General features: G+C 41.3%; 37 protein-coding genes (1 of these 37 running past the window's edge). 25 read left to right on the top strand and 12 right to left on the bottom strand.

Features of this window, described 5'->3' with window-relative positions:
- Both Q0954_RS10890 and plsY read left to right on the top strand, forming a co-directional pair.
- On the top strand, positions 1-3,326 hold the 3' portion of the coding sequence (locus Q0954_RS10890) for a hypothetical protein (RefSeq protein WP_299456740.1). It extends 1,993 nt beyond the left edge of the window; 3,326 of the gene's 5,319 nt are visible here — the last part of the coding sequence; the start codon falls outside the window, past its left edge; it ends in the stop codon at positions 3,324-3,326.
- Positions 3,327-3,935: 609 nt separating this feature from the next.
- The gene (gene plsY, locus Q0954_RS10885) at positions 3,936-4,598 is read left to right on the top strand and encodes a glycerol-3-phosphate 1-O-acyltransferase PlsY (protein ID WP_299456738.1); all 663 of its coding nucleotides are present in this window, start codon (positions 3,936-3,938) and stop codon (positions 4,596-4,598) included.
- A gap of 593 nt (positions 4,599-5,191) precedes the next feature.
- Here the strand turns inward: plsY and Q0954_RS10880 are convergent.
- The gene (locus Q0954_RS10880; RefSeq protein WP_299456736.1) at positions 5,192-5,992 is read right to left on the bottom strand and encodes a sulfite exporter TauE/SafE family protein; all 801 of its coding nucleotides are present in this window, start codon (positions 5,990-5,992) and stop codon (positions 5,192-5,194) included.
- Between the two features lie 162 nt (positions 5,993-6,154).
- Between Q0954_RS10880 and Q0954_RS35060 the strand changes: the two genes are divergently transcribed.
- Together Q0954_RS35060 and Q0954_RS10865 are read left to right on the top strand one after the other, a co-directional pair.
- Complete coding sequence (locus Q0954_RS35060; RefSeq protein ID WP_366916735.1) at positions 6,155-7,387, top strand: effector binding domain-containing protein; 1,233 nt, start codon at positions 6,155-6,157, stop codon at positions 7,385-7,387.
- Between the two features lie 75 nt (positions 7,388-7,462).
- Entirely contained in the window at positions 7,463-7,807 is a 345-nt protein-coding gene (locus Q0954_RS10865) for a DUF1801 domain-containing protein (protein WP_299456734.1), read from the top strand.
- 415 nt (positions 7,808-8,222) lie between these two features.
- Here Q0954_RS10865 and Q0954_RS10860 read toward each other — a convergent pair whose 3' ends face one another.
- The gene (locus Q0954_RS10860; protein WP_299456732.1) at positions 8,223-9,173 is read right to left on the bottom strand and encodes a pyridoxal-phosphate dependent enzyme; all 951 of its coding nucleotides are present in this window, start codon (positions 9,171-9,173) and stop codon (positions 8,223-8,225) included.
- A gap of 315 nt (positions 9,174-9,488) precedes the next feature.
- Here Q0954_RS10860 and Q0954_RS10855 point away from each other — a divergent pair, with 315 nt between their 5' ends.
- Together Q0954_RS10855 and Q0954_RS10850 are read left to right on the top strand one after the other, a co-directional pair.
- A complete protein-coding gene (locus Q0954_RS10855; protein WP_299456730.1) occupies positions 9,489-11,276 on the top strand; it encodes a helix-turn-helix domain-containing protein in 1,788 nt (595 codons plus the stop codon).
- A gap of 130 nt (positions 11,277-11,406) precedes the next feature.
- On the top strand, positions 11,407-12,096 hold the full coding sequence (locus Q0954_RS10850) for a DUF4386 domain-containing protein (RefSeq protein ID WP_299456728.1): 690 nt from the start codon (positions 11,407-11,409) through the stop codon (positions 12,094-12,096).
- Between the two features lie 273 nt (positions 12,097-12,369).
- On the opposite strand, the gene Q0954_RS10845 is transcribed toward Q0954_RS10850, so the two are convergent.
- Positions 12,370-12,852 carry a GNAT family N-acetyltransferase gene (locus tag Q0954_RS10845; RefSeq protein WP_299456726.1) on the bottom strand — a complete coding sequence of 161 codons (483 nt, stop codon included), beginning with the start codon at positions 12,850-12,852 and terminating at the stop codon, positions 12,370-12,372.
- 958 nt (positions 12,853-13,810) lie between these two features.
- Between Q0954_RS10845 and Q0954_RS10840 the strand changes: the two genes are divergently transcribed.
- From Q0954_RS10840 to Q0954_RS10830, 3 genes are all read left to right on the top strand, one after another.
- Positions 13,811-14,269 (top strand): hypothetical protein, encoded by a 459-nt coding sequence (locus Q0954_RS10840; protein ID WP_299456724.1) that lies wholly within the window; start codon positions 13,811-13,813, stop codon positions 14,267-14,269.
- 394 nt (positions 14,270-14,663) lie between these two features.
- Positions 14,664-15,875, top strand: a complete 1,212-nt coding sequence (locus Q0954_RS10835) for a trans-acting enoyl reductase family protein (RefSeq protein WP_299456722.1) — start codon at positions 14,664-14,666, stop codon at positions 15,873-15,875.
- Between the two features lie 155 nt (positions 15,876-16,030).
- On the top strand, positions 16,031-16,639 hold the full coding sequence (locus Q0954_RS10830) for a DUF4389 domain-containing protein (RefSeq protein WP_299456720.1): 609 nt from the start codon (positions 16,031-16,033) through the stop codon (positions 16,637-16,639).
- A 111-nt stretch (positions 16,640-16,750) separates the two neighbouring features.
- On the opposite strand, the gene Q0954_RS10825 is transcribed toward Q0954_RS10830, so the two are convergent.
- Complete coding sequence (locus Q0954_RS10825) at positions 16,751-18,682, bottom strand: SpoIIE family protein phosphatase (RefSeq protein ID WP_299456718.1); 1,932 nt, start codon at positions 18,680-18,682, stop codon at positions 16,751-16,753.
- Between the two features lie 203 nt (positions 18,683-18,885).
- Positions 18,886-20,199 (bottom strand): N-acetylmuramoyl-L-alanine amidase, encoded by a 1,314-nt coding sequence (locus Q0954_RS10820; RefSeq protein WP_299456716.1) that lies wholly within the window; start codon positions 20,197-20,199, stop codon positions 18,886-18,888.
- Between the two features lie 491 nt (positions 20,200-20,690).
- Between Q0954_RS10820 and Q0954_RS10815 the strand changes: the two genes are divergently transcribed.
- Both Q0954_RS10815 and Q0954_RS10810 read left to right on the top strand, forming a co-directional pair.
- Positions 20,691-20,957: a hypothetical protein gene (locus Q0954_RS10815; RefSeq protein ID WP_002699627.1), complete on the top strand. Its 267-nt coding sequence runs from the start codon at positions 20,691-20,693 to the stop codon at positions 20,955-20,957.
- A 244-nt stretch (positions 20,958-21,201) separates the two neighbouring features.
- A complete protein-coding gene (locus tag Q0954_RS10810; RefSeq protein WP_299456709.1) occupies positions 21,202-22,572 on the top strand; it encodes a hypothetical protein in 1,371 nt (456 codons plus the stop codon).
- Here the strand turns inward: Q0954_RS10810 and Q0954_RS10805 are convergent.
- Positions 22,562-22,885 carry a T9SS type A sorting domain-containing protein gene (locus Q0954_RS10805; protein ID WP_299456707.1) on the bottom strand — a complete coding sequence of 108 codons (324 nt, stop codon included), beginning with the start codon at positions 22,883-22,885 and terminating at the stop codon, positions 22,562-22,564. The two genes, Q0954_RS10810 and Q0954_RS10805, sit on opposite strands and share 11 nt — an antisense overlap.
- A 770-nt stretch (positions 22,886-23,655) precedes the next feature.
- Here Q0954_RS10805 and greA point away from each other — a divergent pair.
- From greA to Q0954_RS10775, 6 genes are all read left to right on the top strand, one after another.
- Positions 23,656-24,129: a transcription elongation factor GreA gene (gene greA, locus Q0954_RS10800; protein ID WP_299456705.1), complete on the top strand. Its 474-nt coding sequence runs from the start codon at positions 23,656-23,658 to the stop codon at positions 24,127-24,129.
- Between the two features lie 210 nt (positions 24,130-24,339).
- Complete coding sequence (locus tag Q0954_RS10795; protein WP_299456703.1) at positions 24,340-24,732, top strand: HIT family protein; 393 nt, start codon at positions 24,340-24,342, stop codon at positions 24,730-24,732.
- 15 nt (positions 24,733-24,747) lie between these two features.
- Complete coding sequence (locus tag Q0954_RS10790; protein ID WP_299456701.1) at positions 24,748-25,386, top strand: Crp/Fnr family transcriptional regulator; 639 nt, start codon at positions 24,748-24,750, stop codon at positions 25,384-25,386.
- 185 nt (positions 25,387-25,571) lie between these two features.
- Positions 25,572-26,450, top strand: coding sequence for a hypothetical protein (locus Q0954_RS10785; protein WP_299456699.1), 879 nt, complete (start codon positions 25,572-25,574; stop codon positions 26,448-26,450).
- Between the two features lie 675 nt (positions 26,451-27,125).
- Entirely contained in the window at positions 27,126-27,926 is an 801-nt protein-coding gene (locus Q0954_RS10780; protein ID WP_157558579.1) for an enoyl-CoA hydratase-related protein, read from the top strand.
- Between the two features lie 162 nt (positions 27,927-28,088).
- Entirely contained in the window at positions 28,089-29,615 is a 1,527-nt protein-coding gene (locus Q0954_RS10775) for an oligosaccharide flippase family protein (RefSeq protein WP_299456691.1), read from the top strand.
- Positions 29,616-29,877: 262 nt separating this feature from the next.
- On the opposite strand, the gene Q0954_RS10770 is transcribed toward Q0954_RS10775, so the two are convergent.
- Positions 29,878-30,399 (bottom strand): hypothetical protein, encoded by a 522-nt coding sequence (locus tag Q0954_RS10770; protein WP_299456689.1) that lies wholly within the window; start codon positions 30,397-30,399, stop codon positions 29,878-29,880.
- A 249-nt stretch (positions 30,400-30,648) separates the two neighbouring features.
- Here Q0954_RS10770 and Q0954_RS10765 point away from each other — a divergent pair, with 249 nt between their 5' ends.
- Positions 30,649-31,647, top strand: a complete 999-nt coding sequence (locus Q0954_RS10765; RefSeq protein WP_299456687.1) for an acyl transferase — start codon at positions 30,649-30,651, stop codon at positions 31,645-31,647.
- A gap of 71 nt (positions 31,648-31,718) precedes the next feature.
- Here the strand turns inward: Q0954_RS10765 and Q0954_RS10760 are convergent, their stop codons facing one another.
- Positions 31,719-32,279, bottom strand: coding sequence for a leucine-rich repeat domain-containing protein (locus Q0954_RS10760; protein ID WP_299456685.1), 561 nt, complete (start codon positions 32,277-32,279; stop codon positions 31,719-31,721).
- Positions 32,280-32,343: 64 nt separating this feature from the next.
- Between Q0954_RS10760 and Q0954_RS10755 the strand changes: the two genes are divergently transcribed.
- From Q0954_RS10755 to Q0954_RS10745, 3 genes are all read left to right on the top strand, one after another.
- A complete protein-coding gene (locus tag Q0954_RS10755) occupies positions 32,344-32,991 on the top strand; it encodes a phosphatase PAP2 family protein (protein WP_299456683.1) in 648 nt (215 codons plus the stop codon).
- 108 nt (positions 32,992-33,099) lie between these two features.
- The gene (locus Q0954_RS10750; protein WP_299456681.1) at positions 33,100-35,028 is read left to right on the top strand and encodes a SpoIIE family protein phosphatase; all 1,929 of its coding nucleotides are present in this window, start codon (positions 33,100-33,102) and stop codon (positions 35,026-35,028) included.
- A 398-nt stretch (positions 35,029-35,426) separates the two neighbouring features.
- Positions 35,427-41,939 (top strand): LamG-like jellyroll fold domain-containing protein, encoded by a 6,513-nt coding sequence (locus Q0954_RS10745; RefSeq protein ID WP_299456679.1) that lies wholly within the window; start codon positions 35,427-35,429, stop codon positions 41,937-41,939.
- 88 nt (positions 41,940-42,027) lie between these two features.
- Here the strand turns inward: Q0954_RS10745 and Q0954_RS10740 are convergent, their stop codons facing one another.
- Positions 42,028-42,309 (bottom strand): hypothetical protein, encoded by a 282-nt coding sequence (locus tag Q0954_RS10740; protein ID WP_299456676.1) that lies wholly within the window; start codon positions 42,307-42,309, stop codon positions 42,028-42,030.
- A 379-nt stretch (positions 42,310-42,688) separates the two neighbouring features.
- Between Q0954_RS10740 and Q0954_RS10735 the strand changes: the two genes are divergently transcribed.
- Positions 42,689-51,928: a LamG-like jellyroll fold domain-containing protein gene (locus Q0954_RS10735; protein ID WP_299456674.1), complete on the top strand. Its 9,240-nt coding sequence runs from the start codon at positions 42,689-42,691 to the stop codon at positions 51,926-51,928.
- Positions 51,929-52,277: 349 nt separating this feature from the next.
- On the opposite strand, the gene nadC is transcribed toward Q0954_RS10735, so the two are convergent.
- From nadC to Q0954_RS10720, 3 genes are all read right to left on the bottom strand, one after another.
- Positions 52,278-53,147: a carboxylating nicotinate-nucleotide diphosphorylase gene (gene nadC, locus Q0954_RS10730; RefSeq protein WP_299456672.1), complete on the bottom strand. Its 870-nt coding sequence runs from the start codon at positions 53,145-53,147 to the stop codon at positions 52,278-52,280.
- An 87-nt stretch (positions 53,148-53,234) separates the two neighbouring features.
- Positions 53,235-54,086 (bottom strand): hypothetical protein, encoded by an 852-nt coding sequence (locus Q0954_RS10725; protein ID WP_299456670.1) that lies wholly within the window; start codon positions 54,084-54,086, stop codon positions 53,235-53,237.
- Positions 54,087-54,366: 280 nt separating this feature from the next.
- The gene (locus tag Q0954_RS10720) at positions 54,367-54,777 is read right to left on the bottom strand and encodes a DUF4783 domain-containing protein (protein WP_299456668.1); all 411 of its coding nucleotides are present in this window, start codon (positions 54,775-54,777) and stop codon (positions 54,367-54,369) included.
- A gap of 310 nt (positions 54,778-55,087) precedes the next feature.
- On the opposite strand from Q0954_RS10720, the gene Q0954_RS10715 reads away from it, so the two are divergent.
- From Q0954_RS10715 to Q0954_RS10705, 3 genes are read left to right on the top strand one after another with little or no spacing between them, the layout of a single operon-like run.
- Entirely contained in the window at positions 55,088-55,777 is a 690-nt protein-coding gene (locus tag Q0954_RS10715; RefSeq protein WP_299456665.1) for an ABC transporter ATP-binding protein, read from the top strand.
- Between the two features lie 11 nt (positions 55,778-55,788).
- A complete protein-coding gene (locus Q0954_RS10710) occupies positions 55,789-56,586 on the top strand; it encodes a hypothetical protein (protein WP_299456663.1) in 798 nt (265 codons plus the stop codon).
- A gap of 45 nt (positions 56,587-56,631) precedes the next feature.
- A complete protein-coding gene (locus tag Q0954_RS10705) occupies positions 56,632-57,546 on the top strand; it encodes a hypothetical protein (RefSeq protein ID WP_299456661.1) in 915 nt (304 codons plus the stop codon).
- Positions 57,547-57,671 lie beyond the last annotated feature (125 nt).

Genomic DNA, 57,671 nt, shown 5'->3' with positions numbered 1-57,671 from the left:
GTGAAATGCTTATCAGGGGTATTGAAACATTTCCTGTAAGTGACTCCCTCAATGTAAACATTAAACCTTATAACAAACAGGTAAAAGTATATGCCAACCGCGCTGTACAAATGGAACACGGCGAAATTACGGTAGGTAACTTTAGGTTTATTGGCAAGGAATTTTTCTTTTTATACGAAACCTTTACCCTGGAAATGCCGCGCATAGATAGTGTATTGTTTGTATTGAAAGACACCATCAGTAAAGAAGAGAGTGAATATGGTTCTGAAATTCGTTTTGGAGCAGGAACGATGCAAATCAATGACGCTAAAAACAAGTCAGGAAGAAAGAAAGGGAAAATATTTGAAGGAATGAACGAAGGAAAAACCTATGAGCAATTTCCGCAATTAAGTATTCCTGAGGGTGGTGTTGTATATTTTAGAACCGATTATCGTAAAAACTTTGCCTATGATAGTACCACAGTGTTTGAAATAGACAAACCACTGGAGATGGATAGTTTGACTAGCAAAGTCCCTTCTTTTAAAGGGGTGTTTAAATCCAAAATGTTTCCTGATATTAAAGAGCAGATGATTCCGCTACCAGATAAAAAACTTGGGTTTAGGCACAAACCACCCCCCGGAGGCTACCCGTTGTACCCCGAACACGACAAGGTGAAAAATGTACATATCAAGTTTAACAGCGACCTGACCATGACTGCCGAAGGTTTGTACGGAGGGGGAGTGATTAAATACCTTACGACTACGGTCAGTTCGCCCGAATTCTTTTTTATGCCCGACTCCACCACGTCCGAAAACTCTAATTTTACAGTGGGTAAAGGAAAAATGAACGGTGCCGAGTTTGCCAATGCTCAAGGGAAAACCGCCCAGCTCAACTGGGTAGTTACTGCCGATAGTATGGTGTTTAACAACAGTCGTGAACTTGAAAAAGCTGGAGAGATTTTAAGTAAAAAAGATTTTAAACAAAAATACAGGGAAAAACTCTTTAAGGTATACGATAACAACGATGCCATTGCCTTGCGAGGAGACATCATTGTAAAAAGCAGTGGCCTGTATGCCGCAGGAGAAGCCATTAGGCGAGACTTCAGGATTATATCATTTGAAGAACCTTTTAAGTTTAATATCAACAGTTTTAAAGGGTATAAGAACAATATAGAGATTAACTCGGAGCAGCGAGATCCCTTTGAGTATAACGCGAGTTTTTATACCGACAGTCCTGCCTTGCTACAGGGTAACTTTGTGGATGTAGACTTTGATTTGATGAAGGGAGAAGCGGTGATTAAGCCCTATCCTGAATACGCTGACATAGAAGACTACTACCCGTTTGTGTTCCCTTACGCCCAGTACAAAACCTCTATTAAAGAAGCTTTATGGTCGTTGAAAGACGAGACGATTGCTATGAAAGGTGACTCGACCTCTACTTTTACCTCTACTATATTTGGTGGGGGTGAAATCAACGATGAGCGCGATTTAACTTTTAATGCTACCAATGCTTTTTATGACATTAAAAACCTAAGTATGCAGTTAGATGGCATTCCTTATATTGTGTCTGCCGATGCAAAAATATACCCCAACGAAGGAAAAGCTACTGTATTGAAAAATGCTGAAATGCAGACGCTCAAAGAGGCTCGTTTGGTGATTGATACCTTGAATGGTTATCACCGATTGTTTGACGGAGAAATCAATATTAGATCAAGGATGGAGTTTGCAGGACAGGCAACTTATCAGTTTATCAATGTAATTAAGGATACATTTAACATTAAGTTTGATGAGTTTAAATTGACTGATGCAGATGAAATTAAAGGGGTAAACCCCGCCGAAAAAAAATTGGCAGAGCAAAGGCGAAAGAAAGGACAAATTGTGCCTAAGCATACTATTTCGCAAGGAAAGGTAACAGAAGATGATAAGTTTTACCTCACTACCCGGATACTTTATAAAGGAAACGTGAAAATGTATGCCGACCGAAAACCGCTGGAGTTGGATGGGTTTATTAAACTAGACCTGAAGAGTAGGCGGGACTTAGATAACTGGCTGCCTTATAAGAGTGATAAGGGAGATTCGGTGGTCTTGGATATTAAGAAAAGAATTAAAGTGGGCAAAGGGGTATACCTTACCTCAGGGTTGCACTTTACACATGATGGCGATGATTTATATACTACATTTTTGTCACCATCCTTACACAAAGATGACATTGAGGTGTTTTTGGCGTTTGGTAATTTGTCGTATAATCCGGCAATTAACGAATTTAAGATTGAACCCAAAGAAAAAACAGAACGGAAGAGTTTTGCGGGTAATACCCTGATTTTTGATGACTCCAAGTCAACCGTTTATATGGAAGGGAAATTTGGTATTATGGACAAGCATAATAGTAAATATCTTAACAGTTCGGGAGCGGCCCATATAGATATGCGAGATAGCACTTTCCGCCTTGATATGTTTACCACAGTAGACTTGCCTATTCCGCCCAAAGCAATGGCAGCAATGGCAAAAAATGTAGAAACTGTCAAAGAAATAAATCGCAGGGGGCTGAATCAAAGTGATACTTTATTTTATAGGGTAGCAGAGCTGGTAGGTGATAAAGATATTAAGCATTATTTGTCAAAAGCTGCCAAGGTTTCGGAACCATTACCGTTTTCTCAAATATCTAAAACCTTACAAAAGCCGATTGTTTTATCTGAAGTACCCCTTAAGTGGTCTAAGGAATATCACACGTTCCATAGTCATGGCAAAATAGGACTCATGAGCATCTTGGATAAAGAGTTTAACACCGAGGTCGATGGATTTTTTGAAATAAGAAAGAACCCTAACGGTGATGCTTTCTCTATATATTTGCAGGTGAGTCCTAGTGTTTGGTACTTTATTGACCTTGACCAAGATCAGTTGATGTTGTTGTCGTCAGACGAGGCTTTCAACGCCGAAATAGAAGCTCGTGCCAAACCCGGTGGTAAAGGTAAGTTTGGAATGGAGCTGGCTGAAATTGACCAAAAAGAAGGATTTCTTCAGAAGTTTCAAGAAGTGTATGGGCAGTCTATCAACCAAAGTGAAGAGGTGAAGAAAGAAGAGAAGAAAGACGACGACAAGAAAAAGGGAGACGATAAAAAGAAAAGCGACGACAAGAAAAAGGGAGACGATAAAAAGAAAAGCGACGACAAGAAAAAGGGAGACGATAAAAAGAAAAGTGACGACAAGAAGAAGGGAGACGATAAAAAGAAAAGTGACGACAAGAAGAAGGGGGATGACAAAAAGAAAATCGACGACAAGAAAAAGGGAGACGACAAAAAGAAAAGCGACAACAAGAAAAAGAAGAAAAAAAAGAACGACGGTTTTTAGTGAAATAAAACAATTGTTTTTTTAGTGAGGGAGCAATTAAAAAATAGTATACCTGTTCTTTGTTAACTATTTTATTCTGAGACGCGGCACTTTTTAAAGTCATAGCAGCCCTACAGCTGCAAACCGAGGCTACAGTTTTGCTGTGCCGAGTTTATAAATCCCCCGAATCAAGTTCGGGGTTGTGAACCGAACTTATTTCGGGGCTCTGCCAAAGGCTAAAAGTAACAAAGTATCGGGGCAAAAGAGTAGCTACAAAATGGGTAGGTTATTTCTTGTTTGCTCTCTAAAGTCAGTGCTCATTTTGGGCACTGATTTTTTTCATTTAAGAGAAAAAAAATAATTTTCAACACCTATTGAGAGGGGGTTTTCAATAGAAATACAATGAATTACCATTTTTTTTTGCTATATATATAAACAGGCAACTTAAGCATTCACAGCTGATGTATGCCATAAAATAGTGTTAAATTAACTATATATTTGATCAACTATTTGAGACTAAAAATACGTTAAACACTATAAATCTTTGAATAATCTCAATGGTTATATTAATTTTGTGTGCTTGAGTAGTTATTTATTAACTCTAAATTAATACTGAATTAACGTTAAAATATGGGCATATTATTAATCATTTGTACATCTATATTAGCTTATTTACTTGGCTCTATTCCTACTGCTGTTTGGTTCTCAAAATACAGGTATGGAATGGACATCAGAGAACATGGAAGTGGTAATGCGGGAGCTACCAATACCTTTAGAGTATTGGGTAAAAAAGCTGGTATGTTTGTCATGAGTATAGATATACTCAAAGGATTTACAGCTACATCGCTTGCCTGGGTACTTGATTTCTCAGGGATGATTGCCCCTTATGATGAGTTCTGGATATATAAAATGATTTTTTACAAACTCATTTTTGGTAGTCTTGCCATTGTGGGACACATCTTTCCTGTATTCGCTAATTTTAAAGGCGGTAAAGGTGTGGCAACGTTGTTAGGCATGATGCTGGCTGTGCACCATACAGCTACCTTGTTATGTGTAGGTGTATTTTTAATAGTATTATTTGCTTTCCGCTATGTTTCGTTAGGTTCTTTATTAGCCACGTTGTCATTTCCATTGTTGCTATTAAGTCCACGTTTTCGCCCCGAAGACCCCATCGTTATTGTATTTGGGTTTTTGATGTTTACCATCGTAGCACTTACCCATCAAAAAAACATTGTAAGGCTATTGCAGGGGGAAGAAAGCAGAGCAAATATTCGAATGCGTAAAAGAGATTAAATTGTATAAATTTATTGTCAATCGAGCCCTTGTGTCATCAGATGCAAGGGCTTTTTTAGTTGACTGGGTGTAACATCTCAAGCTATTAGCTACAGGCAACATAAGAGCTTGTTTAAAGCGGTCGTTTATAGGAGATTTTATGATGAGTTTTCAGATTAGATGCGTCAAATTTTGAAGTAATAGTTCTGGAATCCCGAACTTGATTCGGGGCAGCGCTATTGCTGATAACCGATGGCTACAGCTTTGCTGTGCCGAGTTTATAAATCCCGAACTTGTTTCGGGGCTCTGCCAACGGCTAAATTTGACAATATATAATCAGGAAAGGCACGTAAAAGCTCACAGTCCTCCGAGAACAAGCTCGGAGCTGCGAGCCGAACTTGATTCGGGAACCTAATTAATGATTTTTAAACAAGCTCTAAGCCTAAGGATCGATGCAAAAATAAAGTTCTATAGTTTAAGGAAATATTTTTTGGTCAGGCGAGGCCAAAAAACGCGGCATAGCCATAGCTATGGCAAGTTTGTTTAACGAAGCATGTCCAAAAAAGAGGAGGTTAAGAATACGTATTTATTTTGACACCGTTCCTAAGGTTGCGTTAAAAAAAACTCTCTTTCAACAAAATAAACATCCCCATTAACAATACAAACCAACCAAAGCTTACCTTGAGCTTGGCTGGCGAAACAAATTGACTAATGTAAATGCCCAGATAAATACCCCCAATCGCCAATCCGGAAAACAATGATAAGAACCCCCACTCAATACTTTGTTCCATCAAATCGCCCGTAAAACCTATGAGCGAATTAAAGGTAATAATGAACAAAGAGGTGCCTATAGCTTCTTTGACATTGAGTCCGGTAAAAAACATAAGGGCTGGCACAAACAAAAAGCCTCCTCCTGCCCCTACAATGCCAATAATGAGCCCTACAAAACTACTTTGTAGTATAATACGGGGGTAGTTCCAGGGTTTTTCAGTATCAGCAGTAGCGGGAGCTTTTCTGCCTTTAATCATAGATACCGAGGCAAGCAACATCACAATAGAGAAAAACATCATCAGTCCCATCTCCTTGGTAAGTGTAAAATAAGAGGTGTGGAGCAAGATTTGAGGCAGAGCAGGGAGTATAAAACCCCTTGCCAAAAATACAGTAAACAAAGAAGGCACCCCAAAGGCAACAGCTGCTTTTATACTTACCAGCTTTTGTCGGGCATACGATATGACCCCGTTGAGTGCCGCAATACCTACCACAAATAATGAGTAAGCGGTAGCAAGCGAAGGAGTTATTTTGAATAAATACACAAGTATAGGAACCGTTAAGATAGAACCTCCCCCTCCAAACAATCCCATTGTAAACCCTACGAGTACTGCCAAAAAGAAACCTAAAAAATCAATAAATCCCATGAAGCGATTGTAGTAAACTGTTCTTTTTCTGATAAATTGACCGTAAAGTTATGAATAATACGAGCTTTTCAGAGATTCGCGGAGCAAAAGTTAATGAACGAAAATAATAGAACGCTTCCACGGGATTTTATGTAAATTTGGTTTGTAAACAATGTGATGCCCATGAACAATGAATCTAAACCCCGCCTGGCTCGCTTAACGGCTATCTTGACTCAACTACAATCCCAACAAATATTGACTGCCCGCGAAATAGCCGAAAAACACCAGGTAAGTATTCGAACGGTATACCGTGACATTAGAACACTGGAACAATCGGGAGTGCCCATTGTGACAGAAGAAGGGAAAGGCTACTCGTTGGTACAAGGGTATAATCTGCCACCAATCATGTTTACTCAGGCAGAAGCCAACGCCCTGATTACAGTAGAACAATTGATTGCCAGGCAAGACCATTCTTTGACATCACATTATCAAAGCGCGATTACCAAAATAAAATCGGTATTACAGCAGTCACAAAAGGAAAAAACAGAGTTGCTTGCCCAACGAATTCACATTCGAGACAATAATTACCTGGATCAAAGAAGCCAGTATTTGGTGGTTTTGCAAACTGCCATTACCCAGTTTACTTTGGTAGAGCTACACTATTGCTCGATACAAAATGACACCAGTCAGCGAGTAATAGAACCATTTGCTGTATACAGTACCCAAGGCAACTGGTTGTTGATTGCTTTTTGCCGCTTACGCAATGCCTTTCGATCTTTTAGGCTTGACCATATTCAAAAGTTAAAAGTGCTTGCTGAATGCTTTGAACCCCACCAGATGACTTTACCCGAATACTTTGAACAATGCCGGCAAAAATATTTGACCACCCCTGACATACCCTTGTCATCTCCCGCCCATACCTTTGCCATATCTGATAACAAAACACTTGGAAAACCAATGGAAAAAATGAAAATAGAACCGTTCAAAGTAATAGGTATTACTGTAAGAACTTCTAATAAAAATGGACAAGGACTGCAAGATATAGGTACGCTTTGGCAACGATTTATTACTGAGCAACTATTGAATAAAATACCCAATAAGGTAAACAACGAGGTATATTCTATTTATACCGAGTATGAAGGTGATTATACCCAGCCTTATACCACGCTGTTGGGCTGCAAGGTGAACACGCTTGATCATATTCCTGAAGGAATGACTGGAAAAGTGTTTGCCGGCGGGCAATACCAGCGTTTTGTTGCGCAGGGCAACCTTAACCAAGGGGTAGTAGGGCAAGAGTGGAACAAAATATGGGGAATGGACTTGCCTCGGGCGTATACTGCCGATTTTGAGATATACGGCGAAAAGGCGCAAAACCCTGACAGTGCCGAAGTAGATATATTGATTGCAGTAGATTAAAATCAATTATTGTATCATATCGCTTTGCCTCATCATTGGCAGAGTGATATGTCTTTTTTATCAAATGACTGTCACATGCTCAACGATTTAGAAAATTTTTACCTCAACCAACCCGAACCCAACAAAAGTTGTTTGCTCGCTTTGCGCGAATTGATTTTGTCACTGGACGAAAATATGGCCGATGCCTGGAAATATCGGATGCCATTTTTTTATTACAAAAATAAAATGTTTTGTTACTTCTGGATAGACAAACAAACCAAAGAACCCTACATTGGCATCGCCAAAGGCAGTGAGTTTACCCATCCGCTGTTAGAACAAGGTGGGCGGAGTCGCATCAAAATACTGAGAATACAACCCAACCAAGACTTACCCGTAGATGACATCCAGGTGATTTTGCGGAAAGCGATGACTTTTTATTAATCACTGACCTTTCGCAGTGATTTTTTTTGTTTAATTGAAAAGAATTACAATGTTGGTTTATGAGTGCGTCAGCTGGACTCAGCCTTAGTTTGTTGCCGTTAAAAATCTGTGAAACGAAGCCGTAAAAACAGATCACTGTTTGAGCCGGAGGCGAGTTTGAGCTGTTTCGGCGTAGTGCAACAGATTTAGGCGAAACAAACTACAGCTGCGGTGCTTGAACTCCGAACTTGATTCGGAGGTTTTTTGATTACTTTTTTACCTGTAGAAAATCCATGATCCCGAACTTGATTCGGGGAAGTAATGGCTCACAGATACTCGAGTCACTGCTTTTATAAGCGTATTTTGCTGAGTGGTATTTTTTCACATGAAACAAATTTTTGACCTGCGAAAGGTCAGTTAATCAATGACCATAACGCTAAAAAGGCAACTTGGTCAAGTCTACATTTCCTCCGGTAAGTATAATACCGATTTTTTTATCCTTAAAACGTTCAGGTTGCTGCAGTACTACTGCAAAAGGCACTGCACACGAAGGTTCTATGACAAGCTTCATTCGTTCCCAAATCAACCGCATAGCATGTATAATTTCTTCTTCGGTTACCGTGACCACATCGTTTACATGCTCTTTGATAATTCCAAAAGTTTTGTCTCCCAAAGGCGAACGCAAGCCGTCAGCAATGGTTACCTCGGTGGCCAAAGGCTCTATTTTACCTGAGCGAAACGAACGGTATCCATCATCGGCATTTTTGGGTTCACCGCCTATTACTTCTATCGAAGGTTGTAAATAATGACAAGCCAACGCAGCCCCTGCCATCAAACCACCACCACCTAGTGGGGTGATTACAATTTCTAAACCTTGCACCTCTTCTAATAGCTCTACTACCGCAGTAGCCTGCCCTGCAATGACCCCGTAATCGTTATAGGGCGATATAAAATGAGCCCCGGTTTTGGCTACCACCTTATCTAAAGTATTTTGCCTGCCTGCTGCGGTAGACTCACACTCTATTACTTGGGCTCCATAGCCTTTGACTGCGTTTTTTTTCACCGAGGGAGCATTTTCGGGCATTACAATATACGCAGGCACTCCCAGCATTTTTGCTGTAAGCGCTACAGCCTGTCCGTGGTTGCCCGACGAGTGTGTCGCAAGCCCTTTCTGACGGGCTTCATCATTAAGCAAAGTGCCTGCGCTACTTGCTCCACGCATTTTAAAAGCCCCAATTTTTTGAAAATTTTCACATTTAAAAAAAAGCTGTGCCCCTGACACCTCATCCAGGTTGCTACAAGTAAGCACGGGGGTATGATGAATAATAGATTGGATGCGTTGAGCGCAATCCTGAATATCTTCCAGAGTGGGTATCCTGTTGAACATAAGAGGTTTACTTGATTAAAAATTGAATGGTGGATTGCTACCCACTATACTTTGCCCATTATTATAATAGGCTGGTCAGTTATTAAAACCACCAACTGAGGGCGATAATGGTAGCAAAAAGTAAGGAAACTTAATAAATTGGCGGTAACTCTGGAAAAAATTACCGCATTATTTCATAAAGTAAAAATATGAACTTGCTTCAATGAAACCAATTGTTTGGATGAAGCACATATATTATGTGATGAGCCCTTATTTAGTACCTTGCAATGCATTTAAACAAAGTACGTGTAATCGATCTACTTTCAATACAACAATATGCCCAAACCAAAATCTATTGCGGTGTTGCCCTTTGCCAATCTGAGCACCAGCAACGAAAACGAGTTTTTTAGTGATGGTATTACCGAAGAAATCATCAATGCACTTACCCGTATACCAGGGCTTAGGGTAACCTCTCGCACCTCTTCATTTTATTTTAAAAATAAACAGCTTCCTGTAACCAACATAGGACAGCAGCTCAATGTGGCCTTACTACTGGAAGGGAGTGTGCGGTTGGCAGGTGATAAAATGCGTATCACAGCACAATTGATTGATGCAGCAGAAGACATTCATTTATGGTCGGAAACCTGGGACAGAAAGGTAGACCATATTTTTGATATTCAAGATGAGATTAGCCTACTGGTGGCTGACAAAGCAAGGGAGTTTTTAGGTCATTTTGATATTCAGGCACAATTGATTAATCCGCAAACCCAAAGCTACCAAGCGTATGAATGGTACCTTAAGGGGCGATTTTATTTTCGCAAGTGGAACCCCGAAGATGCCCAAAAAAGCGTGACTTGTTTTGAGCAAGCCTTAAAGTTAGATACCCACCACGCCGAATCATTATTGGGGCTTGCCGATGCTTTAGGTTTTTTGGCTACTACCGGAGCAATGGAGCATACCACCGCCTGGCAACGTGCCGAAACTTGTATCAATCAGGCACTTGTCATCAATCACCAACTCCCCGAAGCCCACTATCAACGTTCAAACTTACTTTTTTTTACTCAAGGCAATTATAGCATGGCTGTGCAGGCAGCTGTACAAGCACACAAATTGAACCCTCATTATGCGGAAGCAAACCAGCATTTGACTTTTTTGTATTTGATTGCGGGCAACAATATTGAAGCAAAAGCACACCTTGACCAGCTACTTATGCTTGATCCACTTTCGCAGGAAACCCGTTTTTTTCACGCCTTTTTTTTATACCAACAACGTCATTTTGCCCAATCCCTTGATATACTCAACCAATCGCTGCAAGCCAACCAATTCAATGTACCTGCTCATACCCTCAAATGTTATTGTTTGCTAAAATTGGGCAGAGCAGACGAGGTAAAAGGTTATTTTGATGGGTTGCCCCCAGGCATAGTGGTAGAAGGCGACAAACTAGGAGTAGAAGCATTGCGCTATGCCTTTCGGCAAGATACAACTAATGCTTACCGGGTGTTGAAAACCCTGGAAGAACGTGCTAAACTACCTGTGGGATTTCGTGAAAACTCTTTTCTTTTGTTTGTCTATACAGTGCTCCACCAAACCGACAAAGCATTTGCCTGGGTAAGTGCTGAACTTGAAAAAAAATCCCCCTTTTTACTCATGCATTACTCAGATGTAATGGTAGATGACCTAAAAACTGATCCCAGGTATGAGGTGTTCAGAAAGAAAATGTATGCAGTAAAAACAGGCAAAAATGCTCATAAGCCACCCAAAAAGCCGCTCATTGCCGAAGCCGAAGTAGAAGAGTATGCCCAAAAACTTCGAGCGTATCTTATCAACGAAAAGCCTTACCTTGACAGCAACCTATCACTAAAACTGCTTGCCAAAGCCTTGGGCATGCATGCCAATCAATTGTCGTGGTTGATCAACGAAAAAATGGGCGAAAACTTCAACCAATTGATCAACTCTTACCGGGTTCAGCAATTTAAGCAGCTCGCACAAAATCCGTCAAATGCCCACTTAAGCATTATCGGACTAGCATTTGAAAGCGGCTTTAATTCAAAAACGGTCTTTAATACTTACTTTAAAAAAGAAACCGGGCTTACCCCCAAACAGTGGATAAAGGCGCTTGAGTAGGCATATTTTGCCACAAAGAAGTTCGGATTTATAAATCGGAACTTCTATGCCAAAAACCCGAACATTTGTTGGAGGGCAATGCGATAGATTTGTACAAATCAAAATATAAGCATTTAAAAATTATCGCCTTATGTTCGCAAATATCTCATCAAAACAACAAGGAAAAATCGCCGGCTGGCTATATATCATGATTGCCGCTCTGGGTATATTTAGCATTGCCTATGTACCCAGTGTCATTGTATCAGAACAGGCAGCAATTACCCTTCAAAACTTAAAAAATCACCTGATGCTATTTAAGTGGGGCGTATTCGCCGATATATTGATAGGGCTGTTTGAAGTGGTATTGACTGCATTGCTGTATCAAATATTTTGTCAGGTAGGCAAAATCACCGCTATTGCAGCTGCTTATGCCCGCATATTAATGGTGGCTATAATGGGGGTAAACCTACTGGTATACCTCGCCCCGTTATTAGTAGTGTCATCGTCTGCCTTGAGCCAGCTTTTTACTTCAGTCGAACTTGCCCGTTATACCCAAATAGCCTTTAGGCTACACGCAATGGGTATTCTAATCTGGGGCTTCTTTTTTGGATTACACTTATTATTTTTGAGTTGGTTGGTGATCAAATCGCCTAAACACCCAACTTGGTTAGGGTATATAATGTGGGTGGGTAGTTTGGGGTACCTGCTTGAGTCGTTCAATAAAATTTGCCTGGGCAATAACGCTATACTTGCGATTGTATCGGGTGTACTGTTGGCAGCAGTAGTGATAGGTGAGCTAGGTTTTGGTCTGTGGTTGATGGTGAGAGGTGAGAAGGAGTGAAATAAAGGTCACTCTCATTAAGGAACGGTGCCAAAATAAATTTACATTCTTAACCTCATCTTTTTTGGACATGCTTCGTTAAAAAAACTTGCCATAGCTATGGCTATGCCGCGTTTTTTGACCTCGCCTGACCAAAAAATATTTCCTTAAACTATAGAACTTTATTTTTACACCATTCCTAAGAGTAGCATGACAAACATTACAACAAACACAAACAACGCAAGGGATTTTATGCCCTTGCGTTGGTCAACTTATCATTCGTTCTGTGGGTGATCATACTGTTTTTTTTCGCCATATCTTCAACATCCCAGGTTCATTGCCTGGACGTTCTTCGAATCCATATCTTTCATAAAAACCTGTGGTCCCTTCTGCTGACATAAGCCCAACAAAAGCATTTTGGTCGGCAACAGTGGCTAAGAATTTCATGATTTCGTTCATAATAAATTCGCCAATGCCTTTTTTCTGAAAAGCAGGTGCTACAATAATATCTTGAATATAAAAGTACAAAGCGCCGTCACCTATTACCCTGCCACAACCTATTACTTCATTTTCAAAAGTAGCACATACCGAGAAAATAGAATTTTTTAACCCTTGTTCGATGGTCTTCAAGTCCATTTTATCCCATCTTGCTGAGTCTCTTAACTTAGCATATTCCAGTGGGGTAGGGGTACGTTCCTCTACCTTTACCGAGCTGGCTCTACGCGAAGCCTGTCCTTTTCTGACAGCATTTACTTGATTTTTGATTTGCTCGTTCATTTTTTATAGTGTTAGAAGTATTACCTTGATAATGTAAATTGAGTAGCGTTCTTTTCATATGATGGGGTATGTTTAGGACTGTTAAAGGGTAGCAACTAATTCTTAAGTAAAAGTGTTATGTTATTGTTTGTAAGTACTACTATAAAGAGTGCTAATTTGGCGAAAACACCTATAAGAGGTGGTGAAAATTGTTTAATAAGTACTTATCTACTATAACAATTTAGAAAGATAAAAATAGCGATAAAAAAGCAAGAAAACAAGTTTATTAGCCAGATAGACAGGGAGTTATCAATAATATAAAAGGATAAGGTAAATTTTATGTATCATCCATGATACATTTTGTTGATTGCAATAGTTATATAAAATGTAGAAATAGTTCAGATAAAATTGATAAGCTTGGTCAAGCATAAAGTTTTGTGTACAACACAAGTGACTTAGTAAGTAGCAGCAAGTCCTTAGATACCGATGAATATCGGTGCAGTTAGCTATAAGCTACAAGTAAAGATAACTCTCTCATAATATGATAGTTATGCTTGCATATTAGGTGTATTTAATTTTGTCTTGGGACATACTTACTTAGGGGTAAAGCCATTGTCACTAATCGAATGTAATATAGTATTTGTGTCTGAGTTTGTATATCAATACTCCTCAGTGATTTTAGTCAAAGTTGATTACTGATTACCTTCGGTGAGCTCCCGTTGGTCGGTTATCAAATGGTTATAAGTTTAAAAACTATTTAATTACGTGTTTAGACGTAAAGCTGAAACCCTTTGAAAAATAAAGCAAGTAAGCAAATTTAATATACGCCATTGGTTTACAATGATTCATAGGGTAAACATTTACTCGAATCCGCTATGGACTACGGACTAAATGCTATGGACTATTGTATATAGTACTATTTTACTTTTCAAGCAATGAACCAAACTTAGGTTTACTTTTTTGTATAAAACATATTTCAATGAAACATCAGCAAATAATCAACTATTTTGTGTTTACCATCATATTCACCGCATCAACCTTGCAAGCATCAGCGCAAAACATAGTGGGTACGTATCGTTCAAACTTTCCTTTGGGAGGTTTTTTTATGACTACTGTAAAACTGCACGCCAATGGCTCATTTGATCACCACGTAGCTGGCGACATGCAACACCAACACCTACAGGGTACTTATGTTCAGAAAGATGGCAAAGTATACCTCAAAGTTGAGCCTAAAAAAGACGCTCCGGTAGATTTGAGTACATCAAGGGTGCATAATTATACATTGAAACAAATCAGCGGAGTGAGCTATCACTTGTTATATCATGTAGGTAGAAAACGCTTGTATGCCCACCATGAAAAAAGCGGCAAACGCATTATCAGGAAAAAAAACTATGCAAAAAACCGAAGGCAAAAATATTATCTCCACAAGTTAAAGTAGGTGGGGGCTTTTTCAGCACAACAGTTTGTGTATGCCAATGCTTTATTTTGATTGCACAATGAGAGCATTTGGTAGTTACTGGTTTGTCAGACACAATACTCCACAACAATTTGAGCCAAAATGACTTGCTGACCATCAGTTATTTATAAGCATCAAAGCAATTAATTGGTTGTTGGATTTGGGGCTAGTGCCTATAGCTTTTTTTTAATAAAAAAAGCATTTAAATATAATGTAATATACTGACAACCAATGATAAATAAAGCGGATGTTTACGGGTGAGTGATTAATAGTGGGTTACAGGCGAAACATGCACAAAGTTAAATAGTTGTTTTGTTAAACATATTCTTGTAATGTATGGCTCGATGACTGCCTTACAACCTCAAACAATAACAATATGCATAAAGCTTATGACATCGTCCTTTGGGGCGCTACTGGTTTTACTGGGCAGTTGGTAGCCCAATACTTACTACGCCAATATGGTACTGGGCAAACACTTACCTGGGCAATTGCCGGACGAAACGAAACCAAGCTAAAAAAAATACGCGCTGAACTGGGCAATGAAAACATTCCAATGATTATTGCCGACAGCCACGACCGCGCCTCGCTGGAAGCTATGGTGCAACAAACTAAAGTAGTATGCACTACTGTGGGACCTTATGCCAAATATGGTGACTTACTGGTAGAACTTTGTGTAACGTATGGGGTACATTATTGCGACTTGACTGGAGAAATACAATGGATGCGACGCACCATAGACCAACACCACGACCAGGCACAGGCAAACCAAACCAAGATTGTACATTGCTGTGGGGTAGACTCGATTCCATCAGATATGGGTGTATACTTTTTGCAAAAGCAAGCCCAGAAGCAATGGCAGGCTTACGCCAAAGAGGTAAAACTACGCCTCACTGAGGTAAGTGGTGGTGTGAGTGGAGGAACAGTAGCAAGCCTTGACAATGTAATGGAAGAGGCAAAAAAAGACCCGCAAGTGCAAGCCGTGCTTGACAATCCTTATAGCCTCAACCCAGTAGGGCAACAACAAGGCAACGATCAACTCGAACTTACTGAAACAACTTATGATGATGATTTCAAAGCCTGGATTGCCCCTTTTGTAATGGCAGCTATCAACACCAGAGTAGTACGCCGTAGCCACGCCCTGAATGGTTTTCCTTATGGAGAAGATTTTCGGTACGATGAAGCCACTTTTACGGGCGAAGGCATTACTGGCTGGGCAAAGGCTCAACTCACTTCGGTAGTATCCAACGCCCTTTTTGATCCAACGTCGTTTCTAAAAAAACTCATCAATCCTTTTTTACCCGATCCGGGCAAAGGACCTTCAGAAAAACAACGGGAAAACGGCTATTATAAAATGGTGTTACGGGGAGAATCTACCGATGGAAAAGTGCTCAAAGTATTGGTACACGGCGACCGTGACCCTGGCTATGGATCTACTTCTAAAATGCTGGCTGAAAGCGCAGTATGTTTAGCCAAAGACGAGCTTCCTGCCAGTTATGGCGTACTTACCCCACATACCGCAATGGGCGAAGCCCTGCTGCAACGCCTTGAGAAAAATGCAGGAGTAAAGTTTAGCCTAATGGAAGATTAGTGTGTTTGACAGGGGGGCGTACTACAAGTTTTGTTGTTGAGAAGTTTTTTATGAAATTTTATTTGTTTATTGAATAGAATTTGCTTGTGATTAGTTGATTTATTCTGTATTTTATCAAATATCTAAAACTTAACAACAATTAATTAAAAACAATTATGAAATTATACATTCAGCACCAACAAGAGTACTCCAGAGGAGAGTTATTGTTGAGAGCCTTTTTTGGTTGGTTGTACATTGGTATTCCCTACTTCTTTTTATCATTGATCCCAGCTATCATAGGCGCTTTTTATAGCTTAATCGGTGTATTTTCAGTACTCTTTACTGGAGTATACCCAGAGCATATGTTTGAGCATCAGGTAAAGCTCATGAACTGGCAACTGAGAGTGCAGGCGCGATTACTAAACCTAGTAGATGGAAATCCACCCCACGGGATGAATGCCCAAGATGAAGCAGTAGAGTTGGTGATAGAATATCCAGGCAAACAAAGCCAAGGAGATGCTATAATGAAGTTTTTTCTAGGGTTTTTCATGTTCATTCCCCATTATTTTGTATTAATTTTCAGGATAATCGTCTTGTACTTCTATTCTTTATTGGCATTTTTTACCATACTTATCTCGGCTGAGTACCCAGAAGGTGGTCACAAGTACGCTGTAGATACACTAAGGTATGTGATGCGAATTAACTTGTATTTTGGTTTTATGAATGATCGTTACCCTCCTTTTTCAGGAGCTCCCGACGAAGAGTTAGGCTTAGAAAGACGTTAATAAAAAACATATATAATGCATACATAGGGTTGTTATCATTGAATGGGTAACAACCTTTTTTTATTCATAACCTTCCTTTTTGTTCTTTGGCAAGGACTAAACAACGGGGAGTTATACCCGAAAACCAATTAACAAAATATCGTCACGTTGTACAGTGCCAAACATGTGGTCGTCAAGTGCCTGTTCCAGACCTTCTTTTTGCTTGGTTAAGGGTTGGTTAGCGATGCTTTTGAGCATTTCTTTGAACCGTTGTTTACCATATTTTTTTCGCTCAGTATTGTTTTGGTCAGAAAACCCATCTGTACTGAGGTAAATCAAACTACCATTTTCTAAAGTGACTTCGTGGTTGCTAAAATGAAATTTGTATTTATGCACCCCTCCAATCGAGCGCCTGTTGCCGCTTATCTCCTGAATACTCTTAGTACCAGCAGGTACATATAGCAACGGGCGTTTGGCACCAGAAAAAGTAGCCTTGGTTTGCTGTTCATTGATACGTTTCATCATCAGAAAAGCCACATCCATTCCATAGTCCCCTGAGTTATCATTGCCTTCCAGCACGTTCATTACCGAAGCATGGCAACGATTCAGTATTTCGGCGGGATCATTCAAACGATCTACAATTACGAGTTTGTCCAAAATCATGTAGCCAATCATCGACATAAAAGCCCCTGGCACCCCGTGTCCAGTACAATCTACTACTGCCAAAAAAACCTTATTGTCACGTTGGTGTAACCAATAAAAGTCTCCAGATACAATATCTTTGGGGCGATATAGCACAAAAAAGTTTTTGAGGTGTTTTGCCATTCTTTCCCGAAAAGGCAAAATAGCTTTTTGAATCACTTGAGCAGCTTGTATACTATCTGATACCTCTTTGTTTTTGCGCTCTAGTTCTGTATTCTTACTTTCAATAAAATTTTGCTGGCTTAAAATTTCCTCTTGTTGTAACTGTAGTTCTTCATTCTTGCCAATGAGTTCTTGTTTTTGGTGTAGAATCTCCTCATTTTTTTTCTGTAAAAGTCGATTGGTTTTTTGCTGGAGTTGATAACGGTTGAAAATAAAGAAAGCAATGAGCAAAATGGCAAGCACAGTGGCTATCGAAACATTACGGAGCAAAGTTTGGCGTTCTATTTCCAACTGCTTTTTAGCTATTTCCAATTCGCTGATTTCTTTTTCTTTGGTAAAAAGCAATAGATTTTGCTGATTTTGATTGTGAGAGCTTGACAGTTTCCAGATCAGTTCTTTTACATCATGTCCAAAGTACTTCTTGATGAGTTCATTGATCCAGGGCTTGAATTCCGCTGAATTAAAAAAAGCATCAATAGGTTCTTTCCAGCCACTTTTTTTAGGAAGCACAATAGCTCGTCCTGCCTTGTTAACCTGAAACAGGTTTTGCCGCTTGATTTTCAGCCCTTTTTTTAATGTCATTAAATATTCGGCAAGTTGTATGTAAGCAATATGGTTAGTATGGGTAGCTACAGCGGTTGTTAGATCGTCAAAGTGTTTCACTTTTTTATAACGAAGGCTGGGCAGGTAGGTGGCTATACGCTGAAGGTTTGCAGTACCAGTACTACGGGGTACAATGGCGGCAGTAACCCCCTTAAAACTAGTGGCTACTTCGTTACTATCCTGAAGTATAGGCAGGTTTGCACTGGATATGAGCACCTCTATATCGGGCATGTATACCGGGCTAAAAACGACTTCTTCTTTTCGTTCTTCGGTCACCGAAAAGGTAGATGCAGCAAATTCGCCAGGGTAGCCCCCCTTCATGAGTTGGTATACTTTACCAAAACTCTCCTGTTCCTGAAAAACAGGGATAACCTCAATGTTGTATTTTTTCTTTACAAACTTGACAAAACCACGTATAATGTCCGCTTCAAGCCCTTTCACCTGATTATCTTCCTTGTAGATAAAAGGCGTGATATTGATATGATAAATCTTTATTTCAGCCTTTTGGGTTATTTTGGCTTCTTGCCATGAAGTTTGTGCCTGAGCAATGTCTACACCGCAAATAAGCAAGGCAATGCATAGTATCCATTTGACCATAGCATACAGTATTTATTAATAAGTTTTGAATCAAAAAATTAGGTGTAAAATCACCTGAAAGCTTGTTTAAACTTTCGCATTTAGTGTGAACTACTTTACTGTTTCAATCAATCTTACTCCCAACTCAATACTTGAAAAAGCATCAGAGAAAAACTTTTCAGGCTGTATGCTTTATTCATGAACGTTCCCCAAAGAAAGAACGTCTACTTTTTTAAATAAGCCACAATGCCTTTATAGTAAGCCTTTGCTACCTCTACTACCCGTGTAGGTATTTTCTTGCCTTTCAACTCATAATCGTTGTTACCTAGTGCACGCACCTCTTGTTTATTATCCTGATACAGAGGCTCAATAAAACACAAGGTGCCGTATGTTTTGCGTGCCATTGACAGGTTGCGGGCATACACACCAGTAGCCTTAGTGGCTATACAAGCCCTGTTGATAAAAGGTTGGTTATTTTGCTTGGGCAAAATAGGTACATTGAGTTGGGTAACTACCTGTTGCAATATTGCTTTAGAAAAGCCTATCGATGACTCAATATCTTTAGTGAGCAACAGTCGCAAAAAATTGAAACGGTGTTCGGTAGCACTTAGCTCGTTTTTCATAAAACTACCCGCCACAAACGCCATGCAATTATTATGAGCAGTAGGCTTGTTCCAGGGTGCATTGGCGCCATCTACATTATAATGAACAATCATAGTGAGGTGAGGCTTGAAGTTGTTAATTTTTTCAATGCGGGCGTTAAAATCAGCCTTGCGGAATTTTTTGAAAAACATGAGCCATTTTTGACTTCTTTTTACTTTAATTCCTTTTTTGGCTTGCTGTTGCCTATAGTTTTCAAAAACTTGTTGATAGGTAGAGTCCAGCGCCATTAAATCAAAGCGTTTGCGGGTAAGCATTACCTGTGCCCCTTTTTGCTCCAGCATGTCGGCGAGTACACGGCAGGTATACCAAGCAAGCTCCGACTCAAAAAAACTGATGCGTTTACCACTGGCAAGAGTCATATCTATAAACTTCCTTTCCTTTTTGGCCATAGACAAGTTACCTGCAATGTGTCCAGGGTCAAGCGCCACCCTAAGCCCTTTGAGTGGGTGGGCAGGGTTTCCATTGATTATAAACTTGGCTGGCCTCATTAAGCTAGCGGTCAATTGAGGAAGCCTCCTTTGCTTGTAATACTTGAATGCTTCTGATGGGCGAGCAGCAGCTCTTTCTTGAAAAGCCCTTAAGTGTTGCCAAGGCAAATAGTACTCTACTTCTTTTGTATGCCCTTTCTCAGGGGTTGTGTACAACACAATGCCACTATCGCTTATGCTAAATGCTTGCTTCACCTGTTTGTCTTTAATTAAATATTTAGTGGCTCTTTTGGTGTAGTAATGCTTTAGGTATTTGTACGATTTGTTTTCGGGTTGCCCCTTACAACTAAAATGGCTGCATAAAATGACCAATACCAGTAACCTTTTGCCAAGTATCAAGTGTATAATGGTAAATGGATTCAAGGGGTTAAAAAGAGTTGTTTGCATTGATAATCGGGTTTTTGGGCGAAAACACAGTTTTTTCACTCCATTTTACTCATAAAAAACCGTTTACAACAATAAGTACACAAATAAAAATACTGAGAGAGAAACTTAAACTATAGGCAAGAAAAAAAATAATAAGCTAACTGATTGAGTTTGAGGGGTAAAATAAAAAAAAATGTTTTTTTTTAGATTCAGTGCAACCAAATGCTTGTAAGTTTCATCTACATAATAAACAACAACGAAAAAAAAGTGTATTGGAAAATTAATATTTTTTTAAAACATACTTTAAGACTATTAACTCAATGTTAAAAACGTTAAAGGATGCAACCAACGACATTTTTTTTGAGTCTCTTAAATAAACAACAATACCATATAAACAAAAAAAAGTAGTAGACACTGTAATATTTTTATTATACAATCTACTAATAGTTATAAACAAGTTCATCAAAATTGCTTACAATATTTTTCAACACTATAACTAAATAAAAATAGCCATGGAAAAGACCATCAAAAATCTGACAAACGCTTTTATGACAGTATTTGCTGTTGCTGTAAAGAAAAGCACAAGACAAGGACACGTGTTTTGGGTAATAGAGCCCAATCTTGAGGATGTAGACTATACCATCATTAAGTTTTATGACTCTAAAAACAACTTACTGCACGAAGATCGTCTTGAAAACACGCACCCCGATGTAATTGACGAAGCGACGATCCGTCACTTAAACAAAACCACTAAAAAATTATTGGGTCGTGCCTCTTAAAACGCAGATGTTCACTTGCGTACTGAAATTGCTTCAGGTATCTAAATTACCCGTTATTTTTTAATAATACTACCCCTATTTATTCCTTTCTTTTTGTTCCTGAATCGGCTTGGGTTGCATAGTTCCACATGTACACCCACCTCCATGAGCATTTACTTCCCTGTGTTTTCTGATACCATTGTTTTGAATTGATTGATCTACCCCCTACTTTCGGTATTCTGTTGTTTACTCACTTCATTGTTATATGCCGGGTATCCTCTTTTTTAGTATTCATTGTATATTCATTACACTATTGGTAGTAGTGTGGAAACAAAATAACCAACAATCCCCTCTACGTGCCTGGATTGTACCAGGAGTGTGTCTCAAAATATTGACTGGCATTGCCGTTGGGTTATTTTTTCAACGTTATTATGGCTATGGGGGCGACTCTTGGAACATGCATTATAGTGCTACAGAGTTAAGTCAGGTGGCGTGGCAAAACCCCTTATCATACCTTCGTTTGTTGCTGTTTAATGAGTATTACCACATTCCGCACTTGTCTTATCCCAATATGTGGGAGCAGCCCCGCTATCTTTTTGTTGTCAAGCTCGTCAGTGTGTTGCACTTGTTCACAGGTACCAGCTATTGGCTTACCTCTTTTTATTTATCTTTATTTTCATTTTGTGGGTTGTGGCAGCTTGCCAATACTTTGACCAAGCAATTTCCCTCTACTCGTTGGGCAGCAATTGCCGCATTTTTACTGTTTCCTTCAGTGGTGTTCTGGAGCAGTGGATTACAAAAAGAAAGCCTTGCCATTGGTGTGATAGGTTGGATGGTACATCAGTTTTTGCAAGCTTTTTTACCTTCTACCCGGCAGTCTTATGCATTTTGGCTCAAAAGTAGTCTTTTATGGTGGGTGGGTATTGCCTGGCTGTGGCAACTTAAGTTTTACTATATGGGAGGTTTGGTTCCTGTGATGTTAAGCATAGCATTGGCACAGTTAGCCACCAGAAAACTATGGCCAATGGCTACAGACACTGCTCAGGCACACAATAAGCTGTGGTTGTTTGTGGTTTTTTTGGCAGGTTTGTTATGGTTGGCAAGCATGTTACACCCCAAGTTACACTTGTCTCAGTTTATGCATGTGTTGGTACTCAACCACAACGCCAGTTTTAATTTCTCAAATCCTGACGATGTCATCCATTATACCAGAATCGGCGGGGGCTACTTCAATATTACTTCTGCGCCCAGTAGTTTATTATACAATACTCCACTTGCCTTTGTTTCGGGACTGTTTCGCCCTTTTATATGGGAAGCCAACAACAAAGTAAAGCTATTGGCAGGGGTAGAAAACTTATGGTTGATGGGGTTGTTATGTTATGCAGTGGTTTTTCTTATCAAGGACAAATGTCGCTCTATTGATATAAAGCAACACCCTAAGCTGGGGCTTTTGCTGGTGGGCACACTTACTTACATTACTTTGCTGGCAGTATTACTTGCCATTGCTTCGCCCAATTTGGGTAGTTTATCACGTTATAAAGTAGGTTTTTTACCATTTATGGCCTATCTGTTACACATTCCGCTTAGCTTCAGTTTCCATCAATGGTGGGCAAAACGTAAAAAACTTAAAGTTTAGTAACCACCATGCGTTGGGTAGTGGTGTATGCTCCCGATGATATTTTTAGAATATAATAACCTGGCAGGAGCGATGCTGTAGGAACAAAGGAGAGGCTTCGTAATATTTTAGATTCTTTGACGGTTTGTCCCAACAGGTTTGCAATAGTGACCTTAATATGTGGCTTGGTATGGTCGATTTTGAAGTTGATTTTGTGAAAAAATAAATTTTCACCCTTTTTTATGCGTATGTAAGGATCGTGCGCATAAGTGCTTGTTTGTAGTATAAAAACCAACGCCAAAGGAATAGATAAAAAAAGTAGTTTTTTATTCATAAAAGGTTTATTTAGCCAAATAGTGGTCATTATCAACCTATACTTAATCGTATAAACAGGTGTTGCATTTTTTCGACGAAATATGTATGAATATGGATAATATGTAATTTTTAGAGTATAAAAATTGTTGGTATCATAATTTAAAGCTAAATTTGTAACAAGCCTCTTTTACTACGAAAGGGGATTTTTTTTTCAAAACATTCAACAAAAAAATACGTATCTAGTCTTTCCATACAAGATATAATTTTCATTAAATAGAAATATTTTTCTATAGCAATTTAGAACGGCTCTTTTACCGTTCTTTTTTTGTTATCCATAGTGAAGTAACCTTATAAAAAATAAAGTTTTCCAAACAGACCAAGCTCTTGTTTGTCAAGTTTACAAATTATACAATGCTATGAGTAAACAGTGGTATGCTATGAAACAAAGCTTGACCTGACATTGGTTGATTCAACTATTTACCTTGATCAACTCGACATGGTGGAATGGAGCAGGTTATTCTTTATAGGTTTACTAACAAGGCAATCATGACTACACAAAGCTCAACAGAGCAGTTACAGGTTACATGACAATGCTTATATTCATCGCTGAAGTATGGGTACATTATTGCTAAATGGTGCTGCAAATCAAGATGTTAAAATAGGTGAGGTGTAAGTGAGGCCTGTTTTTGCAATAAAAAAGTATTGCAAAACTATTCGCAACATCCACTGGTTTAGTCTTGGCATAGCACTAAAAAACAAAAATATTTTTGATAAAAAATAGTAAAAAAAATGGCTAAAGTATCTTATTATACAAAAGAAGGGTTGAAAAAGCTTAAGGATGAGCTTCAGCACCTAAAAACCAAAGGGCGTGCAGACATGGCACATCAAATAGCAGAAGCTCGTGATAAAGGTGATTTGAGTGAGAATGCAGAATATGATGCAGCCAAAGATGCTCAAGGTTTGTTAGAGTTAAAAATTGCCAAACTGGAAGACACGGTTGCCAATGCTCGCATTATAGACGAGTCAAATATTGATACTTCAAAGGTATCTATCTTGTCAACGGTAAAGATAAAGCACCAAAAGCTTAAAAAAGTATTGACATACACCCTTGTTTCAGAAGAAGAAGCCAACCTCAAAGAAGGTAAAATTTCTGTACAATCGCCCGTGGGCAAAGGGTTACTAGGTAAAAAAGTAGGTGAAGTGGCCGAAGTACATACTCCAGCAGGCAAAACCGATTTCGAAATACTTGAAATTACCCGTTAAGAAATTCTGTGAGAGCACATAGCTCTGGGTGAATGAATGCATAATTAAACCGTATACTACCAGGTCTTATCTGGCATACTTCCAATAATCATCAATTTTTATTGTATTTTGCTCGCAGCTTTGCATCAATGGCAAAACATGCTAAACTTGCCATTGAGGTAGTGATTTGCTATTTATTATCATTCATTCACTCAATTTCAATAAATAATTATGTCCACTATATTTTCTAAAATTATATCTGGTGACATTCCAAGCCACAAAGTAGCCGAAACTGAAGATTATTATGCTTTTTTAGATATATTTCCGGTGGCAAAAGGACATACCTTGGTGGTTCCCAAAAAAGAGGTTGACTATATTTACGACCTGGACGATGAAACCCTGACTGGGCTGCATCTTTTTGCCAAAAAAATAGCTACTGCGATTAAAAAAGCTTTCCCTTGTGAGCGTATCAGTGTGGTAGTGGCCGGATTTGAAGTGCCTCATGCACATATTCACCTTATTCCTTCCAACAATATGGCTGACTTGCAGTTTACTGACAAGCTTTCTTTTACCCCCGAAGAACTGACCGAAATTGTTGGGCACATTCAGACACACCTTGACTAAAGTTACCTTTGTTGAATGAAAGCACTGGAACCGTTTTATCAGCAAATGGGTATACGTGAACCTGCGCTTAGGCAAGCCATTGAAAAACATGGTTTTGTAACAGCGCATGTGGCTCAAGAGCGCCTAATAAAAACAGGAGAATATATCAAAGTGCTTAAAATTTTGTTGCAGGGAAGGGTACGGGTTTTTCAGGAATCCGAAGATCGGGAGATTTTGATCTACTACCTCTCTCAAATGGAAACCTGTACCCTTTCTTTATCGGCTTGTTTTGGCGACTGCCAAAGCACCGTATCTGCCATTGTAGAAAGTAACCAGGCACAAGTACTCAATATTCCGGTAAGGTATGTTACAGATTGGTGTCATCAATATCCTTCCTGGAACCACTTCACCATTGATACGTTCAGGCATAGTTATCAGGTATTGATGGAAAGTTACTCAATGTTGGCGTTTAAAACCCTTAACGAAAGGTTGTGGGAGTACCTTACCAATAATGCTTGCCCTTCAACAAACAATGTAGTACTTATGTCGCACCAGCAAATAGCCAACGAGTTGGGTACCACCCGTGAAGTTGTATCGCGATTGCTCAAAAAATTGGAAAAGCAACAACGAATACGCCTGGGGCAAAAGTCTATTCAGATTATTTATTCAAGCTAAACAGTAGCAAGCAGTTAGCCACAAGTCCTTAGATAAGGCTACTATAAATAGATTTTATAATAATAAGATGTATTTAGCGACCACTTCGTATTTATTTTTTTGACCACTTGTGCCAAAAGTCACAGGTATGTATTACTACTCTACCTTAATTTTGTTTCATCAAATAAATAAACCAAATAATACCGATGAAACAGACATCTCAAACAAGCTTATTAGTTATTGCGTTGATTATCACTGGGTGGAGTGTTGCCTTGGGGCAAAATAAACAACGCTACACTCATCACTCTCCAGTAGCACACCACCAGGTAGCACTGGAAGTATTGCAAGCCAGCAAAAGCTGGATCAATGCATTTAACCAAGGCAAAGCAGCACAATGTGGCCAAGCTTATCACCATAAAAATGCAACGATGAGGGCAATGCCTTTTGGGGTAAAACAAGGGCAGGCTTCAATTACTGCTTTTTGGTCGTCGTTGATTGCTCAGGGAGCCTCTCAGCTGGAGTATACCCAAGTAACTATAGAGGTTGTCAATAAAAATACAGCGTTGTTGTCAGCCAATTGGCGCATGAATATAGGCGAGGGCAAAATTTATCAGGAAAAGTGGGTAAAAGAGCAAGGTGTATGGTACCTGATGTATGACGATTTTGAGGTATTGAAAAAATACCCAAAGCCCATTAATTACCCACTTCATTCGGTGGCAAGTCATCAGGCTTTAGAGGGGGTAATTCAAACTTCTATGCAATGGGTGAAAAGTTTTAATCAACAAAAAGCAACTACCTGCGCCAATATGTATGCACAAAGTGCTACCCTCAACGGAGCACCTTTTGCCAGTGTACATCATCAGGCAGCTATTCAGAGCTTTTGGGCCAAGCTTGTCAAAGATGGAGCGCGTAACCTTATTTACCATCAGCTGAAGGCAGAGGCAGTAACCCCAGGTGTGATAAAACTAGCCGCACATTGGTCTATGAATATAGGTGAAGGTAAAATTTATCAGGAAAAGTGGGTAAAAGCGCAAGGTAAGTGGCGTTTGGGTTATGACGAGTTTGAAGTATTAAAACAGTACTAATTACTCAGTCTTGTTGCAAGCTTTTGGCTTGTATCACTCTTCCTCAAACCTGACAGAATTTTTAGCATTGTCATAGAATCCTGTCAGGTTTGAGGAAAACCAATCAATTATTCCACATTAACCAAGGCAACAAAAAATATAACTCCCCGCGAAGAGGGCAATCATAAAAGATTGCCCTTACGTTTATCAATTGTAATTAAATCTACCAATTATCTACCTTGGTGTTAATTTATGACATACACCTTTGTCAAATACCCCTTACATTTGTGTTGCAGAAATCTATCTAAATATCACCTGAAGGGCAGAGCAGTCACAAAAGGTAGTTTTTTTAAATGAATAGTTTGGCTTTGTTCAAATCTACTCTTATCAATACAACAGATTTATCAAATAACAATTTAATTTTCTCTGCTCTCAGGTGTTTTTTCAAATCAACTACTCTTTTTGTTTAAGTATTAAACTATCCTCTTTTCCCAATCTTTTTTTGTGTATCTAAAAAATGCATTGAACTAAGTTTTTATTTTAGTGTTTTTAGCAAATATTCATTGCTGTATATTCGTTATTACTTATTTGTTTTTTTGTTGTAACATTTCAACAAAAACCTGAAATAAAGTACTTATATGTAAACATACGCCTACTTTTTGCTATTTTGGACTCGAAAACTAATGTGAGTATATAATGATTACTATTAGCAATACAGAACTTAAAAACCTGGATATAGAAATATCCGATGGTATTGCCACCATTACTATCCGTCGTGGCTCTAAACTAAACGCCTTGAACTATGATACGATCGAGGATTTGCGTAAAGCAATGAAGGAGGTAAATACCAACAGTGATATTCTGTCGGTAATTATTACAGGTGAAGGTACTAAAGCCTTTGCTGCTGGAGCTGATATTGCCGAGCTCGCCAAATTGGACGAGGTAGGCGCTAAACGCTACTCGCAAAATGGACAAGACGTATTTGCCATTATCGAGAACTGTACAAAACCAATCATTGCGGCTGTTAACGGCTATGCATTAGGAGGAGGTTGTGAGTTGGCGCTTGCTTGTCATATGCGTATTGCTGTAGAAGCAGCCAAGTTTGGTTTACCTGAGGTAAAGCTGGGTACATTGCCAGGTTTTGGGGGAACCCAACGTCTTACCCAAAGCATAGGGAAGTCTAAAACACTTGAGTTGATCATGACAGGCGACATGTTATCGGCAAAAGAAGCAAAAGACCTTGGTTTGGTAAACCACATGGTAACTACTCACGAAGAGCTGATGAACAAAAGCCGGGAGATTTTGACTAAAATTTCTGGCTCAGGGCCTTTAGCAATTGCTATGGTGATCAAATCGGTAAACGAAGTATACAGCAGTGACGAAAGAGGGTATTTGAAAGAAGCCCGGTATTTTGGACAATCGGCTGGTACAGAAGACTTTCACGAAGGAATGGAAGCTTTCTTGCAAAAACGAAAGCCCGATTTTAAAGGCGAATAAGCGACTACAAGCCATTAGCTACAAATAATTTGAAATTGTTCACAATAAACCAGTGATATTGTGACCTGATATAAAATACTTTTGAGCAATCCCTCTTTATTTTAATTAATAAAAGAGGGATTTTTTTATGTTTGCAACCACATCGTTTGACAAATAAAGTTTATGAGCGTACTTAAGAAATTGGCGGGCGAAACCGTGTTATATGGGATGAGCAGTATTGTGGGTAGAATGCTCAACTTTTTGCTGGTGCCTTTGTATACCGCTGTATTGCCTGCTGCTGACTATGGTTTTCAGAGTGAGTTGTATGTGTATGTTGCTTTTCTAAACGTGTTGTATGCTTATGGCATGGAAACCACGTTTTTTAGGTATGCTGCCAAAGCAGAAAACGACCCACAAGAGGTATATAACACGGCTTTGTCTTATATATTGGTGACCAGCACTATTTTTTCTGCTTTACTTATTGTGTGTGCCCAACCTATAGCCCGTAGTTTGGGGCACCCCGAAAGCTCCCACCTCATTGTATGGCTGGCCATTATCATAGCTGTAGATGCGGTATTGATTATTCCTTATGCTCGTTTGCGGTTAGAAAATAAAGCAAAGCAGTTTGCCGTGACCAAGCTCATCAACATATTTGTAAATATTGGGTGCAATTTGTTTTTTCTGTACTTCTGTAAAAACATCTACGAAGGCAAGTTTTTGACCCAATACCAAGCATTGGTTGCCCGTGTTTACAACCCCGACATGGGCATTGGCTACATTATTTTGTCAAACCTGGTGGCAAACGCCCTGGTACTTCTGTTGCTTTACCGTTCTTTTCTTAGGTTTCGCTTTCGCTTAAATTGGGCGCAGTTTCGCCCCATGTTTATCTATTCTTACCCGTTAATGTTTATGGGCATTGCGGGCATTGCCAGTCAGCTGCTCGACACCATTATGTTGAAATACTATTTGCCGGAAGGTTACTATTATGGCAAAAGCAACGAAGCAGTGGTGGGTATTTACCGGGCTTGTGGTAAACTTGCCATTTTTATGAACTTAGGCATCCAAGCGTTTAAATACGCTGCTGACCCTTTCTTTTTTTCCAGGGCAGAAGACAAAAAAGCACCAGAGTTGTTTGCCAGGGTGATGAAATATTTCATCATTACGGGTGCTGTGTTTATGGTGGGTATTGGGCTCAACTTAGATATTATAGTACTGCTTTTACGCAAACCAGTGTACCGCGAAGCCATCGGCGCAGTGCCTTTTATGTTGTTGGGGTACTTATTTTTGGGAGTATACACCAATCTGTCAATATGGTTTAAGCTCACCGATAAAACATTTTATGGCACTTGGTTGGTAACCGGAGGGGCATTGCTTTCATTATTGCTTAATTACTTGTTGATTCCGGTCATGGGGTATATGGGATCGGCAGTGGCTTTGCTGGTGGTATATATGGGTATGACAGTGGCTTCTTACCTCATTGGTCAAAAACACTTTTATGTACCCTATCAGGTAAAATCAGCCTTGGTGCATGTAGGGTTGGCAGCGGTGTTGGTGTTTGGCGTACAGTTTGTAAACCTGGGAAGTGCCTTGATGAATTTTTTGTTGCATCAAGGCTTGTTTGCAGGCTATTTGGTGTTGTTGGTAGCAATAGAGTGGCAAGATATAAAGGCATTGATTGCCCGCCTAAAAAACAGAAAGCGACCCAAATAATAAACAGTTGAATCAGTTGCTCCTAAGGAATGGTGTAAAAATAAATTTCTATAGTAACGCTAAAATATTTTGTTGCTATACGCGGCACGGCAATATCCAGTGGATATTGAGCGAGCTTGAGGGATGGTCTGCTAATAGCATCGCTATTCGGCTATTTTTTAACAAAGTATAGCCTCAAAAGATGAGGTTAAGAATGCGTATTTATTTTGGTACCATTCCTAAGTAATACGAAGTAGAAAAAAAGCATAAAAGAGGGTTTAAATTAGTCGATATTTACTGTGACAGAGTCAGTAAAGATGGTGTCGCTTGTATTACCTGCCCGGTCTTGTATATAGATTTGAAACTTCCAAATATCGTTTTTCGGAATCCCTAGTTCTGTGTAACTAGCTACCCGAATACCAGGAAAACTATATTGCAATGTACCTTGAATAGGTCCTGTAGAGCCTCCGCTTAAGTCATCAAACCTACCATTAAATGTAAGGCTTGAACTAGGCTGTTCAAATTTGACAAACTGACCATTTCTTCTGAGGTAAATGCTGGCAAAAAAATTATCCCCTTCATTATTAGACAAGGCACCCAAGTCGCCATCGCCATCGGTAAACTTGATGGTAATAGAAATGGAGTCAGACGGGTTGCCCAATTGATCAGTAGTTCTGATTACCTCTATTTTGTCAAAGTCTATGTCAGGGCTTAGGCTAAATTTGGGCTTAGAAATACAGCCTGTCATTGCCCAGGCTAAATACATACACCAAACACTCAAAAAAATATAACTTGTTTTTTTCATTTGTATGAAAATTATAATGAAATCCTCTGGCAGTTTTATACCTGAGTGGTATACTTGGGTATTTGTAATAGCATAGACAATTGAAATTTAATATTTGCATCAAGTATTTTAAAAACCTACTTGCCTATACCTGCCAGGTTTTGGAAACCTGGCAGGTATAAAACGCTATTTTATTAAAAATCTACTGACTGCACTAAAACAAACACAATAATACAATTATTTTACTACTTGAAACCTATTTCCAAGTTTATGAAGTTCAGCGAAAGCTTTAAAAATAATATTTTACAACTACAGGACGCTGATTTTGAGCAATATGCTACTGAATTATTTCATTATCAGGTAGCACACAATGCCGTGTACAAAGAATACGTGGGTTATTTATCGGTAAAACCTGCTCAAGTAAAACGCTTGGCAGATATTCCTTTTTTGCCCGTTGAGTTGTTCAAATCGCATCAAATCATTAGTGGCAATAGCCAATCTATTATTCAAAAGACGTTTGAAAGTAGTGCTACCACTATGCAAACCACCAGCAAGCATCATGTGTTAGATTTAGAGTTTTACCGAAAGGTAAGCCAACAACTATTTGAGCAAAAATACGGGGCATTGACTGACTTTCAGGTCCTTGCTTTGTTGCCCTCTTACCTCGAACGCAACAACTCTTCGTTGGTATATATGGTGCAGCATTTCATTGAGCAAAGTCAATCGCCCGAATCGGACTTTTTTCTACACAACACCCAAGCATTGGTAGATAAACTAAAGCATTTGAAGGCAAATAGCCAGCGTAAAATACTTTTGATAGGAGTTACTTTTGCCTTGTTAGACCTTGCCGAAGCGCACACGCTGGATTTGTCGGAGGTAATACTCATGGAAACCGGAGGAATGAAAGGGCGACGCAAAGAAATGTTGCGATCGGAAGTACACCAAGTATTAAAGGAGCGCTTTGGGGTAGCAACAGTGCACTCAGAGTATGGTATGACCGAACTGTTGTCGCAAGCTTACTCTAGCGGGCACGAAGAGTTTGACATGCCCACCACCATGCGCATACTATTACGCGATGTAAACGACCCTTTGTATATAGACAACAATCTGCGTTATGGAGCCATCAATATAATAGACCTTGCCAATGTAGATTCGTGTGCTTTTATAGCCACCCAAGACTTGGGTAAAGTCACTGGCGATCGCACCTTTCAGGTATTGGGGCGCTTAGACAACAGCGATATTCGGGGCTGTAACTTGTTGGTAGTGTAGCGAAAATAAGGTTCAAGCTATTAGCGACAAGTAGTCGTTTGTTTGGCTGGCTCTCACCGTTAGAGTAAAACTTAATACATTATTTTAGTCTGAGGTAATGCCTCTTTCAAGGCTTGTATTTGTTCTACAGTGAGCAAATTGCCCGTAAGTTGAATAGTTTTGAGCTGAGGCATTTGCCAGAGCACTTCGGGCAGGGTCATCAGGCGGTTTTGTCTAAGGTCGAGGTGCTTAAGCTGAGTCAATTGTGCTAAACTAGCGGGCAATGAATGCAACATACCATAAAAAAGCTCCAGGGTTTCGAGACTCGTAAGTTGGGTCACTACTTCAGGTAGTTGACTTAAACGGTGATAGTCTAGTTTTAGGGTTTGCAACTGCTTGAGCTGCCCCAATTGAGCGGGCAAGTTTTTGATGCCCATAAATGAGAAGTCCAGTGTGGTCATTTCTTGCAAAGGCGCCATCAACTCTTCGTTTAAACACAGCCAGCATGAATATTTGGTTTTGGTAAGCCCTTTGTAAAATGTCTTGGGTAAGTCCATTCCTTTGGCAATTTGAATCGCCAGTTGAAAGTTTTCTGTACTTTCGCTGTTAAGCAATCGTACCAAGTTGCTGATGTCATCGATAGAGTGATTCATGAAAGCATTGTTTTAAAGTGAGTTATTGGCAAATTTCTCTATTTTTGCATCAAATTTTAAGACAATGCGCCAAATTATCCGTCAAAACTCCATATTTTTTATTTTACTAACCTTCTACCTTGTGGTAGGAGGCATCCTTTTGTTAAACCACCAAAAAGGAGAACTAGAGCTATGGCTCAACCAAAGACATACCCCATTGGGCGATGTGTTTTTTAAATATGTCACTTTTTTGGGTGATGGCACCTTCTGCTTGATCATGGGAGGGATTTTGCTTTTTGTCCGGTTTTATTATGCTCTGTTAGCTTTATTACCCTTATTGAGCGGTTTGGTTGCTCAGTTATTCAAACGTACTATTTACGCCAATGCCGGGCGCCCCAAGTCGTTCTTTGGCAACGACCCTTCCCTTAACTTTGTCAGTGGGTATGAATTTGAACATTTAAGTTGCTGCAATAGCTTTCCGTCGGGGCACACCACTACTGCTTTTGCGGTTTTTCTTGCTTTTGCTTTTATAGTGCGGTCTTCTTACCTCAAAGCATTGTTTTTTTGTCTGGCAGTATGTGCGGCTATATCGCGGGTATATTTGCTGCAGCACTTTTTTGTAGATACCTATTTTGGAGCCATTTTGGGTACGACTACTATGTGTCTTTTTTTGTGGTGGCTTGAGCACAAAAAGGTTGGTGAGAGTGCTTTGATGCAAAAACGCCTGGGATAATCGATACTTGCAACATTTTGGGCAAATCAACCACTGAATTTTTTGTTCAAAGTCTGTCTGTCTTTCTGGCTATGGGTGAGTTTTATATTCACATAAAATAATATTGAGATGATTTTAACAAGGTACTTTGGTTTGAAGTGGTATTTAACCACCCTAATGCTATTAGTGGGAATAGGCTTAGCAGCGCAAACTTCCTGGCGCAAAGCCAAAAAGACCAAAAAGGCAGACATTACAGTGTATCATATCAATTTTGCCCCCTTTATTTATACCAAAAATCAACAGGTTACCGGGCTGGAGGCAGAACTTTTACGTTACTTTGTAAAATTTGTCGGTAAAGAATATGGGGTAAAAATCCAACTCAACTTTGCTTTACAAAACAGCTTTGGTGAGGTATACAGTCAGGTAAAAAATGGAGCATCGGGAACCTTTGCCGCTTCTTCTTTTTCGGTGACCAGTGCCCGCAGAAAAGAAGTACAGTTTAGTCCGATCTACATGCCCGATATTTCTATTGTGATTTCAAGCAATAACCTTCCTATATTAGCCGACACCAACGACATAAACGCCAGTTTTGATAGCTTGACTGTAGTACAAGTGCCCAATAGTACCGATGTGAAACACATTCAGCGAATAGCCCCTTATTTTTCTAACCTCCAATACAAAAATATAGAGCATTTTGAAGACACCCCCTTAGTGGTGTCTCAAAACGATCACTGTATTGCCTATGTACAATTGACTACCTATTTTACTGCCCTACAAGACAATATCAAAGTAAAACGACAAAACCTTTTTCAAATCAATAAAATAGGAATGGCCATCGTATTGCCTCTGAAAAGTGATTGGGATGAGCCAATCAATGCCTTTTTTGCTTCCCCAGAGTTTAAGCCTTTGGTCAATCGTTTGATTAAAAAGTACTTTGGAGAGGGTGTAACCGACTTGATTTGGCAAATAGCCCAAACAGAAAGTGGTAACGATAAAAATGTATTGTTATTGACCAAAGAAAAAGAATTGAAAGAGCTGGAAATTGCCAAAAAACAGTTGGAGATTAATCGACAGGTATGGCAACGCAATGCCTCTGTCATAGCAGTATTGGCAATATTGATCATTGCGTTTTTTATTTACAGCCGCTATCAACTCCAGCAAAAAAGCAATCAACTGTTAAAGCAAAAAGGTGCTGAGCTTGCCAATAAAAACGAGGAACTGAGACAGCAGCAAGAGCAAATATTGACGCAACAACGCTTTATAGAGAACAAAAATACAGAACTGGAACGAAAAAATAAAGAAGTGGCAGCAAGTATACAAACCGCTCAAGTGATTCAGAATGGCATATTGCCGCACGAGCAACGTTTGCAAGCCTTGTTGTCTGATTATTTTGTGTTGTACCAACCTAAAGACATCGTCTCAGGTGACTTTTACTGGGTAGCCTACCGCGACAACCGGGTGTTTTTGGCGGTGGCTGATTGTACCGGACACGGAGTACCAGGCGCGCTTATGTCTATGGTGAGCTATATGATGTTGGACAAACTGGTAATGATGGAAAAACTAGACAACCCTGCTGACATCTTGAACCGTTGCCATGTAGATTTACAAAAATCGTTGCAGGGCAACAATGAAATGAACCAACAGGGGATGGATATTATTTTTCTGACGTTAACTCCGTTGGAAAACGGGCAGGTATCTATAGTTTTTGCGGGTGCCAAACGCCCATTGTACTATATTGCTGCAGGCGAAACCCATCTGCAAGAGATAAAGGGCTGTAGACGATCTATTGGTGGTTTTCACCGTAATAACTTGTTGTTTACTCAACACGAACTGGTGCTTGACCAAGAGAGTGTTATTTATCTGACTACGGATGGGTTTGCAGACCAAAATAACAGAGGTCGGAAAAAAGTTGGGACCGATAAATTCAAAGAATTATTGCAAAGCATTGCTCCCAAAAACAGAGATGCCCAAAAAGAAGACCTGCAAAGTTTTTTACAAACCCACATGGCCGACACTACCCAACGTGATGATATTTTGGTGATGGGGGTTAGGTTATAATATTTTGTTTGTGCGATTACTAAAGTCGTGTTCAGATATAACTCATCAACAGACACCTACTATGATCAAGCCCTACCTGTAGTTGATGGTGTATTGCACCAATATGCATTGTTTTCCAAGGCTTACCGCTCTTATGTGCTTATCACAAACTAACCCCTCCTTATTACTTATGTAAGTAAAATTACGCGATAAAGTTAATTGTAATAATTGTTGTATAAACTTACGTGGTATTTTGCCGATATTTATTAGAGTAAAGTTTTAATTAATCCCTTGTATTTGTATTTTGGTAGAAGCAATACTTTGTTTTGCTAAAAAACATTCTGAAACTAACATTGTGCGATTGATCGGCTTTGCTGATTTTGTCGGACTATGACACCTCAACTTATACAACTATAGAAATGAAAATAACAACTACTCAAAGGCTGCAGTATGCAGGCTTGCTTCAAACTATTGATCGAAACAAACCCAAAGCTGCCGTCTGGCAGTTTTTATTCACCTTACTTTGCTTGATTACCTTGGTTGGCTTTCAGGGGTGGGCACAAACCAATAATGCGCTTGACTTTGATGGGACTGGTGATTATGTAGATGTGCCAGATAATGCCATTCTTGATTTTAACAGTCAAGCGTTTACCCTTGAGCTTTGGGCAAAAAACGCAGGGGCAGGCACCCAAATACTTGTCAGCAAACGAAACGGTGGGCAAGGGTATGACCTGGTTCACGACGGAACTAACTTTGTATTTACTGTACAAGACGGATCGGCTAATACGGTGCAATTATCACATAATGCCACCTTTCAGACAAGCTGGACCCACATAGCCGCAAGCTATGACCCCACCACTGGCACAGACAATATCAAATTGTATATAAACGGGGTAGAAGTAGCCAAAGCCAGTGATAACTCTGCTGGGGACTTAAGCAATGCATTTGCCTTTCGTATGGGAACTAATGAAGGTGTAGCCAGTGAGTTTCAAGGGCAAATAGACGAGGCGCGAGTATGGAACGACATCCGTACCCAAAAAGAAATTTCGCTCAATATGAACAACCCTGTTGCAGGGAACGAAGCCAACCTGGTGGCGTATTACCCGCTCAACGAAGGCATAGCCAATGGCAACAACACCGCACTTACTACAGTGTTTGATGCTACTACCAACAACCTCAACGGAACTTTGAATGGTTTCGCCAAAACGGGTACTACCTCTAACTTTGTGGCGGGTTTTACCGCAGTGAACAGTGCGTTGGATTTTGATGGAGGGAGTGATTATGTAGAAGTGGCTGACAATGCTTCTCTTGATTTTAACAACCAGGCTTTTACTATAGAGCTTTGGGCGAAAAATGCAGGTGCGGGTACGCAAACCTTGATAAGTAAACGTAACACTGGGCAGGGTTATGATCTTATTCACGATGGAACTAATTTTATTTTTACTGTAGATAATGGAGGAGGAGGAACGGCTACTGTAACTCATACGGCGGCTTTTCCTGCTACTTGGACTCACATAGCCGCAAGTTATGATCCTGCTACTGGGACTGTCATTATTTATATAAATGGAGAAGCAGGTACCACTGCTACTGGTACCACTTTGTTAGATGCATCCAACGCAGAAACTTTGCGTTTGGGAGCCAATGGAGCAACAGGTAACTTCTTTACTGGGCAAATAGACGAAGTACGTATCTGGAATGTAACCCGCACTTGTGCCCAAATCAAAGAAACTAAAGATGTAGAACTTAAGGGGAATGAAACAGGTTTAGTAACCTATTACAATTTTAACTATGGAACGGCTGGAGGCACCAATACGGGCATTACTACCTTACCTGATTTAAGTACCAATACCAACAATGGTACTTTGAATACTTTTGCCCTTTCGGGAGCTACTAGCAACTGGGTAGACGGCTCAGGTAACAATGTAAGTGGCAATAGCCCCAACCTGCAACCTGAAATAAATGTAAAAGCCAACGGCAATGATGTATTGACGGGAAGCACCACTATTAATACCACCCTCAACACCTTTTTTCCTTTTACAGCCATTGGTAGCAATGTATCACAAACTTTTACTTTACAAAACACAGGCACAGGTACTTTGACGATGAGTTCAGTCACTAGCTCAGATGCCAACTTTACAGTATCTACTTTGAGCAACCTTACGGGGGGCAACAATACCACTTTTACCATTACTTATGCGCCTACCATGTCGGGTATGCACACCTCTACCATCACCATCAATAGCAACGATTGCGACGAAGCAGCTTATACTTTTCAAGTACGGGGTACTGGTGCTTCGGGCAATACCAATGCTTTAGATTTTGATGGGGTAGATGACCATGTAACGGCTAGTTTGGATGGAACAGGGCTAACTAATGTGACTGTAGAGATGTGGTTAAATCCTGGAGTGTTGGGTACCAACAATATTTTACATTGGAACAATGCTTTGGCAGGAGCCAGCCCTTTTATAGATTTTAAAGATGCTTCAGGAACCCTCAATGTAAATGTAAACGGAGGCGACAATCTTTCTACTACTATTTTGGCAGGGCAATGGGTGCATATAGCTTTGGTTCACGATGGTACTGACTGGCGTTTGTATAAAAATGGACAATTGGCGGGAACCTATACAGGTGGTACTGCCAACATTGCCAATGCTACGGCTTTGTTTATGGCAGGGGGAGCGACTGGAAATTATGATGGATTGATAGATGAAGTACGTGTTTGGAACGATGTGCGCACTCAAGACGAAATCGTTGCCCAGATGAACAATGAGCTAGTAGGAACCGAAGCCAATCTGGTAGCTTATTACAACTTTAACCAAGGTACAGCAGGAGGCAATAACACTACCGAACTTACTGTGCTAGATGCCAGTCTTAACGGCAACAATAGTGCTGATATTAGCACTACTGGCTTTGAAACGGGCACACCTTCTACAAGTTTGAACGAAGGCACCACCTCTAACTATGTAGCTGGGTTTACCAAAATCAACAACGCGTTGAGTTTTAACGGGACAACCGATTATGTGGCAACTGGTTTGAACCTACCAGCAGGTGATTTTACTATGGAAGCCTGGATTCAATATGAAGGAACTACAGGAGCTAATTTTCAGCCTATTATTGCCAGTGTCAACCAACAGTTTTTTATTGGCAAAAATAACGGGAATACTGAGTTTGGTATTCAAGATGGTGATTATAAAACAAATGCAAATAGTAATAATGCTTTTGATGGTAACTGGCATCATGTGGCAGTTACTCGTAGTGGTACCACTATTAGTGTATATGTAGATGGTAGCTTTGCCTATGCTGATACTTTTACAGGAGCAGCCGCTAGTGCGTTGAACATAGGACACGAACCTGAAGGTGGAGGATATTTTTTCACTGGAAAAATAGACGAAGTGCGTATTTGGAGCACCGTGCGCACTTGTGCCGAAATCAATGCCTACAAGGGCGTAGAGCTTACGGGAACCGAAACAGGTTTAGTAGCTTATTATAACTTTAACCACGGAACCGCCGCTGGCAACAATACTGGGCTTACTACCTTACCTGATATAAGCACTAATAATAATACAGGAACCCTGACCAACTTTGCGGGGTTAGACGGCAGCGTTAATAGTGGACAAACCTCTAACTGGGTAGATGGTTCGGGCAACAATGTAAGTGGAACTACCCCTGCTAATCAGCCCGAAGTCAATGTACAAGGAGGTAGCCCTTTGACTACTATAACCGATGGCGATGGCGTGCCCGATGCAGGAGACAACACCGAGTTTGGGAGTGTATATGTAGGCACTGGCAAAACTGTGACTTACACCATCCAGAATACAGGAGCCGCCACACTAAACATTACCAGTATTATACTTGCCGGTTCAACCGATTATACCTTGGGTACGCTTAGTTTCCCTATTAGTGTAGCATCGGGTAGCTCTACCACGTTTGAAGTCACTTTTGCGCCAAGTGCTGCCACGGCCGACATTGGTACTACCGTGACGATCAACAATAGTGATTGCGACGAAGGAGTATATGATTTTGCCATCAAAGGCACAGGTCTACAGGCTGCCCCTGGTGGGGTAACGACTAACCTTACTTTTTGGGTAAAAGCAGATGTGGGGGTTACAGTAAATATTGCTGATGTAACCGAATGGGCTGACCAAAGCGGCAATGGGTTGCACCTAGATGCTGTAGTAGGCACACCTACGTTGACAGATGCTTCCAACGGCTTAAACTTTAACCCAGTAGTTAACTTCTCTGGCAACACCAACCGCTTGCTTAGGGCAAGCGTAGCAGGTTTAAGCTTACGAACCAATACCACAGTAAGTACTTATGGGGTGTATAATACCAATAGTGCCGAAGGTTTGGTGTTTGAACATGGGTTTGGTACTGCTGAACGGTTTACATTAAAAACTCAAAACCAAGTCTGGAACAACGAGTCTTTGATTACCGCACCTTCGCCCATTACTACTACTCCTTCTATAGGTACTTTTATTGTCAATGTACCCAATGCTACTTTTTACACCAATGGAGCTGCCAATGGCACTACCTCGTCGCATACTGCGGCAACCGACGATACCCAAACCTTGTATGTAGGGTCGCGAGCCAACAATAGCTTAGGGTTAGATGGTGACTTGGGCGAGTTGATTATGTATAGCTCGGCACATTCGGCTACCAACCAACAGAAAATAGAATCTTACTTAGGGCTTAAGTATGGCATTACCAAAGCGGGCGATTATCTAGCCTCTGATGGCACCACCAAAATGTGGGATGCTACTGTAGGAGCTGCTTATTTGAACAACATTGCAGGCATAGGGCGAGATGATGCTTCAGCGCTGAACCAAAAGCAGTCTAAGAGCATCAACTCAGGAGCAGCCCTTACTATAGGTGTGGGCACGGTGGCAAGTGACAACCTCAACAATACCAATATTTTCTCGGCTGATAAGCAATTTATGGTTTGGGGGCACAACAATGGGTTGACCGATTATACTGCCAATAAGGTAGATGCGGGTGTGCCTAATGCAGGGGTAGATGGGCGTATTCCTAGAGTATGGCAAATACAAGATGGAGGGGTAGGAGCCACTCAGGTAAAATTTGACATTAGTCAATTCAGTAATTTTACCGCTACCACTGCCGGAGAGTTTGCCCTCTTGATAGACGATGATGGTACTGACTTTTCAAATGCTACCATAGTCATTGCCAACGAGTTTGCCAGCAATGTGGTTACTTTCAACAATATTGATTTTGGTGGCACTACCAAATACATTAGTCTGGGACAATGGAAAGGAGCGACTACCAGCGCCGAAAAAGGCACATATTTGAGTTGCAATGGTACCAATCATTATGTATCTACTGCCTCGTTGGTAACCAATGCCAATACCAACTTTACTGTAGAAATGTGGTTTCAATGGGATGGAGCCGGAGCAGGCGACCGCACTTTGTTTTACAACGGTGCCACAGGAAGCAGCAATGGTTACGGATTGGTATTTGACGGTACCCATGTGGTGCCTAGGATAAACGGAGCTAAAGTAAGCAATACTACCACTACCATTGTTGCCAATACCTGGTACCATGTAGCGTTGGTAGGCGATGGTGCCAACCTCAAACTATACGTTAATGGAAAAGAAGAAATCTTAGGTTCTACCGCCTTGCCTGCTGTGCCTACTACGGGCACCTTTATTGGCTCAGATAATGGTGCTGGCAACTATTTTTCTGGAAAAATAGAAGAAGTAAGGTTTTGGAATGTTACCCGTACAGAAACTCAATTGAGGGAGTACATGCACCTTACTTTAGAAGGTTCAGAAAACGGCATTGTGGCTTATTACCAGTTCAACGCTAACAGCGGTAATGCTATAGATGCTATAGGTGGCAATAATGGTACTTTGCAAAATGGCGTCACTCGCACTACTTCTGACTGTCCGGTAGGCAAAGGGCGCAGTGTCACCAATAACATTACTACATCGGGCAATCAAGTGTTTGCCAATACTGGAGTAGCTATCAATTTTGCCGCAGGCGTATTGCCCCAAGGCGATGTAGTAGTGACCCAGCTCGATGGAGTAGATACCCCTACCAATGTGCCTACCGATGTAACAACTTACCCAAGCGCTTATTGGATTGTGCGCAACTACGGCGCCAACAGTAGCTTTACCCAGCTTGCCCAAATTGAGTTTACCATTCCTGGTGGCAATACGGTATCAGTAGCTGACCAAACCAACCCCAGCAACATTGGGTTATACAAGCGTGCGTCTAGTGCGGGCAGTAGCGACCCTTGGGTGTTTATGGGAGGTGCCACCACTGCCAACGCTTCTACTGGAGTCATTACTTTTACTGCTTTCAGCCCTGCCTTTACCGCGTTTAGTCAGGTAATGCCTGCCACCGTGAATGGTGGAACCAGTGGCTTACCCGTTACTTTGAGTAGCTTTGATGCAGTGCGTGAAGATAATCAGCGCGTATTGGTGCGTTGGCAAACCCTTAGTGAACACAATAATGCTGGCTTTGAAGTACAAAAAAGTGAGAATGGCATCGACTTTAAAATTTTGGGCTTTGTAGATGGAGCGGGCAACAGTAACGAAAAACGCAACTACCAGTTTACCGATGTTCAAGCAAATCGTTCGGCGTACTATCGCCTCAAACAACTAGACAATGACGGCAAGTTTAGCTACAGTCCGGTGAAGTTTGTACAAGGTGTAGACCTGCAAACCTTGAGGGTATACCCCAATCCATTTACCAACGAGCTTACGCTTGATTTTGGTGGCAAGAGTACCACCCAATTGCCTGTATATGTTGCATTATATACCGCACAAGGCAAAAGAATATTGCAACACCGTGGTAAAATAAACGAAGTACAAACTGCCATCAATCAAGGCATTGCCAGCCTCCAGCAAGGCATGTATGTGCTGCGGGTAATGGTGGGCAATAAAGTCTATATAAAAAGAATCATGAAGCAGTAAATCTGCTTCTTTGTAAGTTGAGAGAAAACCTGTGGAGTCTTGATATTCCACAGGTTTTTTTGTGATTAAATACCACCTAATTTCGTCCTTAACTCATGTTTTGAGCAATATTTTTTAGGCTGTCATTATAAGTTTTGATCATGTTGTTTAAGGCAGAGTTTTGTTGACTGTATTGGTTCATCAAAGATTGCAATTGCAACATGTCAGAAGGGCTACTAAGACCACTACTCATCAGCGTATCTATGTCGCTTTGTATACCCGCCAATTGGGTTTGCATTGCCTGAATGTAGTCAGGGTAAGTACCTCCTTTAATGGCTTGCGCTTGAGAGGTAACCAATGCTTGTGCTTGAAAATTTTCTAAACTTTTCATTGTATGAATAATTAAGGAATGGTGTAAAAATAAAATTACTTTGATAAAAACAATTCCCTTATCAGGAAATGTAAACTCATAAAGCGTAGGGAGCTTGTATGTACTGAGCTTACGAGAAAAAAAGATCTTTTTTTGTAATGAATTAGATGTAACTGTGATTCTGCTAAGAATAAATATAAACTTAACCTAGAAGCTAATGTGTTGTAAATCAGTAGCAAAGTGACTGCCATACCCCATGTGAACCACTGGCTGGCTTGTCGAAAATTTTCAATCCCCCTTACTTATTTGTATTTTTATAGCCTAACTAATCACCACGCTTAATATAGCCGATCCGCTATGCTGATAAGATCATTATTAGATATCTGAAATTTTTAAACACATGCAAATGAGTACCCATCGTAAACTATGCGGGTTAACCCATGCACTTTACCCACAAAGCATCTTAACTTCGTTCGTACATTTCAAACAAAAAAACTTATTCAAAATTTGTTGGTTCACCCTGGGCTTATGGCTTTGTTGGGGGGCAGCTGTTCAGGCACAAGTTGCTTACAATAATGTTGATAACTTTGACCGTGCCGACAATAACTCTTTGGGGGCACCCTGGATAGAAAATGAAGCCGATCCAACCCAACTTTCTATTACAGGCAATGTCTTGAATGCGGTGAATGCTGGGCTTACTGGATTGGAACCCACCAATGCTACCCGTGACCTCACGGCCATTCATGCCAGCTTTGATTTGGGGCAGTCCAAAATAGGTTGGTCTTTTCACATGGATTTCAATCGACCACCCACTGGTTGGGGAACCATTACTTACGGTTTAGGTTGGGTGCTTACTGCCAACGAAACCGATCTGAGTAGTGCCACCGTAGATGGTTATGCTTTGCTTTGGACGAAAACCAACGAAGAATTAGTGCTGGTGCGTTTTGAAAACGGAATTGCTGGCGATGACCCTGGAACCATAGTGGTTTCTACTGGTCTAACCCATAGTACAGTGGGTTCGGCTGGGGTAAATGTGCGGGTAGAAGTAACTGCCGAGGGAGTTTGGACAGTCTATTGGGAAGCAGGGGTAGCTTTAGCAATTGCTACCGATATTGATGCAGGCAGTGCTACAGGAACAGACAATACCTTATTTGCTGATGCCAACCAAAAATATACAGGTCCTATTTGGGCACATAATACAGGCATTGACCCAAATAACTCAGGAAACTTCGATAACTTTTCTTTTGGCATAGAAACCTCTGACGTAACCCTGGCTTCAAGCGTAAGTACTGTAGCTGCCAATGTAATACAAGGTAGTCAACACCACCCCGTGTACACCTTTGATCTGGCGGCAGCCAACGCCGATGCAACACTTACTCAGGTTAGCTTTACTACCGCCGGAACTTATACCGTTTCAGATATCAATGCTTTTACTTTGTGGTTTTCTGCTGACAATACCCTTGACGTAAACACTGATCAGGCAATTGCTTCGCTCACTACTGCTTTGGGAGCCGGAGCACATACTTTCACTGCCTTTACTCAGGCGATCAACGGTGGTACTACAGGCTACTTTTTTGTTACTACCAATGTAGCTCCCTTGGCTACAGCAAACAATACTATAGAGGTAACTCCGGCTATCACCACCGCCGATCTGACTTTTTCGGGGTTGGTCAATAAACTAGGCACTGCGGCAGCTGGAGGTACCCAAACCATTGTAGCTTGCAATACTCCCGACAATGTAACCAACCTAAGCGCAACAGCCCTCAACACTGAGGCAGTATTGAACTGGGCAAATGGTAATTGTTATGACGAAATATTGGTGGTGGTCAAAAGTGGTAGTGTTGTAACCAATGCCCCCACAGGTGACGGTTCGGCTTATACGGCAGATGCTGCTTTTGGATCAGGCACCGATTTGGGCGCTTCAGAGTTTGTGGTGTTTAAAGGCACTGCCACTACCGAAACCATTACCAGTCTGACCAATAATACCACTTATTTTTTTAAAGCATTTGGGCGCAAAGGAACCAATTGGAGTAGCGGAGTAGAGTTAAGCACTACCCCAAGGGCAACATTGCTTACCTGGGATTTTGATGGGCTTACCGGAAACGAAACCAACGTAGTGTCCAGTGCTCAAGCCGCCAATGTATCTACCATTAGCCCTAGCAATGTCGTCTCTCGTGGAGCAGGCGTTAACCCTTCGCCAAATGGCGATCGATTTACTTCAGATAGCTGGGCAACTACCAATAACACTATAGACAATGCCATTGCCACCGATGAATATGTGCAGTGGACTATAGAGACAGATGATGGCTTTGCCATGAGCCTAAGTTCAGTATTGTTAAATATGCAACGTTCTGCTACTGGTCCCAACAGCTTCGTACTACGTAGCAGTTTAGACGGGTACACTTCCAATTTGGCGGAGTTTTCATTTACTACTGTCAGTACTACCGAAACCCAAAATATAGCCCTCAGTGGTTTTGACAATTTGGTGCAACCCATTACTTTTCGTTTGTATGGAGCAGGAGCTACCAATGTGGGAGGCAATTTTGGTTTTGAAACCACTGCTCCAGGCACTGCCGACTTAGCCGTGTATGGGGTGATCAATGCAGTAAGCGCTACCATTGCCACCTCTACCAATACCCTTACTGGTTTTGGTGCCAGCACCGCCGCAGGAGCAGGGGCGTCGGCTTCGCAAAGCTTTCGCGTAAGCGCCGAAAGCCTCACCGCAGATGTGGCAGTTGCCCTAAGCCCCACCACTGGCTTTGAACTGTCTACCGACAACATCACCTTTTCGTCAACCCTCACCGATTTGGGACGTACCGGAAACGACCTGACCAATGAGCCTGTTACCATTTATGTACGCCTTAAACCGGGCTTGGCAGCAGGCAACAAGTCGGCTACCATTACCTTAAGCAGTACTGGTGCTGTCAATCAGGTAGTGACATTATTGGGTAATGCGGTGGCACATAATGGATTAGCTTTTGACGGCACCAACGATTTTGTAGGTGTGAGCGGGTATGCAGGCATTGGGGGCACCAGTGCCCGTACTGTAGAAGCTTGGGTAAAAACCAGCAATACCAACGCGCAGGTGATTACCCGATGGGGAGCCAGCAATGGTGAAGAATGGCTGGTACAAATAACCGGTGGTAGGCTTCAGGTAGCGGCTAACGGCAAGTCTAACACTGGCACAAGTGATATAGCCGATGGTAATTGGCACCATGTAGCGGTGACTTTTGCCAATGATGGTACTCCGAATATAAGTGACGCCATACTGTATGTAGATGGTACAGTAGACGCTTCATCGTTGATAGTAAGCGGTTCATTTAACACCAATATTTTATCCAGTACGGTATTGATTGGAAAAAATGCCGATGATACCCGTTTTTTTGAAGGTACTATAGATGAACTGCGAATATGGAGTGTGGCACGTACCCCATTAGACATTCAAGAAAAAATGCGCTGTGAACTTACAGGCACCGAAACAGGACTGGAAGCTTATTATAACTTTAACCAAGGCGTGGCTGAAGATAACAATGGTTTTATTACTGCCCTCAACGATGCCACCGCCAATGCTCGCAATGGCGATCTCAATAATTTTGACCTGACGATTGGCAATGCTACTTCTAACTTTGTAGCGGGCAGTGCCGCTGTCAATGTCAACCGGGAAATAAACCTGCGAGGCAACGGCATTGCTATAGCCAGTGGCGATGTTACTCCTGTAATCACTGATGATACCGACTTTGGTGATGTAAGCGCCAACACAGCTCTTACCCGAATCTTTACCATTGAGAATACAGGTACCGAAACCTTGACTCTTACCAACCCTGGTGCTTATGTAACGCTTTCGGGAGCAGGCACAAGTGTGTTTAGCATTGTCCAGCAACCTGCATCGGGAAGCATTGCGGGGGGAGGCAGTCAGACTTTTGCTATTAGGTTTACCCCCAACAATGTAGGCACGCTTGCTGCCACGGTGACCATTCGCAGCAACGATTGCGACGAAAATTTGTACACTTTCACGGTGCAGGGTACAGGTACACCACGGGCGCCGTTGGCAATAGAGGCGTTGCAAAAAACAGTGACCTTAGATTTTAGGAATTATACTGGAACGGGAGTTTCTGCCAATCCTACCATTGCTCAATTACACTCTACCAACTGGGCTTTTTCAGGAATGAGTGATGGACAGGTGCTGCACGGTGAAACCAACACCACCGGAGACTATGCCCAAGGCACCAGTACTGGTGGAGTGAGTACTCCAGGATTATACGCTTTTGATATTAACAGTAATACTGCCTTTGGGCTGCAAGCCAATGGTACCGACTTTAACAACGGAAAAGCCATACTACGTTTGCAAAACCAAACAGGTTCTACCATTACAGCGGTACAAGTTGCTTATAATTTGTTTGTGTTCAACGACCAGGACATTGCCTCTACCATCGATTTGGAGTACAGCACCGATGGGGTAAGTTATACTGCCCTGCCTGATTTTACTTTTACTTCACCTACTACCAGCACTGGGGCGACCTGGTCGTCAGCCAATGCCTTGAGTGGCTTTATCAGTGGTTTGCGTTTGGCGGGGGGTGCGTTTTTATATCTTCGCTGGAGCAATGCCTTGTCAGCGGCCGCTGAAGCCGACGAAATAGCCTTGGATGATATTCAGGTAACAGCCTATGCCATATTGAATGCCCGCACCAATGCTTTGTCGTTGGATGGCACGGGCGATTATGTAGAAGCAGCAGATAATAACTTGCTCGATATTGATGGGGGTAGTGGCGAAAATTTGACGATTGACCTTTGGGCAAAGTTTGCCACTACTACAGGTACACAAACTTTGTTAAAGAAAAGAACAGGTACTGGGCAAGGCTACGAGCTTAACTATGATGGCACCCAGTTTAATTTTATTGTAGAAAACGGAAGCAACAACGAGCAGAGTGTTTCTTATGTAGTTACCCCTTCGGTGACCGATTGGACCCACATTGCCGCACGATTTAATAGTACCAATGGCGACTTGACCCTATATGTGAATGGAGTAGAGAGAGCAAACAGTGCTGGAGTAGCCGCAGGTTTTGATTTGTCGAATACGGCTGTTTTAAGAATAGGCGCTGATGATGCCGGAGCCAATGGGTTCAATGGTGCAATAGATGAATTGAGTATTTGGACATCGGCACGAACCGAAGATGAGATCAGGGAAAATATGCACTTGAACCTGCTAGGTGATGAAGCGAGTCTGGTGGCGTATTACCAGTTGAGCGAAGCCGCCGGAAGTACTACTACTGCCGAGTTGATTGGGTTTTCTACCGGGACATTGCATGGCAATGCTACTTTTATTACGTCTACTATTAACCTGGGGCGCAATGGTACCAGCAACACCCAAACAGTAGGTGCGGGTGGTTTCCCTATAAGTGTAGATTTTAATACAGGAAACGACGCCAACCTCACCATGAGTTTTTCGGCACATTCAGTCACCGAAAAGTTTGCCGTGACTTATCAGCAATATGCCCCCAATGCTACCACAGGCATTGCCGTGTCAGAAACCAACTATAGCATCCCCCGCTGGACTATCAACAAAGCCAATGGTGCCAGTACCTTTACGGCCGATGTCACCTTTCATTATCCCGACAATACCTTTGACAACTTAGTACCCCGCAACTATGTGTTATACAATCGGGCAATGGGTGCCGATGGCACCTGGACCAAACTAAATATAATACCCAGTGCTATGACTGCCAACACGATCAAGTTTGACGGAGTAACTACGGTGGGGCAGTTTATGGTGGTGCGTGAGCAAGACAAACCTGATACTGTTCGGGGGCAAATGCTTAGTCTGGATGGTACTGGAGATCAGGTAGAAATAGCCGATCAATCCAGCCTTAATTTTAATAACCAAAGCTTTACTGTAGAGCTATGGGCAAAGTCTACTGGGGGCGGGGGTGACCAAACCTTGATAAGTAAAAGAAATGGAGTTGCCGGGTATGAGTTGGTGTACAAATCGGCTACCAACCAATTGGAGTTTACCGTGCGAGATGCCGGAGCAGGCTTGGCAAGCGTTACAGTGAGCAGTTTTACTTTAAGTACCATCGACTGGACTCATTTGGCGGTGTCGTATAACGCCACCAATGGTGAAGCAAGCGTATATGTCAATGGTTTGACGCCCACTACTGTGGTGGGTACGGTTAATTTAGATGCCAGTAATGCTTTGCCCTTGCGCATTGGAGCAGATGGCGCTGGAGCCAACTTTTTTCAGGGAACTATAGACGAAGTACGTTTGTGGAACACGCTGCGAACCGCCAACGAGTTAAGAGAAAATATGCACCTGACTTTGCTGGGTACCGAAACCAATCTGGTGGGGTATTGGCAGTTTAACAACGACGCCAGAGACTATATTGGGGGCAACGATGGCACCCTCAACGGTAATGCTTCAGTTACAGTGGCTTCTACTGTAAACGTTGGGCGTACTGGTGCTTCGCAAACGGTAAATGTGCCGTTGACTACTACGGGCAATCAAGATTTTACGGCAAGTGCCAATGTATCAATCTCTATCACTGCGGCTCAGGCAGTGGCCAACGATGGTATAACCGTCACTTATCAACAATTTATCCCCAATGCCAATACAAACATCACAGGTACTACTTTACTGGATAATCCGATGTGGACGATCAATAAGTCTACCTCCAATGGCACATTTACTGGCGACATTACTTTTACTTTTCCAACCAATGTATTTACTGACCGTTATGTTTTGGGCAATTATGAACTGTATCGTCGTGATATGGGTGCCGATGGAGCCTGGACAATTACCAACCTAAACGCTACGGCAATTACTGACAATACCATTACTTTTACTGGTTTTGACAATACCCACATCGGCCAATTGATGGTAGTGCGTACCAGCGAAGTCGCTCCCGATCGGAGTAGGGGGAGTATGCTTACACTGGATGGTGTGGGCGACTATGTAGAAATAGCTGACGATAATAGCCTTGATTTTGCGGGACAAAACTTTACCATAAGCCTTTTGGTAAAAGCCAATGGAGGTAGTGATGACCAACCCTTGATAAGCAAACGCAACGGGGGCGCAGGCTACGAACTGACTTATAAACAAGCCTCTGGTCAGCTGGAGTTTACGGTAGACAATGGCGCAGGGAGTATGGCTACCGCCACTGTAAATAGTTTTACCTTAAGTGCGGCAGAGTGGACGCATGTGGCGGTGTCTTATAATGGTGCTACCGGAGCAGCAAGTGTATACATCAATGGACAAAACCCAGTACAGGTAAACCAGGCAGCAATAGACCCAAGCAATGCCTTGGCGTTGCGAATTGGGGCAAACATGGCGGGAACTAATTTCTTTCAAGGCTTTATAGATGAGGTGAGGCTTTGGAACACCGTGCGAAGCCAGGATCAAATAAGAGAGGCAATGCATTTGACTTTGCGAGGCTCAGAGACAGGTATTGTAAGTTATTATCAGTTTAACGGAGATAGCAATGACGACATTGGGACAAACAATGGCACCCCCAACGGCAACGCCAGCATTGCGGCAAACTCTACTGTAAACGTAGGTAGGCCTGGAGCCACCGAAAGCCATAGTATTGCTGCAGGGGCTGCTACCCAAAACTTTAGTGCCGCCAATGTAAGTGTAAACTTTACAGCACACTCGACGACTGAAAACTTTACTGCTACTTACCAACAATTTGCCCCCAATGCAATAGTGGGCATTACAGGTACTACCTTGTATCAGAACCCTATGTGGACAATCAATAAGGCAGAGGTAACAGCTACATTTACGGCAGATATTACCTTTACCTTTCCTGCCAATACTTTTGACCAGTTCATTGCTGCACACTACGCTTTGTACCGCCGCAATGTGGGTGCCGATGGTACCTGGACACTGGCAGTGGCACAGGCTACCGCTATCACCAGTACCTCTATTACTTTTGAGGGCATCAACGATATAGGACAATATATGGTGGTGCGTACCACCGAAACCGCCCCTACAGGTAGCGCGGGCAATTGTTTGAGCTTCGATGGAGCCACCCAATATTTGAGTACCGCTACTGTAGTGACCAATACACAAGACAACTTTACTATAGAAGGATGGGTGCGTTGGGATGGTGGAGGCACTGCCGATCGTTTGTTTTTTTATAATGGCGATTCTGAGAATGTGACCACTACCACAGGGTATGGAGTAGGCATCAACGAAGCCAATACTGTGACAGCCTTTATTGGCAATGGTACGGCCACCCTTACCGAGCTCAGTTCGGGTAAGGCACTTGCCACAGGCGAATGGGTGCACATAGCCTTGGTGCGTCGGGCAACCAACTGGTTTATTTATGTAGATGGGGTAGAGTTTGATTTAAGCAATACCAGTACCCCGAGTGTACCCACAGTAAGCACTACCTTGGGTGGAGGCACCAGCGGAGCAAAACACCTCAATGGACGTTTGGAAGAGTGGCGTATGTGGAGTGTTGCCCGTTCCATTATCGAAATAAGAGAACGCATGCACTTGATTAATTTTGGCAATGAAGCTAACTTGATTGCCAACTGGCAGTTGAATGAAACCAGTGGCAGTACTGCTTTTGATTATGTGGGTGATTTTGATGCTACTCATAACAATACCCCAACAATCACTACTTCTACAGCACCCATAGGCAGAGGGGTAAGCAATACCACCGATGTATCTACGGTGAGCCAAGACGTGACCTTTGGCGCTACCCGCTTACGCATTGTATTTGGCAATATTCAGGTGCCTGGGGGCGATGTAGTAGTCACCCGTTTAGATGCTTTCGCCAATACTTCGCCTACCCTTACTACAGCCAGTACCTATTGGGTGATCCACAACTACGGAGCAAACCCTACGTTTACCAACCTTGCCACAGTAGAGGTTACCCTGCCTTCTGGCGATGAGGTATCAAACGAGGATGAGTTTACGCCGGCAAACATTAAATTATTTAAACGGGCTTCTGGTTCCGATGGTAGTTGGGGGGCTTCGTTAGGTGGGGCAGCCAGTGCCAGCAACACCACCAAAGTGATTACTTTTAGCAACCTCACTGGTTTTACCTCATTTAGCCAGGTATTGGTAGGCAGCGACGGTACGTCTGGTTTGCCAGTGGTGTTGGCAAGCTTTGAAGCCAAACGCCAAACAAATGCCCAGGTGCAATTGCGTTGGACGACCATATCGGAGCACGATAATGCAGGGTTTGCCATAGAAAAAAGCCATAACGGTACAGACTACCAACCCATTGGTTTTGTAGAGGGTGCAGGTAATAGTGCAGAAAAAAAGCATTATCAATTTATAGACAACAATGCCTTATCATCTGCATATTACCGCCTAAAGCAAGTAGATATAAACGGAGAAACTACTTATAGTCAGGTACGCTTTGTGCAAGGAAACGACCTGATTCGCCTGGTGGTATACCCCAACCCGTTTGCCCAACAAATAACGTTGAGCCTGAGCGGAAGTTTTGCTACTCAATTGCCCTTAAGGGTTACAGTTATTACTCTACAGGGTAAAACAATGGTAAGTACCAAAGGCGACCTGTCTGAAGTACAAAATGCCTTGAATACCCGCATCCATAGTTTGCCCACTGGTACTTATTTGATGAAGGTAGTAGTAGGAGGGAAGCTGTATATAAGGAAGGTAGTAAAAGAGTAAAGGGCAAGAAAACCTTCGTTACTTGTTATAAGTTTATTGGGTTTGTCATATTAAAATACAAAATCACCAAAAAGGTGATGATTAAATAACAAGCTCTAAAGCACAAATCCCGTTTCAGGAATGTCTGAAACGGGATTTTTTAACTATCAACTACTAACTGATTATATTTATAAGTACTTGATAATGAGTGTGCTATATGGTTGTTAAGTGCCTGTAAACCAAATCTACAGCAGTTGATTGTGATAGGCTCAACGCAGTTAGGGTGTACCTAGACCCCAGTGGAGGCTATGCCGACATCCCGCTTGCGGAGCCCCTAGGGCCTTATAGGTATAGGTATAGGTTAATAGCATTAATCAATCGCCTTAAGGCTAATATCCAAACTTTTGATAGAGTGGGTAAGCGCCCCCACCGAAATAAAGTCGACTCCAGTTTCGGCCACTTCTTTGATGGTTTCGAGCGTAATGCCTCCCGAAGCCTCCGTAGTAAACCTACCCCCAATCAATTCCACGGCAGTGGTCATATCCTCTACCGACATATTGTCGAGCATAATCACCTCTATATTGCCTACCCGTAGCACCTCTCTTACCTCATCAAGGTTTTGAGTTTCAATCTCTATTCTTAGCTTTTGACCGTTGTCTTGTAAAAACTGGCGGGTTTTGTTGATTGCTTGTTCAATACCCCCTGCATACGCAATGTGGTTGTCTTTAAGCATGATCATATCATACAAGCCAAAGCGATGATTGACCCCACCACCAATTGCCACTGCCCATTTTTCGGGCATTCTGAAGTTGGGCGTAGTTTTTCGGGTGTCCAGCAACTTTGCCTTGGTGTGGGCAATACGTTGGTTGATCTGATCGGTATAAGTAGCAATACCACTCATACGTTGCATACAATTGAGCACCAAACGCTCGGCCTTGAGAATCGACTGCGCTTTGCCCGTGACTATTAAACCAATATCGCCATGCTTTACCTTGGAGCCATCCTCTATTTTTACATCCAAGATCAGGTCAGCATCTACTTGACGAAATATGTGCCGGGCAAGGTCTACCCCAGCCAATATACCATCGTCTTTGATAATTAAACGTGCCTGACGCTCAGCATCGGCAGGAACAGAAGCAAGCGAAGAAAAATCACCCTCGCCCACATCTTCTATCAAAGCAGCCGCGATAAACTGCTCGATATTTTCGGGAGTTAAATATGTTAATTCTTGAGTTTTCACAGAGCAAAAGTATAACTTTTAGGCGAGAGCCCCAATAGAGACAAGCTCTTAGATCTGCTTGCTTGTTGCTTACATTGTGTGTTGCTATTACAGTTGCTCAATTTGTTCTTTGTTCAAATTGGTCACCTTCATAATATCTTCGGTAGAAAAGCCTGCTTTTTTCATGTTCAGCGCAGTTTGAAGTATGCCTTTTTCCATACCCTTCTCCATGCCTTTCTCTATACCCTTCTCCATACCCCTCTCCATGCCCTTTTTTTCTCCTTCTTCAATTCCTGCCTTTCTTCCCTTTTTATAAAAATCATCTTTTTTTATGTCGTAAGTGATTGCCATAGTATTTAAAGTTTCCTGAGTGATTTTAAATAAATTTCTTAACCTCGCCAATGTGAGCAAATGGGAGATATATTTTTGTAACGTTGCCTCAACATCGATTAGTTCTTGTAAACGCCCAATTATTTTTGCTAAAACAATGTGTGCTTCCTTGCTTTTAAAATTCCCCAAAATTGCCAGAATAATTTCTTCTGGAATATCAGACTCTAACAATGGTTGGTAGTCAAGCGCTTGTATTTCAATGAGTTGATAACCATTAAAAACCTTAGAGGGAGGTAGTTGATTGTGCATTTTAGACGGTTGTTGCCCCAAATAAATTACAAATTGACGAATGGGTAAATCATACCTTTCACCAATCAATGCGTGGTAGAGTCGCATTCTTTCCAGCATTTTTGGGTGGTCAGTGCTCTGAAATTCCAAATGAACAATGAGCTCTTCTCCCTGAGCAGTAAGCACCTTCTGTAAAAAATCAGTTTCTCGTTCTACAGTTCTTTGTAGTTTCTCTCTGATAGGCTCATTTTTGATTACCTCAATGCCCAAATACCTTTTACTTAAGCTGGGAAAAATAGCCGCAATATTTTCTTTAATTAGTTTGTCATATTCTTGTGCCATGGAAGACAAGGTAGTTGAAAAACAAGTTTAAACAAAATGTTTAATTTGGAAATGTTTATATTGTTTTTTTGAATAAAAAACCAGTTTGAGATGGCTTGATCTTCAAACAGTAGGGCTTTTTTATAAGAAGGCATCAACCAAAGCAAGACTTTTAGAGGTAAGTAATGGTTTGTTGAAGCGAGGCCTTATTCTCATATTTGCAACTTAGCAAGTTTTCTGAAAAAGTCAATCATTTGGCAACTGCCAAGAGTAAGCAACCACCTCGTGTTTACTGACAATTTTAAAACGTTTCCACAAAAATCAGCTTTTCGATCAAGAAATCTTTTTGGTGAGGAACAAGCAATATTGCCAGGCTATAGTTTTTGCCATACGATTTGTAGGTGCCAAGGGTATAGTGACGCCCTGACTTCATAATGCCTTGATGCAAGTATTGAAAGTTTACTGGAGGGTATTGTCTGAAGAACTCACGCATCACAAAAGTAGCTTGAGTTTTACTGTAGAGGAAGTTTTCGTGGTTAATACTAAGGCTTACCCTTTCGGTAAATTGACGGGAAAGCATGTGGTAGTTGCTTTGGGTGAGCGCTACCTTTACCCGGTCTGTAATCTCGTTTTCGGCTTTGGCAATACAGCCCTCCAATAACAAGACAGATAAGAATACAACTAAAATATTTTTTAATAAGCCAGCAACCATTCAAAATAATTTTACCCACCTACGGCTAAAATTATGCCACTGAATTTGGCAAGGTTGACAAAACAACTCAAGCATTTTATTTATGTGCTGGCACTTGCGGTACTTTTTGCGGGCAGTAAAGCCTGACAACCAACTCAATAAGAAGAGCATTGTTAAAATTTGACTTGCCAGTGATGGACTATAGACAAGGTTTTGAAATAAATAAAATCCAAAAGTTAACGCTTAAAGACGTATAGCTTAATGAGCACTTAAATTGCATTTTAATGACTTTATCAATTTATTTGCCCCGTATATTACCAAAACAAAGGCCGTGGAGAATATTATAGAAACCCATCAGTTGGTAAAAACTTTTAATGCAGGCAAACCCAACGAGGTACGCCCAGTGCGTGAAGTAAACCTCCAGATCAAAGAAAATAGTTGTGTGGTACTCAAAGGTCCTTCGGGGTCGGGCAAGACCACCTTGCTTACCCTGTTGAGTTGCCTTGCTAAACCTACCGCGGGTAAACACATTTGTATGGGTGAACACGTATCGCGGTGGTCTGAAAAGTTTCTTACCCGTTTTAGGCAACAACACATTGGAGTGGTTTTTCAGCATTTTCAATTGGTCAAAGGTTTTACTACTGCAATGAATGTAGCTTTGCCACTGGTGCCCCAACAAATAAAGCAAAGTAAAATGAACCAAATGGTGGCGCAGGTAGTAGCCCAGGTAAACCTACAGCATCGCTTGCACTTTAAGGTAGACAACCTGTCGGGAGGAGAGCTACAACGGGTAGCTATAGCCAGGGCATTGGTAAACAACCCTACGATTATTCTTGCCGATGAACCTACTGCGCACCTCGACCGAAAGCTTTCGGTAAATATTTTAGATATATTTGCTGCGCTAAAAGCCCAGGGAAAAACCTTGATATTGACTACCCACGATCCTTTGGTAGAAGACCACCCAATGGTAGACCATAGCATTACAATGCAAGATGGAGTGATTGTGAGCGAAGAAAAATAAGTCTATACACTATGGATAATAATATTGAAGACTACAATTTGTTGCACGCCCACCCCGACAAACTGCTTGTGCGGGACGATTACCAACAGGTAATGAAACGGGTGGTATATAAATTTATGAAACGGGGTTTTTTTAAAGGGTTTGCAGTAGACGACCTACAACAGGAGCTTAATGTGGCGTTTTTGACCCAAAAAATGGCGTATATTCAAAAAAACTATAAGCCCAACGATGGTTTGTTGATTAGTTACTTTGAGCGTGCTGTATATAACAAGTGCATTGACATTAGTAAGTTGAGCATACACCAGCAAGAAAACCGCAAGGAGGCGCTGGAGGGTTATATGATCAAACCTCAAAATGCCAACCCTGAAAGTAAACTTATTTTTCAGGAAATATTAGAAGGGGAGGTCAATAAACTAAAAGACTACCTGCGTATGTTTACCCGCACCAAGTTTAGGTTGTTGCTGTTGCTCAAGCTGTATGCCCGTATTGTGCTCGATAAAAACGACTTGACCAGCTATTGTCCCAAGATTCAGGCAAAAACCCTCAAAGATTTTTTGGCAACTTATGGTGTGCCTTACAGCAACAAAAAAGACAAAGAAGTATACAATGATGTGATCCCTTTGTTTAATGCCTGTGACCAGAAAAAAAATACTCCAGATGCTTTACGCAAATGGATCAATGACCGTACTCAAGAACTCATGAAAATGTTGAATGAGGGTGGGGAACGGGAGTATGACAAAGAAAAACTAAAAAACTTGATTCAAATGTTACCTAAATCTCCATTTTCCGGGAGCACAACCAGTAAGTAGTGTTGATAAAGAGTAAAACAGTTATTTGGCATTCAAAAGTCAACTATGAATAAAAATTCCAACTTTTTTGATGAAAAGGGACATCTCAACGATGCCGGAATAATGCTTTGGGCAGATGCCCTGCGGCTACAGCGAGAGCTTGAACTACCCGAAGCATTGCAGGAACATCTCGAACTGTGCAGTCAATGCCGAATGAGTGTATTTGATTATTATGAATTTAAGAAAGAGGATGACATTGCTGAATTGGCAAATCATTTTTATTTTGATCATAAGGAGGTAAGCGAACAACCCGTAAAACAGACTCCTGTAAAGCCAATAACAACTGTTAAAACCAAAGGTAGGACAGGCATTGTACAAAGGCAAATTGCAGTAGCTGCCAGTGTAGTTGTTTTGTTGGTGGCAGGTTTTTGGGTAGCACAAAACATCAACAAAAAGCCCGCTAAAAATCCAGGGCTTGCCAATCAAAATGTATCAGACACCAACCGTAATGCCCCCTCGGTCAAAGATAAGTCTGTGAAGACCCAACCCAATAAATTGGCAGAGAAAAACATGGATTCGGCAAAGCAAAAGAGCAATGAACCACCTAAAGTAAAAGAGGTGATTCAAAACCCACCTGCACCTGTTTTTGACGATGCCATTGCGTTTTTAGACCAAAAGATTCAACGAAATACCCGCAATAGAGGCAACCAGAAGGCAAGCCAACCCAAACAAGGCGCTGCATTTAAAGCTGGTGAACCCATTGGGTTTAGCTGGGATAGTAGCCAGGCAGCCGAAACCTTTGAGCTGAGATTGTTCACTAAAAACACTCAAGGCATGCCCCAAATCATTAAAATTGATGGAGCTACCAGCCAATACAAGTTTACTGGTCAACTAAAAAGTGGCAAACACTACTGGCGTTTGTTTAAGGTAAACCAAGGGCGTAAAAAAGAGATAAGTTTGGGAAGCTTTCAGGTAAAGTAATTGGTTGCTACTTGACAAAGTAGGTTTATTAGCAAAAAAAGGAGCCATTAGGAACGACACTAGATAATTAATAAAAAGCAACATCAGGATTTTCAAAAAACTTCTTGATGATGCTTTTTTTGTTT

It is taken from the genome of uncultured Microscilla sp. (assembly GCF_947493425.1).
Taxonomy (GTDB): Bacteria; Bacteroidota; Bacteroidia; order Cytophagales; family Microscillaceae; genus Microscilla.
This window is presented reverse-complemented; position numbering and strand designations above follow the sequence as displayed.

Excerpts from the sequence above, each read along its gene's own strand:
- plsY (WP_299456738.1), top strand. The coding sequence starts at position 3,936 with ATGGGCATATTATTAATCATTTGTACATCTATATTAGCTTATTTACTT.
- Q0954_RS10880 (WP_299456736.1), bottom strand. The coding sequence starts at position 5,992 with ATGGGATTTATTGATTTTTTAGGTTTCTTTTTGGCAGTACTCGTAGGG.
- Q0954_RS35060 (WP_366916735.1), top strand. The coding sequence starts at position 6,155 with ATGAACAATGAATCTAAACCCCGCCTGGCTCGCTTAACGGCTATCTTG.
- Q0954_RS10865 (WP_299456734.1), top strand. The coding sequence starts at position 7,463 with ATGCTCAACGATTTAGAAAATTTTTACCTCAACCAACCCGAACCCAAC.
- Q0954_RS10860 (WP_299456732.1), bottom strand. The coding sequence starts at position 9,173 with ATGTTCAACAGGATACCCACTCTGGAAGATATTCAGGATTGCGCTCAA.
- Q0954_RS10855 (WP_299456730.1), top strand. The coding sequence starts at position 9,489 with ATGCCCAAACCAAAATCTATTGCGGTGTTGCCCTTTGCCAATCTGAGC.
- Q0954_RS10850 (WP_299456728.1), top strand. The coding sequence starts at position 11,407 with ATGTTCGCAAATATCTCATCAAAACAACAAGGAAAAATCGCCGGCTGG.
- Q0954_RS10845 (WP_299456726.1), bottom strand. The coding sequence starts at position 12,852 with ATGAACGAGCAAATCAAAAATCAAGTAAATGCTGTCAGAAAAGGACAG.
- Q0954_RS10840 (WP_299456724.1), top strand. The coding sequence starts at position 13,811 with ATGAAACATCAGCAAATAATCAACTATTTTGTGTTTACCATCATATTC.
- Q0954_RS10835 (WP_299456722.1), top strand. The coding sequence starts at position 14,664 with ATGCATAAAGCTTATGACATCGTCCTTTGGGGCGCTACTGGTTTTACT.
- Q0954_RS10830 (WP_299456720.1), top strand. The coding sequence starts at position 16,031 with ATGAAATTATACATTCAGCACCAACAAGAGTACTCCAGAGGAGAGTTA.
- Q0954_RS10825 (WP_299456718.1), bottom strand. The coding sequence starts at position 18,682 with ATGGTCAAATGGATACTATGCATTGCCTTGCTTATTTGCGGTGTAGAC.
- Q0954_RS10820 (WP_299456716.1), bottom strand. The coding sequence starts at position 20,199 with ATGCAAACAACTCTTTTTAACCCCTTGAATCCATTTACCATTATACAC.
- Q0954_RS10815 (WP_002699627.1), top strand. The coding sequence starts at position 20,691 with ATGGAAAAGACCATCAAAAATCTGACAAACGCTTTTATGACAGTATTT.
- Q0954_RS10810 (WP_299456709.1), top strand. The coding sequence starts at position 21,202 with ATGCCGGGTATCCTCTTTTTTAGTATTCATTGTATATTCATTACACTA.
- Q0954_RS10805 (WP_299456707.1), bottom strand. The coding sequence starts at position 22,885 with ATGAATAAAAAACTACTTTTTTTATCTATTCCTTTGGCGTTGGTTTTT.
- greA (WP_299456705.1), top strand. The coding sequence starts at position 23,656 with ATGGCTAAAGTATCTTATTATACAAAAGAAGGGTTGAAAAAGCTTAAG.
- Q0954_RS10795 (WP_299456703.1), top strand. The coding sequence starts at position 24,340 with ATGTCCACTATATTTTCTAAAATTATATCTGGTGACATTCCAAGCCAC.
- Q0954_RS10790 (WP_299456701.1), top strand. The coding sequence starts at position 24,748 with ATGAAAGCACTGGAACCGTTTTATCAGCAAATGGGTATACGTGAACCT.
- Q0954_RS10785 (WP_299456699.1), top strand. The coding sequence starts at position 25,572 with ATGAAACAGACATCTCAAACAAGCTTATTAGTTATTGCGTTGATTATC.
- Q0954_RS10780 (WP_157558579.1), top strand. The coding sequence starts at position 27,126 with ATGATTACTATTAGCAATACAGAACTTAAAAACCTGGATATAGAAATA.
- Q0954_RS10775 (WP_299456691.1), top strand. The coding sequence starts at position 28,089 with ATGAGCGTACTTAAGAAATTGGCGGGCGAAACCGTGTTATATGGGATG.
- Q0954_RS10770 (WP_299456689.1), bottom strand. The coding sequence starts at position 30,399 with ATGAAAAAAACAAGTTATATTTTTTTGAGTGTTTGGTGTATGTATTTA.
- Q0954_RS10765 (WP_299456687.1), top strand. The coding sequence starts at position 30,649 with ATGAAGTTCAGCGAAAGCTTTAAAAATAATATTTTACAACTACAGGAC.
- Q0954_RS10760 (WP_299456685.1), bottom strand. The coding sequence starts at position 32,279 with ATGAATCACTCTATCGATGACATCAGCAACTTGGTACGATTGCTTAAC.
- Q0954_RS10755 (WP_299456683.1), top strand. The coding sequence starts at position 32,344 with ATGCGCCAAATTATCCGTCAAAACTCCATATTTTTTATTTTACTAACC.
- Q0954_RS10750 (WP_299456681.1), top strand. The coding sequence starts at position 33,100 with ATGATTTTAACAAGGTACTTTGGTTTGAAGTGGTATTTAACCACCCTA.
- Q0954_RS10745 (WP_299456679.1), top strand. The coding sequence starts at position 35,427 with ATGAAAATAACAACTACTCAAAGGCTGCAGTATGCAGGCTTGCTTCAA.
- Q0954_RS10740 (WP_299456676.1), bottom strand. The coding sequence starts at position 42,309 with ATGAAAAGTTTAGAAAATTTTCAAGCACAAGCATTGGTTACCTCTCAA.
- Q0954_RS10735 (WP_299456674.1), top strand. The coding sequence starts at position 42,689 with ATGCAAATGAGTACCCATCGTAAACTATGCGGGTTAACCCATGCACTT.
- Q0954_RS10725 (WP_299456670.1), bottom strand. The coding sequence starts at position 54,086 with ATGGCACAAGAATATGACAAACTAATTAAAGAAAATATTGCGGCTATT.
- Q0954_RS10720 (WP_299456668.1), bottom strand. The coding sequence starts at position 54,777 with ATGGTTGCTGGCTTATTAAAAAATATTTTAGTTGTATTCTTATCTGTC.
- Q0954_RS10710 (WP_299456663.1), top strand. The coding sequence starts at position 55,789 with ATGGATAATAATATTGAAGACTACAATTTGTTGCACGCCCACCCCGAC.
- Q0954_RS10705 (WP_299456661.1), top strand. The coding sequence starts at position 56,632 with ATGAATAAAAATTCCAACTTTTTTGATGAAAAGGGACATCTCAACGAT.